Source organism: Streptomyces sp. NPDC014864 (genome assembly GCF_043081525.1).
In the GTDB taxonomy this organism is placed as follows: domain Bacteria; phylum Actinomycetota; class Actinomycetes; order Streptomycetales; family Streptomycetaceae; genus Streptomyces.
In genome coordinates this window covers 115344-170138 of the sequence record NZ_JBIBWT010000010.1, presented here as the reverse complement: position 1 = coordinate 170138, position 54795 = coordinate 115344, and the positions used below count along the sequence as shown (strand labels likewise).

General features: G+C 73.0%; 55 protein-coding genes, 1 pseudogene and 1 riboswitch (2 of these 57 running past the window's edge). Of the genes and pseudogenes, 33 read left to right on the top strand and 23 right to left on the bottom strand.

The window, feature by feature from the left end; all coding sequences use genetic code 11:
* From ACF1A5_RS20055 to ACF1A5_RS20025, 7 genes are all read left to right on the top strand, one after another.
* A protein-coding gene (locus ACF1A5_RS20055; protein ID WP_392194199.1) for a SchA/CurD-like domain-containing protein crosses the window boundary here: on the top strand, nt 1-189 show its final stretch. Its footprint begins 933 nt before the window's first position; the window shows 189 of its 1122 coding nt (coding positions 934-1122); its start codon lies off the left edge, out of view; its stop codon occupies nt 187-189.
* Nucleotides 190-238: 49 nt separating this feature from the next.
* On the top strand, nt 239-685 hold the full coding sequence (locus tag ACF1A5_RS20050) for a cupin domain-containing protein (protein ID WP_392194198.1): 447 nt from the start codon (nt 239-241) through the stop codon (nt 683-685).
* Nucleotides 682-1935 carry a beta-ketoacyl-[acyl-carrier-protein] synthase family protein gene (locus ACF1A5_RS20045; RefSeq protein WP_392194197.1) on the top strand — a complete coding sequence of 418 codons (1254 nt, stop codon included), beginning with the start codon at nt 682-684 and terminating at the stop codon, nt 1933-1935. The genes ACF1A5_RS20050 and ACF1A5_RS20045 overlap by 4 nt, the downstream gene beginning before the upstream one ends.
* Nucleotides 1936-1947: 12 nt before the next feature.
* Nucleotides 1948-3189, top strand: a complete 1242-nt coding sequence (locus ACF1A5_RS20040; RefSeq protein ID WP_392194196.1) for a beta-ketoacyl synthase N-terminal-like domain-containing protein — start codon at nt 1948-1950, stop codon at nt 3187-3189.
* Nucleotides 3190-3280: 91 nt separating this feature from the next.
* The gene (locus tag ACF1A5_RS20035) at nt 3281-3538 is read left to right on the top strand and encodes an acyl carrier protein (RefSeq protein WP_392194195.1); all 258 of its coding nucleotides are present in this window, start codon (nt 3281-3283) and stop codon (nt 3536-3538) included.
* A gap of 1 nt (nt 3539) precedes the next feature.
* Nucleotides 3540-4022, top strand: coding sequence for an SRPBCC family protein (locus ACF1A5_RS20030; protein WP_392194194.1), 483 nt, complete (start codon nt 3540-3542; stop codon nt 4020-4022).
* A gap of 20 nt (nt 4023-4042) precedes the next feature.
* On the top strand, nt 4043-4366 hold the full coding sequence (locus ACF1A5_RS20025; protein WP_356186285.1) for a TcmI family type II polyketide cyclase: 324 nt from the start codon (nt 4043-4045) through the stop codon (nt 4364-4366).
* A gap of 102 nt (nt 4367-4468) precedes the next feature.
* Here the strand turns inward: ACF1A5_RS20025 and ACF1A5_RS20020 are convergent, their stop codons facing one another.
* The gene (locus tag ACF1A5_RS20020; RefSeq protein ID WP_392194193.1) at nt 4469-5497 is read right to left on the bottom strand and encodes a methyltransferase; all 1029 of its coding nucleotides are present in this window, start codon (nt 5495-5497) and stop codon (nt 4469-4471) included.
* 55 nt (nt 5498-5552) lie between these two features.
* Nucleotides 5553-6656 (bottom strand): nitrous oxide reductase family maturation protein NosD, encoded by a 1104-nt coding sequence (locus ACF1A5_RS20015; protein WP_392194192.1) that lies wholly within the window; start codon nt 6654-6656, stop codon nt 5553-5555.
* Between the two features lie 158 nt (nt 6657-6814).
* Here ACF1A5_RS20015 and ACF1A5_RS20010 point away from each other — a divergent pair, with 158 nt between their 5' ends.
* The 4 genes from ACF1A5_RS20010 to ACF1A5_RS19995 all read left to right on the top strand — a co-directional run bounded on the left by ACF1A5_RS20010 (nt 6815) and on the right by ACF1A5_RS19995 (nt 12627).
* The gene (locus tag ACF1A5_RS20010) at nt 6815-7480 is read left to right on the top strand and encodes a rhomboid-like protein (protein WP_392194191.1); all 666 of its coding nucleotides are present in this window, start codon (nt 6815-6817) and stop codon (nt 7478-7480) included.
* A gap of 9 nt (nt 7481-7489) precedes the next feature.
* The gene (locus ACF1A5_RS20005; RefSeq protein ID WP_392194190.1) at nt 7490-8896 is read left to right on the top strand and encodes an NAD(P)/FAD-dependent oxidoreductase; all 1407 of its coding nucleotides are present in this window, start codon (nt 7490-7492) and stop codon (nt 8894-8896) included.
* Between the two features lie 130 nt (nt 8897-9026).
* Nucleotides 9027-11660 (top strand): glycosyl hydrolase, encoded by a 2634-nt coding sequence (locus tag ACF1A5_RS20000; protein WP_392194189.1) that lies wholly within the window; start codon nt 9027-9029, stop codon nt 11658-11660.
* A gap of 241 nt (nt 11661-11901) precedes the next feature.
* Complete coding sequence (locus tag ACF1A5_RS19995; RefSeq protein ID WP_392194188.1) at nt 11902-12627, top strand: pentapeptide repeat-containing protein; 726 nt, start codon at nt 11902-11904, stop codon at nt 12625-12627.
* Nucleotides 12628-12651: 24 nt separating this feature from the next.
* On the opposite strand, the gene ACF1A5_RS19990 is transcribed toward ACF1A5_RS19995, so the two are convergent.
* Both ACF1A5_RS19990 and ACF1A5_RS19985 read right to left on the bottom strand, forming a co-directional pair.
* Nucleotides 12652-13107 carry a hypothetical protein gene (locus tag ACF1A5_RS19990; protein ID WP_392194187.1) on the bottom strand — a complete coding sequence of 152 codons (456 nt, stop codon included), beginning with the start codon at nt 13105-13107 and terminating at the stop codon, nt 12652-12654.
* Between the two features lie 70 nt (nt 13108-13177).
* On the bottom strand, nt 13178-13678 hold the full coding sequence (locus tag ACF1A5_RS19985) for a hypothetical protein (RefSeq protein WP_392194186.1): 501 nt from the start codon (nt 13676-13678) through the stop codon (nt 13178-13180).
* Nucleotides 13679-13717: 39 nt separating this feature from the next.
* Here ACF1A5_RS19985 and ACF1A5_RS19980 point away from each other — a divergent pair, with 39 nt between their 5' ends.
* A complete protein-coding gene (locus ACF1A5_RS19980; protein WP_392194185.1) occupies nt 13718-15136 on the top strand; it encodes a M1 family metallopeptidase in 1419 nt (472 codons plus the stop codon).
* An 81-nt stretch (nt 15137-15217) separates the two neighbouring features.
* Here ACF1A5_RS19980 and ACF1A5_RS19975 read toward each other — a convergent pair whose 3' ends face one another.
* Complete coding sequence (locus ACF1A5_RS19975) at nt 15218-15733, bottom strand: GNAT family N-acetyltransferase (RefSeq protein ID WP_392194184.1); 516 nt, start codon at nt 15731-15733, stop codon at nt 15218-15220.
* Between the two features lie 111 nt (nt 15734-15844).
* Nucleotides 15845-16420 carry a TerD family protein gene (locus ACF1A5_RS19970; RefSeq protein WP_190017470.1) on the bottom strand — a complete coding sequence of 192 codons (576 nt, stop codon included), beginning with the start codon at nt 16418-16420 and terminating at the stop codon, nt 15845-15847.
* Nucleotides 16421-16584: 164 nt separating this feature from the next.
* Here ACF1A5_RS19970 and arfB point away from each other — a divergent pair, with 164 nt between their 5' ends.
* Nucleotides 16585-17022, top strand: coding sequence for an alternative ribosome rescue aminoacyl-tRNA hydrolase ArfB (arfB, locus tag ACF1A5_RS19965; RefSeq protein WP_392194183.1), 438 nt, complete (start codon nt 16585-16587; stop codon nt 17020-17022).
* Nucleotides 17023-17056: 34 nt separating this feature from the next.
* Here the strand turns inward: arfB and ACF1A5_RS19960 are convergent, their stop codons facing one another.
* Nucleotides 17057-17548, bottom strand: a complete 492-nt coding sequence (locus tag ACF1A5_RS19960; protein WP_392194304.1) for a flavin reductase family protein — start codon at nt 17546-17548, stop codon at nt 17057-17059.
* Between the two features lie 471 nt (nt 17549-18019).
* Between ACF1A5_RS19960 and cdgB the strand changes: the two genes are divergently transcribed.
* Together cdgB and ACF1A5_RS19950 are read left to right on the top strand one after the other, a co-directional pair.
* Nucleotides 18020-19675, top strand: coding sequence for a diguanylate cyclase CdgB (cdgB, locus tag ACF1A5_RS19955; RefSeq protein ID WP_392194182.1), 1656 nt, complete (start codon nt 18020-18022; stop codon nt 19673-19675).
* Nucleotides 19676-19793: 118 nt separating this feature from the next.
* Nucleotides 19794-20723 (top strand): carbohydrate-binding protein, encoded by a 930-nt coding sequence (locus ACF1A5_RS19950; RefSeq protein ID WP_392194181.1) that lies wholly within the window; start codon nt 19794-19796, stop codon nt 20721-20723.
* A gap of 3 nt (nt 20724-20726) precedes the next feature.
* Here the strand turns inward: ACF1A5_RS19950 and ACF1A5_RS19945 are convergent, their stop codons facing one another.
* The 3 genes from ACF1A5_RS19945 to ACF1A5_RS19935 all read right to left on the bottom strand — a co-directional run bounded on the left by ACF1A5_RS19945 (nt 20727) and on the right by ACF1A5_RS19935 (nt 23870).
* Entirely contained in the window at nt 20727-21656 is a 930-nt protein-coding gene (locus ACF1A5_RS19945; RefSeq protein ID WP_392194180.1) for a 1-phosphofructokinase family hexose kinase, read from the bottom strand.
* A 121-nt stretch (nt 21657-21777) separates the two neighbouring features.
* Complete coding sequence (gene nagA, locus ACF1A5_RS19940; protein ID WP_392194179.1) at nt 21778-22923, bottom strand: N-acetylglucosamine-6-phosphate deacetylase; 1146 nt, start codon at nt 22921-22923, stop codon at nt 21778-21780.
* Nucleotides 22923-23870, bottom strand: a complete 948-nt coding sequence (locus ACF1A5_RS19935) for an ROK family protein (protein WP_392194178.1) — start codon at nt 23868-23870, stop codon at nt 22923-22925. Before ACF1A5_RS19935 ends, nagA begins: the two co-directional genes overlap by 1 nt.
* A 180-nt stretch (nt 23871-24050) precedes the next feature.
* On the opposite strand from ACF1A5_RS19935, the gene ACF1A5_RS19930 reads away from it, so the two are divergent.
* The 3 genes from ACF1A5_RS19930 to otsB all read left to right on the top strand — a co-directional run bounded on the left by ACF1A5_RS19930 (nt 24051) and on the right by otsB (nt 26728).
* Nucleotides 24051-25298 (top strand): extracellular solute-binding protein, encoded by a 1248-nt coding sequence (locus ACF1A5_RS19930; protein WP_392194177.1) that lies wholly within the window; start codon nt 24051-24053, stop codon nt 25296-25298.
* Between the two features lie 237 nt (nt 25299-25535).
* Nucleotides 25536-25775 (top strand): DUF3263 domain-containing protein, encoded by a 240-nt coding sequence (locus ACF1A5_RS19925; protein ID WP_392194176.1) that lies wholly within the window; start codon nt 25536-25538, stop codon nt 25773-25775.
* A gap of 71 nt (nt 25776-25846) precedes the next feature.
* On the top strand, nt 25847-26728 hold the full coding sequence (gene otsB, locus ACF1A5_RS19920) for a trehalose-phosphatase (protein ID WP_392194175.1): 882 nt from the start codon (nt 25847-25849) through the stop codon (nt 26726-26728).
* 284 nt (nt 26729-27012) lie between these two features.
* Here the strand turns inward: otsB and ACF1A5_RS19915 are convergent, their stop codons facing one another.
* Both ACF1A5_RS19915 and ACF1A5_RS19910 read right to left on the bottom strand, forming a co-directional pair.
* On the bottom strand, nt 27013-28452 hold the full coding sequence (locus ACF1A5_RS19915) for a trehalose-6-phosphate synthase (protein WP_392194174.1): 1440 nt from the start codon (nt 28450-28452) through the stop codon (nt 27013-27015).
* 82 nt (nt 28453-28534) lie between these two features.
* Nucleotides 28535-29500 (bottom strand): glucosyl-3-phosphoglycerate synthase, encoded by a 966-nt coding sequence (locus ACF1A5_RS19910; RefSeq protein WP_392194303.1) that lies wholly within the window; start codon nt 29498-29500, stop codon nt 28535-28537.
* Between the two features lie 168 nt (nt 29501-29668).
* A riboswitch (SAM riboswitch) is annotated at nt 29669-29838 on the top strand.
* Between the two features lie 17 nt (nt 29839-29855).
* Between ACF1A5_RS19910 and thrC the strand changes: the two genes are divergently transcribed.
* The 5 genes from thrC (at nt 29856) to ACF1A5_RS19885 (ending at nt 35357) form a co-directional block, all read left to right on the top strand.
* Nucleotides 29856-31139 carry a threonine synthase gene (gene thrC, locus ACF1A5_RS19905; RefSeq protein ID WP_392194173.1) on the top strand — a complete coding sequence of 428 codons (1284 nt, stop codon included), beginning with the start codon at nt 29856-29858 and terminating at the stop codon, nt 31137-31139.
* Nucleotides 31136-31411, top strand: a complete 276-nt coding sequence (locus tag ACF1A5_RS19900; protein WP_392194172.1) for a MoaD/ThiS family protein — start codon at nt 31136-31138, stop codon at nt 31409-31411. Before thrC ends, ACF1A5_RS19900 begins: the two co-directional genes overlap by 4 nt.
* A 430-nt stretch (nt 31412-31841) precedes the next feature.
* The gene (locus tag ACF1A5_RS19895) at nt 31842-32045 is read left to right on the top strand and encodes a cold-shock protein (protein WP_004986573.1); all 204 of its coding nucleotides are present in this window, start codon (nt 31842-31844) and stop codon (nt 32043-32045) included.
* Nucleotides 32046-32399: 354 nt separating this feature from the next.
* Nucleotides 32400-34022 (top strand): chaperonin GroEL, encoded by a 1623-nt coding sequence (gene groL / locus ACF1A5_RS19890; protein WP_356186216.1) that lies wholly within the window; start codon nt 32400-32402, stop codon nt 34020-34022.
* Nucleotides 34023-34229: 207 nt separating this feature from the next.
* The gene (locus ACF1A5_RS19885; protein ID WP_392194171.1) at nt 34230-35357 is read left to right on the top strand and encodes an NADH:flavin oxidoreductase; all 1128 of its coding nucleotides are present in this window, start codon (nt 34230-34232) and stop codon (nt 35355-35357) included.
* Nucleotides 35358-35377: 20 nt separating this feature from the next.
* Here ACF1A5_RS19885 and ACF1A5_RS19880 read toward each other — a convergent pair whose 3' ends face one another.
* Entirely contained in the window at nt 35378-35962 is a 585-nt protein-coding gene (locus ACF1A5_RS19880) for a hypothetical protein (RefSeq protein ID WP_392194170.1), read from the bottom strand.
* 81 nt (nt 35963-36043) lie between these two features.
* On the opposite strand from ACF1A5_RS19880, the pseudogene ACF1A5_RS19875 reads away from it, so the two are divergent.
* Nucleotides 36044-36178 (top strand): annotated as a pseudogene (locus ACF1A5_RS19875) (VapC toxin family PIN domain ribonuclease); the annotation flags it as partial.
* Nucleotides 36179-36229: 51 nt separating this feature from the next.
* Here the strand turns inward: ACF1A5_RS19875 and murQ are convergent.
* Nucleotides 36230-37165, bottom strand: coding sequence for an N-acetylmuramic acid 6-phosphate etherase (murQ, locus tag ACF1A5_RS19870; RefSeq protein WP_392194169.1), 936 nt, complete (start codon nt 37163-37165; stop codon nt 36230-36232).
* A 160-nt stretch (nt 37166-37325) separates the two neighbouring features.
* Nucleotides 37326-38267, bottom strand: a complete 942-nt coding sequence (locus tag ACF1A5_RS19865) for a MurR/RpiR family transcriptional regulator (RefSeq protein ID WP_392194168.1) — start codon at nt 38265-38267, stop codon at nt 37326-37328.
* A gap of 56 nt (nt 38268-38323) precedes the next feature.
* Between ACF1A5_RS19865 and ACF1A5_RS19860 the strand changes: the two genes are divergently transcribed.
* Nucleotides 38324-38707, top strand: a complete 384-nt coding sequence (locus tag ACF1A5_RS19860) for a hypothetical protein (protein WP_392194167.1) — start codon at nt 38324-38326, stop codon at nt 38705-38707.
* A 58-nt stretch (nt 38708-38765) separates the two neighbouring features.
* Nucleotides 38766-39044 carry a DUF4031 domain-containing protein gene (locus tag ACF1A5_RS19855; RefSeq protein ID WP_392194166.1) on the top strand — a complete coding sequence of 93 codons (279 nt, stop codon included), beginning with the start codon at nt 38766-38768 and terminating at the stop codon, nt 39042-39044.
* Here the strand turns inward: ACF1A5_RS19855 and ACF1A5_RS19850 are convergent.
* Complete coding sequence (locus tag ACF1A5_RS19850; RefSeq protein ID WP_392194165.1) at nt 39026-40093, bottom strand: GNAT family N-acetyltransferase; 1068 nt, start codon at nt 40091-40093, stop codon at nt 39026-39028. The two genes, ACF1A5_RS19855 and ACF1A5_RS19850, sit on opposite strands and share 19 nt — an antisense overlap.
* A gap of 10 nt (nt 40094-40103) precedes the next feature.
* Nucleotides 40104-40784 (bottom strand): hypothetical protein, encoded by a 681-nt coding sequence (locus tag ACF1A5_RS19845; protein WP_392194164.1) that lies wholly within the window; start codon nt 40782-40784, stop codon nt 40104-40106.
* Between the two features lie 127 nt (nt 40785-40911).
* Between ACF1A5_RS19845 and ACF1A5_RS19840 the strand changes: the two genes are divergently transcribed.
* Entirely contained in the window at nt 40912-41592 is a 681-nt protein-coding gene (locus tag ACF1A5_RS19840) for a maleylpyruvate isomerase family mycothiol-dependent enzyme (protein WP_392194163.1), read from the top strand.
* A gap of 86 nt (nt 41593-41678) precedes the next feature.
* Nucleotides 41679-42371 (top strand): copper homeostasis protein CutC, encoded by a 693-nt coding sequence (locus ACF1A5_RS19835; protein WP_392194162.1) that lies wholly within the window; start codon nt 41679-41681, stop codon nt 42369-42371.
* 40 nt (nt 42372-42411) lie between these two features.
* Here the strand turns inward: ACF1A5_RS19835 and ACF1A5_RS19830 are convergent, their stop codons facing one another.
* The gene (locus ACF1A5_RS19830) at nt 42412-44409 is read right to left on the bottom strand and encodes a HelD family protein (protein ID WP_392194302.1); all 1998 of its coding nucleotides are present in this window, start codon (nt 44407-44409) and stop codon (nt 42412-42414) included.
* Nucleotides 44410-44839: 430 nt separating this feature from the next.
* Here ACF1A5_RS19830 and ACF1A5_RS19825 point away from each other — a divergent pair, with 430 nt between their 5' ends.
* A complete protein-coding gene (locus ACF1A5_RS19825) occupies nt 44840-45022 on the top strand; it encodes a hypothetical protein (protein WP_392194161.1) in 183 nt (60 codons plus the stop codon).
* Between the two features lie 60 nt (nt 45023-45082).
* Nucleotides 45083-46237 (top strand): glycosyltransferase 87 family protein, encoded by a 1155-nt coding sequence (locus ACF1A5_RS19820; RefSeq protein ID WP_392194160.1) that lies wholly within the window; start codon nt 45083-45085, stop codon nt 46235-46237.
* Here the strand turns inward: ACF1A5_RS19820 and ACF1A5_RS19815 are convergent.
* Nucleotides 46195-47838: a DNA repair helicase XPB gene (locus ACF1A5_RS19815; RefSeq protein ID WP_392194159.1), complete on the bottom strand. Its 1644-nt coding sequence runs from the start codon at nt 47836-47838 to the stop codon at nt 46195-46197. The two genes, ACF1A5_RS19820 and ACF1A5_RS19815, sit on opposite strands and share 43 nt — an antisense overlap.
* A gap of 67 nt (nt 47839-47905) precedes the next feature.
* Nucleotides 47906-50479: a helicase-associated domain-containing protein gene (locus ACF1A5_RS19810; protein WP_392194158.1), complete on the bottom strand. Its 2574-nt coding sequence runs from the start codon at nt 50477-50479 to the stop codon at nt 47906-47908.
* A gap of 339 nt (nt 50480-50818) precedes the next feature.
* On the opposite strand from ACF1A5_RS19810, the gene ACF1A5_RS19805 reads away from it, so the two are divergent.
* Both ACF1A5_RS19805 and ACF1A5_RS19800 read left to right on the top strand, forming a co-directional pair.
* Nucleotides 50819-51832, top strand: a complete 1014-nt coding sequence (locus ACF1A5_RS19805) for a hypothetical protein (protein WP_392194157.1) — start codon at nt 50819-50821, stop codon at nt 51830-51832.
* Between the two features lie 106 nt (nt 51833-51938).
* On the top strand, nt 51939-52559 hold the full coding sequence (locus ACF1A5_RS19800) for an HAD family hydrolase (protein WP_392194156.1): 621 nt from the start codon (nt 51939-51941) through the stop codon (nt 52557-52559).
* 24 nt (nt 52560-52583) lie between these two features.
* Here the strand turns inward: ACF1A5_RS19800 and ACF1A5_RS19795 are convergent, their stop codons facing one another.
* A complete protein-coding gene (locus tag ACF1A5_RS19795; RefSeq protein WP_392194155.1) occupies nt 52584-52835 on the bottom strand; it encodes a hypothetical protein in 252 nt (83 codons plus the stop codon).
* Between the two features lie 166 nt (nt 52836-53001).
* On the opposite strand from ACF1A5_RS19795, the gene ACF1A5_RS19790 reads away from it, so the two are divergent.
* Nucleotides 53002-53385: a cold-shock protein gene (locus tag ACF1A5_RS19790; protein WP_356186166.1), complete on the top strand. Its 384-nt coding sequence runs from the start codon at nt 53002-53004 to the stop codon at nt 53383-53385.
* Between the two features lie 35 nt (nt 53386-53420).
* Here ACF1A5_RS19790 and ACF1A5_RS19785 read toward each other — a convergent pair whose 3' ends face one another.
* Both ACF1A5_RS19785 and ACF1A5_RS19780 read right to left on the bottom strand, forming a co-directional pair.
* Complete coding sequence (locus tag ACF1A5_RS19785) at nt 53421-54299, bottom strand: 1,4-dihydroxy-6-naphthoate synthase (protein WP_392194154.1); 879 nt, start codon at nt 54297-54299, stop codon at nt 53421-53423.
* Nucleotides 54289-54795, bottom strand: the 3' portion of a protein-coding gene (locus ACF1A5_RS19780; RefSeq protein ID WP_392194153.1) for a futalosine hydrolase. The gene runs 240 nt beyond the window's last position; only the last 507 of its 747 coding nucleotides appear in the window; its start codon lies off the right edge, out of view — the gene reads right to left on this strand; the stop codon is at nt 54289-54291. The genes ACF1A5_RS19785 and ACF1A5_RS19780 overlap by 11 nt, the downstream gene beginning before the upstream one ends.

Here is a 54795-nt window from a genome sequence, read left to right as displayed (position 1 = left end):
GTGCGTCTGGTCGACGTGCGGGAGGGCTTCGACGCCGACCCCGCCGCCGCCCTGGGTCTGGACCCCGCGCAGGTGGCCGAGCTGACGACCCTTGCCGACGGCGCTGCACGGGGCGACGACGTCGCGCACCTGCTCACCCTCGCCCGGATGGACCTCATCACCGACCGCCGGTCCGCGCCGGAGTCCTGACGGGCGGCCCCCGAGGCTGTCGACCGCACCACACCATCGGAGGAACGACGTGATCAAACCCCGGCCCAGGATCGTGAACCTCGACGAAGCCGAGCCCAACACCAAGCGCGGAGGCGATCTGCGCGCCATGCTCACTCCGGCGACGGTCGGCTCCACCAGCGGCTTCATGGGTGTGGCCATCGTGCAGCCCGGCGACCGCATCGGCGAGCACTACCACCCGTACTCCGAGGAGTTCGTGTACGTCGTCTGCGGCGACCTGGAGGTCGACCTGGACGGCGATCCGCACCCGCTCAAGCCGGAGCAGGGGCTGATGATCCCCGCCTACATGCGGCACCGCTTCCGCAACGTCGGCGACGTGGAGGCCCGTATCGTCTTCCACCTCGGGCCGCTGGCCCCGCGTCCGCAGCTCGGTCACGTCGACACGGAGGGCACCGAGACCGTTCCGGCCGCGGCCGCCGTCGAGGGGGAGGCCGGCGCGGCAGAGGTCCGGTCATGACCAGGCGTGTCGCGGTCACCGGGATAGGTGTGGTGGCACCGGGCGGCATCGGTGCCCCGGCTTTCTGGGGACTGCTGTCGGACGGGCGGACCGCGACGCGGGGCATCACCTTCTTCGACCCGGCGGGCCTGCGTTCCCGGATCGCCGCGGAGTGCGACTTCGACCCGGTGGCCTGCGGACTGGACGAGGAGCAGGTCGCGCGCTGCGACCGCTACATCCAGTTCGCGCTGGCCGCCGGGGCGGAGGCGGTACGGGACTCCGGGCTCGACCTCGCCGCGGAGAACCCCTGGCGGGTCGGGGTGTCCCTGGGCACGGCGGTCGGCGGCACCACCCGCCTGGAGAACGACTACGTCCTGGTCAGCCAGGGCGGTGAGAACTGGGACGTGGACCACCGCCGCGCGCGGCCGTACCTGCACCGCGCGTTCTCGCCCAGCACCCTCGCCTCGACGGTGGCGGAGCGGTTCGGGGCGCGCGGTCCGGTGCAGACCGTCTCGACGGGCTGCACCTCCGGGCTCGACGCGGTCGGCTACGCCCTGCACACCGTGGAGGAGGGCCGGGCGGACATCTGCGTGGCGGGTGCCTCGGACTCGCCCATCTCCCCGATCACCATGGCCTGCTTCGACGCGATCAAGGCCACCTCCCCCAACAACGACGATCCCGCCCACGCCTCCCGTCCCTTCGACAACGAGCGTGACGGGTTCGTCATGGGCGAGGGCGGCGCGGTGCTCGTCCTCGAGGAGCTGGAGCACGCCCGGGCCCGCGGTGCGCACGTGTACTGCGAGCTCAGCGGCTACGCCACCTTCGGCAACGCCTACCACATGACCGGCCTGACCAGTGAGGGCCTGGAGATGGCGCGGGCCATCGAGACCGCGCTCGACCACGCCCGGCTGGACGGCTCCGCCATCGACTACGTCAACGCGCACGGCTCCGGCACCCGGCAGAACGACCGTCATGAGACCGCCGCGGTCAAGCGGGCGCTGGGCCATCACGCCTACGACACCCCCATGAGCTCCATCAAGTCGATGGTGGGGCACTCCCTCGGGGCGATCGGGGCGATCGAGGTGGTGGCCTGCGTGCTGGCCCTGGCCCACCAGGTGGTCCCGCCGACCGCGAACTACCAGACCCCCGACCCCGAGTGCGACCTGGACTACGTCCCGCGGGTGGCCCGTGAACGGAAGCTGTCCAGCGTGCTCTCCGTGGGCAGCGGCTTCGGCGGCTTCCAGTCCGCGGTGATCCTGACCCGGCCGTAGGGAGAGGACACGATGAGTGCACCGCATGAGCGGCGCGCGGCCGTCACCGGAATCGGTGTCGTCGCGCCCAACGGAACGAGCACCGAGACCTTCTGGAAGTCCACCCAGGAGGGCCTGAACGTCCTCGACCGCGTCACCCGGGAGGGCTGCGAGCACCTTCCGCTGAAGGTGGCCGGCGAGGTCCGCGCCTTCGAGCCGGCCGGGGCCGTCGAGGAGCGCTACCTCGTCCAGACCGACCGCTTCACGCACTTCGCGATGGCCGCGGCCGACCTGGCCCTGGAGGACGCCCGGCTCAGCCGGGCCGAGACCGGGGAGTCCCCGTTCTCCGCGGGCGTGGTCACCGCGGCCGGGTCCGGCGGCGGCGAGTTCGGCCAGCGGGAACTGCAGAAACTGTGGGGCCGGGGCAGCCGCTTCGTCGGGCCGTGGCAGTCCATCGCCTGGTTCTACGCGGCCAGCACCGGTCAGATCTCCATCCGGCGCGGGTTCAAGGGCCCTTGCTCGGTGGTCGCCGCCGACGAGGCCGGCGGGCTGGACGCCCTCGCCCACGCGGCGCGGGCCGTGCGGCGGGGCACCGACGTGATCGTGGCGGGTTCCACCGAGGCGCCGCTCGCGCCGTACTCGATGGTCTGCCAGCTCGGTTACCCGGAGCTGAGCCGGGTGGAGGACCCGGCGCGCGCCTACCGGCCGTTCACCGACGCGGCCTCGGGGTTCGTGCCCGCCGAGGGCGGCGCGATGCTCGTCGTGGAGGAGGCGGCCGTGGCCCGGGAGCGGGGCGTGCCCGTACGCGCCTTCGTCGCCGGTCATGCGGCGACCTTCACGGGCGCCTCCCGCTGGGACCTGTCCCGGCAGGGGCTCGCCGAGGCCGTCCGGGGTGCGCTGGCCGAGGCCGGCTGCGCTCCGGAGGAGGTGGACGTCGTCTTCGCGGACGCCCTCGGGGTCCCGGAGGCGGACCGGGCCGAGGCGCTCGCGATCGCCGACGCTCTCGGTGCCCGCGGCCGGCGCGTGCCGGTGACGGCACCGAAGACCGGCACCGGCCGGGGCTACTGCGCCGCGCCCGTGCTGGACGCGGCGGCGGCCGTGCTGGCGATGGAGCACGGACTGATCCCGCCCACCCCCAATGTCTTCGACGTCTGCCACGACCTCGACCTGGTGACCGTCCGGGCCCGCCCCGCCGAGTTGCGCACCGCGCTGGTCCTCAGCCGGGGCCTCATGGGGTCGAACTCGGCGCTGGTGCTGCGGCACGGCGCCGGCTGAGCCGAGGGGCCGTGCCGCCCGGCAGGCGAACGAGTCCGAGAAACCGGCGCCTCCCCGCGAGGCCACCGGGACCGACAAGGAGAGGATCCGCATGAGTGACCGCATCACCGTGGAAGAACTGTCCGAGCTCATGAAGACGGCCGCCGGAATCACCGTCGGCCCGCAGGAACTCCGGGACCGTACCGACACCGCCTTCGAGGAGTTCGGCATCGACTCCCTGGGCCTGCTCGGCATCGTCGGCGAGCTGGAGAACCGGCACGGCACGCCGATGCCTCCCGACGCGGAGCGCTGCAGGACCGCGCGGGAGTTCCTCGCCCTCGTCAACAGCGCCTTCCTGGCAGGAGCCTGACATGGCCGGACACACGCAGAACGAGATCACCATCGCCGCGCCGGTGGACCTGGTCTGGGACATGACCAACGACGTGGAGAGGTGGCCGCAGCTGTTCAGCGAGTACGCCTCCGCCGAGATCCTGTCCCGGGAGGGGAACAAGTGCACCTTCCGGCTGACCATGCACCCCGACGAGAACGGCACCGTCTGGAGCTGGGTCTCCGAGCGCGAGCCCGACCGTGACACGCTCACCGTCCGCGCCCGCCGCGTCGAGACCGGCCCCTTCGACCACATGGACATCCACTGGCGGTACGAGGAGGTCCCGGCCGGCACCCGGATGGTGTGGACGCAGGACTTCGCGATGAAGCCGGACGCCCCGGTCGACGACGAGTGGATGACCGACAACATCAACCGGAACTCCAAGATCCAGATGGCCCTGATCCGCGACAGGATCGAGAAGGCCGCCGCGGGCCACCGTGGCGAGCCGGCCCTGAGCACCGACTGAGCCGGACGGAGGACAGGCCCATGCACCAAGGACTGATCGTCGCCCGGATGGCCCCGGGATCGGCCCCGGACATCGCCAGGATCTTCGAGGAGTCCGACCGGGGGGAGCTGCCGCACCTCGTCGGCGTCACCCGGCGCAGCCTCTTCCAGTTCGGCGATGTGTACATGCATCTCGTCGAGGCCGACCGGGATCCCGCTCCCGCGATCGCCAAGGTCGCCGGGCACCCCGAGTTCCGGGGCATCAGCGAGCGGCTGTCGGCGTACGTCAGCGCCTACGACCCGGAGACGTGGCGGTCGCCGAAGGACGCCATGGCGCGCCGCTTCTACGTCTGGGAGCGCGACTGAGCCGTCCGCCCCGACCGTCTGCCGGACAGACGGGCACACACCGGTCGCCGGGCCCGCAGCGTCGCGGGCCCGGCGACCGGTGTGCGTGCTCCGTGCCGCCGGTCACCCGGGCACGGTGCAGTCGAACGCGTGCAGGTAGGGGTTGACCGGGCTGATGTCGTCGATGACCAGGCCCGCGGCCTCGAGCCGGCCGACCATGCTCTCGGTCGTGTGCTTGGCCCCGCCGACGTTCATCAGCAGCAGCAGGTCCATGGCGGTGCTGAACCGCATGGAGGGGGTGTCGTCGACGAGGTTCTCGATGACCACGACACGTGCCTTGGGGCCGCCCGCCTCGATGACGTTGCGCAGGCACCGGGCGGTGCTGTCGTCGTCCCACTCCAGGATGTTCTTGATGATGTAGACGTCGGCCGTGACCGGGATGGCCTCGCGGCAGTCGCCGGGCACGATGCGCACCCGGCCGGCGAGGGAGCCGCCCGGGCGCAGCCGGGGGTCGGCGTTCTCCACCACGCGCGGCAGGTCGAGCAGGGTGCCGTGCATGGCCGGGTACTTCTCCAGCAGGCTCGCCACCACGTGCCCCTGGCCGCCGCCGATGTCGGCCACCGAGGAGGCCCCGGACAGGTCCAGCAGGTCGGCGACGTCCTGCGCGGACTGCCTGCTGGAGGTCGTCATGGCCCGGTTGAAGACGTCGGCCGACTCGGGGGCGTCCTCGTTGAGGTAGACGAAGAACTCCTTGCCGTAGAGGTCCTCCACGACGTTGCGGCCGGTGCGCACCGCCTCGTCCAGCCTGGGCCAGGCGTCCCAGGTCCACGCCTCGGTGCACCAGAGCGTGATGTAGCGCAGGCTGTGCGGGTCGTCCTCGCGCAGCAGCCGGGACATGTCGGTGTGCTCGAAGGTGCCGTCCTGCCGCTCGGCGAAGACGCCGTAGCAGGCCAGGGCGCGCAACAGCCGCCGCAGCGGCTTGGGCTCGGTCTTCACCGCGGCCGCGAGGTCCGTCACGGCCATGGGGCGGTCGCCGAGTGCGTCGGCGACCCCGAGCCGGGCCGCCGCGCGGAGGGCGGCGGCACACGCCGCCCCGAACGCGAGCTCCCTGAGCCGCATGGACGGCGGAGGGGCCTGGGGTGTGGTCGTCATGTGCCGCCTTCCTTCCTTCTGAACGCTGATGCCGGGAACGGGTGGGGAGGGTCCGTCAGCACAGCCCCGCGGGCCTGGAGGTCCGGCAGAGGTTGTCCTGGAAGGTGTTGCGGCTGCGGGCGACCTCCTGGTTGACGAGGTCCGCCGGGGCGTTTCCGGCCAGCAGGTTCTCGCTGATCCGGTTCCGCTCGTTGGAGGCTCCCACGAAGCTCTTGAAGAGCACCACGCCACCCGACAGCGGGGACCTGCCCGTGTTGCCGGCGACCAGGTTGCGCGCCACCGTGACGTGCTCGGTGCCGGTCAGGACGATGCCCGAACCCTGCAGGAAGGCCAGCCGGGTGGTCTTGGGGCAGTACTTGTTGTTCTGGACCACGCGGTTGCCGGACACGTTCAGCAGGCCGGCCTTCGGCTTGTTCTCGTCGCCGACGAGGAACAGCCCGGCGCAGTTGCCGGAGACGCGGTTGCCCGTGACGGCGACGTTGCGCAGGCGCCGGACGGTGACGCCGATCCGGTTGCCGGTCAGCAGGTTGTGGTCGACCACCGTGCCCCGCGCGTCCTTGGCGCCCTGCTCGGCGGTGATCGTGTTGGCGAGGAACAGTCCCGCGTCGCCGTTGTTGCGGGCTGTGTTCTGCCAGTACAGGCTGCGGGTGGCGCGCTCCTCGGCGATGCCCCACTGCCCGTTCTTCTCGGCGGTCACCTTCCGCACGGTCAGCCGGTCGGTGCCCACGGCCATCACGCCGGTCCGGGCGAAGCCCCGCACGGTCAGGGAGGTGATGGTGACGTTCTTGAGGGGGTGGCCCTTCGCCCCGACCACGCAGATGCCGTTGCCCAGCTCGGCGCAGCTCTTGGCCGCCGCCCGCGTGCCCTTGACACCCTTGCGGCCGCTCGGCACGGCCTTCTTGGCGACCGGCTCGATGACGGTGAGCCGGCCCATGCCGCGCAGGGTCAGGCCCCGCGTGGTCACCTTGACGCTCTCGTGGTAGGTGCCGGGGTACACCAGCACGGTGTCGCCCGGTTGCGCGGCGTTCACCGCTTTCTGGATCGACTGCCCCGGGTGCACCACGTGGACCCGGGGGACGCTGATCGGCGGGGCGGCCCCGACTCCGGCCCCGAGCAGCGCCGCGACGCTGGCGAGGTAAGCAATATGGCGTTTCGTCATATTCTGTACGCTATGACCCTACGACCCGATGCATCCCGAGATGGGCCGTACGGCGGCGTGTCATGCCCGCGGGGCCCGGTGCGCCCGCCGTCCCCCGGCCGCCGTGGCCCCTCAGGGCGCCGCGACCACGGCCGGCCGGGCCCGGCGACACTCGCACCATGAACGGGTTCGTCCGGATACGGCGTGGGGCCGGGGCCGTGGCGCGGTACGTCCGCAGCGCCCCGGGGACGTACGTGTGGCTGCTGATCCTGTTCGTCACCACCGTCGCGCTGCACCACATGCCGCCCGAGTTCGAGGACCAGTTCCTGCGGCAGCGCTCGACCAACATCCGCGAGCTGTCGAACAATCCGGTGCGGGTGCTGGTCGCCAGTGCCATGTGGATCGACAGCGGCCACTGGCTGCCGTACGCGGCGCTCTACACGGTCTTCCACGCGCAGGCCGAGCGCTGGCTGGGCACCCTGCGCTGGCTGCTGGTGTGCGTGGCGGCGCACGCCCTGGCCACGCTGATCAGCGAGGGCGCGCTGCTGTGGGCGGTCCGCGGCGGCGTGGCGCCGGTGGGCGCCGTGAACACCCTGGACGTGGGCGTGAGTTACGCCCTGGCGGGGGTGATGGGCGTGCTGACGTACCGGATCACCACGCCCTGGCGGTACCTGTACGCGGCCGTGGTGCTGGCCGGCTACGGGGTGCCGCTGCTGATCGGGCGCACCTTCACCGATCTGGGGCACGTCACCGCCGTGCTGATCGGGCTGGGCTGCCATCCGCTGGTCAAGGGCGGCGGAAGAGCATGGAATCCGAAGGAGACACTGGCCGTCCTCAGGCGTTAACGTCCGGCCATGAGCAGCGCGGCACACGGCCCCGTCAACGGCGGCATCTCCTTCTGGTTCGCGGACGACGGCCTCCCGGCGGTGCGGGAGCCGCTCACCGGTGACGCGAGCGCCGACGTGGTGATCGTCGGCGGCGGGTACACGGGACTGTGGACCGCGTACTACCTCAAGAAGGCGGCGCCCTTCCTGCGGATCACCGTCCTGGAGCAGCGGTTCTGCGGCTACGGCGCCTCCGGCCGCAACGGCGGCTGGCTCTACAACGGCGTCGCGGGGCGCGACCGGTACGCGAGGCTGCACGGCCACGAGGCCGCCGTACGGCTCCAGCGGGCGATGAACGACACCGTGGACGAGGTGATCCGCGCCGCCGCCGAGGAGGGCGTCGACGCCGGCGTGCACCGCGGCGGCGTCCTGGAAGTGGCGCGGACACCGGCCCAGTTGGCCCGTCTGAAGGCCTTCCACGAGCACGAGCTGTCGTACGGCGAGAAGGACCGCGAGCTGTACGGAGCCCGCGAGACCGCCGAGCGCGTCCGCGTCGCCGGTGCCGTCGGCGCCACCTGGACCCCGCACGGGGCCCGCCTGCATCCGGGGAAGCTGGTCAAGGGCCTCGCCGCGGCGGCGGAGGCGCTCGGCGTCACCCTGCACGAGTCGACGCCGGTGACGGAGATCCGCCCGAAGCACGCGGTCACCCCCTACGGCACCGTCCGCGCGCCCTACGTTCTGCGCTGCACCGAGGGCTTCACCGCCTCGCTCAAGGGGCAGAGGCGCACCTGGCTGCCCATGAACTCCTCGATGATCGCGACGGAGCCGCTCACGGACGAGCAGTGGGCGGCGGTGGGCTGGGCGGGCCGCGAGACCCTCGGCGACATGGCGCACGCCTACATGTACGCCCAGCGCACCGCCGACGGCCGCATCGCGCTCGGCGGGCGCGGGGTGCCGTACCGCTTCGGTTCGCGCACCGACCACGACGGCCGCACCCAGGAGGCGACGGTCGAGGCGCTCCGGGAGATCCTGGTCGGCTTCTTCCCCGCGCTGGCCGGGGTGCGGATCGAGCACGCGTGGTCGGGGGTCCTCGGCGTGCCGCGCGACTGGTGCGCGACCGTCACCCTGGACCGCGCGACCGGCCTGGGCTGGGCGGGCGGCTACGTCGGCTCCGGCGTCGCCACCGCCAACCTCGCCGCCCGCACCCTGCGGGACCTGGTCCAGCTGGACTCCGGGCAGTCGGGCCCCACCGAGCTGACCGGCCTGCCCTGGGTCGGCCACAAGGTCCGCAAGTGGGAGCCGGAGCCGCTGCGCTGGCTCGGTGTGCAGGGCATGTACGCCACCTACCGCACCGCCGACCGGCGTGAACTGCTCACCCCCAGCGCGCGGTCGTCGAGGCTCGCCCGGCTGGCCGACCGGGTGGCCGGGCGTCACTGACGGCCCTTCATGCCACGGCCGAAACTTTACGCTCTGATTGCCCGCACGGACGTCTCCCGTCACGCCCATTCCCTCGAAGCTGTCTGCCGACTGTGTCATGTACGCCACGGCTCCCAGGGGAGGGCACTTCATGGCGGCCACAAGCCGGCGAAGCAGAAAACGAACCGCGGCGGTTCTCGTCACCACCGCCGCACTGGGTCTGACCATCACCCAGGCCCAGGCGGCGGGACGCGGGGTCGATCCCTTCGGCGTCCGCGCGCAGCACCACCAGGCCTGGCTGAACGAGCAGCAGCCGGGCCGGGTCTCCCTCGCCACGGAGGGCGACGACGAGGGGGGCAACGAGGGCGAGGAGATCGCCGAACAGGCCGACCAGTACGCCGAGGCCCGCACCTCGCCCGGCATCGTCGCGCCCGGCGCCTACGGTGCGGCCTACGCGGCGCTGAAGAACCTGCCGCACACGGACGGCAGATGGCGGGACGTCACCCGGCTGCCCTACGACAGCGACGACCCCCGCTATCGCGACATCAACTCCAACTCCAGCGGCGGCGCGGGCCGGGTGTCCGGCCGGGTCACCGGACTGGCGGCCGACAACCGGGGCTATGTGTACGCCGGTTCGGCCAACGGCGGTGTCTTCCGGTCGCGGACCGGCGGCGGCCACTGGAGCGCGATCTCCGACCGGCTGCCCGCGCTGTCCACGGGCGACCTGCAACTCGACGGCCGCGGACGCCTCTGGTACGCGACGGGTGAGGCCAACACCAGCGCCACCTCCTTCCTCGGCACCGGCGTCTACGTCCTCGCCGACCCCCGGCACGGGGAGTTCGGCCGACGCGACCGGGTCGGCGGCGACGAGCTGGAGTCGACCTCGATCCACGCGCTGCGCTTCGGCGGCGACAAGGTGTGGGCGGCCACCACGAGCGGGGTGTGGAGCCACTCCACCAGGACGCTGAAGGGCCCCTGGAAGCAGGAGTTCGCGCCCAACCCGGATTATCTGCCGGGCGGTTCGAAGGCCTCCGACCCGAACGCGCCGTACAAGAACATCGCCAACGACATCGCGATCGACCCGAAGGACCCCTCGAAGGTCGTCCTCGCGGTCGGCTGGCGCAGCGGTGACACCTACAACGGCTTCTACACCAAGGGAAGTCACGGCTGGGAGCGGGTGACCGGGCTCGGTGATCTGCCGAGCGACAGCGACAACGTCGGCAACGTCACCTTCGCCCGCAGCGCGGACGGCTCCCGGTACTACGCCATCGATCAGTCGCCCGAGCAGATGAACACCAACCCCGACAGCGGCCTGGAGGGCATCTTCGTCTCCAAGTCCGGCTCACCGACCGGCCCGTGGACGAAGATCGCGGGCTACGAGCAGCTGCGGGACTCCGGCTCGGCGCTCACCTACGACGGCTACCAGCCCGGCGTCCAGGCCTGGTACAACCAGTTCCTCACCGTCGACCCGAAGAACCCCGACCACGTGTACGCGGGTCTGGAGGAGGTCTTCGAGACCAAGGACGGCGGCAGGTCCTGGACGGTGCCCGGACCGTACTGGAACTTCGGCTTCAAGTGCTGGTCCATCGACCCGGCCAAGCAGTCCGGCGACTGTCCGTCCACCGTGCACGCTGACCAGCACGCGGTGACGACCGGCAGCTTCCACGGCAAGCCGTACGTGATCGTCGGTGACGACGGCGGCGCCTTCCGCCGCCCGCTGAACGGCAGCGCGAACGCCGAGGGCCACGCCACCGACTGGACCTCGCTGAACGACGGCACCATGGACGTCCTGCAGTACTACTCGGTCGGCGTCGGCACCGACGGCCGCGGCGTCGCCGTCACCGGCGGGCTGCAGGACAACGGCCAGTCGGTCCTGCGCCCGGGCGACCGTGTGATGGGCTCGAACTTCGGCGGCGACGGCGGCGACACGATCACCGACCCGCGCAACGGCTGCAACATCGCCGAGGAGTACGTCTACCTGGCGGTGTCGGTGACGCAGAACTGCGCGGTCAACGACGGGAGCTGGGTCACCGACCCGGCCAAGGCGACCTCTTACTCCGTCGCGCCGCCCGACAGCGCCACCGGCGAGGCCCGCTTCATCGCGCCGCTGAACGCCGACATCAAGGACAGCGACACCTGGGTCGCCGGCGGCCGGCACGTGTGGATCAACACCAAGGGCTGGGCGATCCGCAGCGGCAGTGAGTGGACCGGCGCCTTCGACCTCGGCGCGGGCCACACGGCCACGGCGGTCGCCTCCTCCGGCGGCCGGGTGTACGCGGCCTGGTGCGGCCCCTGCAACAACCAGGGCTTCACCCGGGGCATCGCGGTCGGCAACGCCGACGGCACCGGCTGGCACCAGCTGACCCTGCCGGCCGACGGCACGGTGCCCAACCGCTATCTGTCCGGGCTGGCGATCGACCCGGCGGACGCCGACCACGTCCTGCTCGCGGTCAACGGCTTCTCCCGCAAGTGGACGGAGGGCCCGGGCGCGGGCTACGGCCACCTGTTCGAGACCCGGGACGGCGGCGTGACCTGGAAGGACGTCTCCGGCAACCTGCCCGACGTGCCGGCGAACGCGGCGGCGCTGCTGAAGGACGGGACGGTCGTCCTCGGCACCGACCTCGGCGTGCTGGTGCGCACCCCGGGGTCGGCCGGCTGGAAGGTGGCGGGCGAGAACCTGCCGACCACCGCGGTGCTGCAGCTGCGGACCGGTCCCGACGGCCTGCTGTACGCGGCCACGCACGGGCGCGGCATCTGGGCCGTCGACCCGCGGCGCCTGCGCTGATCCCCACGGGGAGGGGCCCCGGCCGGGACCCCTCCCCACCCTCGCGGGCTTCCCCCCCGGCCTCAGGCCACGGACTCCGGCGGCACCGCCTCGGCCGCCTGCCCTTGGTGCACGGAATCGGACTCACCTGTTCGGGTGAGGGTCATCTGGTCAGAAGACCATGAATCGGGATGTAGCGCATCTCTGTGCGTCGTCCGCGCAGGTCGGCGGGACTGTCAGTGGCCGGGTGCAGGATGGGCGCATGGTGAGGCGAGTGACGGGCAGGGCCGGTGGCGCGGGTGCGAACGGGACCGGTGCGGGCGGCGGCCGCGGGGCCGCGGTGAAGGCGGCGCGGCGGCCGGAGGTGCGGCTGCCTCCGTTGGCGGCGTACGACGGCGGCGCGCTGGCCCCGGACGGGGACTACGACGGACTGGACTTCCGGGACGCCGATCTCGGCGGCCAGGACGGCGCGGGCGCCCGCTTCCTGGACTGCGCGCTGACCGGCTGCGCCCTGGACGAGACGTCGCTGCGCCACGCTCGCTTCCTCGACTCGGTCCTCACCGGCGTCCGGGGCGTCGGCACCGACCTCGCGGAGTCGACCCTGCGCGATGTGGAGCTGGTCGACGCCCGCCTCGGCGGGGTGCGGCTGCACGGGGCGGTCCTGGAACGGGTGTGGATCCGGGGCGGCAAGATCGACTGTCTGAACCTGCGCGACGCGCGGCTCAGGGACGTCGTCTTCGAGGGGTGCGTCCTCGTCGAGCCGGACTTCGGTGGAGCCCGGCTGGAGCGGGTCGAGTTCGTGGACTGCGCGCTCAGGGGCGCGGACCTCACCGCGGCGGTCCTCAGGGACGTGGACCTGCGGGACGCCGCGCCGCTGGACATCACGCGCGGGTTGGACCGGCTGGCCGGAGCGGTGATCAGCCCGGCCCAGCTCCTGGACCTGGCACCGCTGCTGGCGGCGGAGCTGGGGATCGCCGTGGAGGGCTGAGCGGAGCGCCCTCCCGGAGCCTTCTCAGCCGATCTCCGACCGGAACCGCTCGATCGTCCGGCGGCGCATGGTGAGCAGGGCGAGCCAGGAGCCGTCGGCGAAGTGCAGCCGGAAGCGGGCCATCAGCTGCAGCCGGGGGCGGCGCTCGACCCGGGCCGCCCAGGCGCGGGGCACCTCCCACACGGGGGTGCCGTCCAGCGGGTGCACCAGTCCGACGCGCTGGTCGGTGACGCGCAGGAGCAGGGCGCCGGAGGTGGCGGGCACTCCGGCCGCGACGCTTCCGTGCCCGCCGGACTGTGCACCGACGTTCTGCATCAGGTAGTCCCCGAGCTCCCCGCCGAGCCGCCCGAACCCGTGGACGCGCATCTTCATGCCCTTGGCGCTCTTCGCGGGGATGACGACGGCGTAGGTGCGGAGCTGCTCACCGGGGCTCAAGTGGCCCTGGGCGGAACGCTGATGGCGGGAGATGGTCTCAGGCACGAGGGTTGATCGTACCGGGGTGCGCCCGGGGCGGGGCGGCCGGTTCGGGCAGCGTGGGGAACCGCAGGTTTCAGGGCAGGCGGGGGAAGCGGGCCTGGAGGGCCCAGACGGCCGGGTTCTCCGCCAGGTCCTCGTGCATGTCGCACAGGTCGGCGATCAGATCGTGCAGGAAGTCCCGGGCCTCCCGGCGCAGTTCGGCGTGGGAGAAGGTCAGCGGGGGCTCCTCGGCCGGCATCCAGTCGGCCTCGATGTCCACCCAGCCGAAGCGGCGCTCGAACAGCATCCGGTCGGTCGACTCCGTGAAGTCCAGTTCCGCCCGCTGCGGCCGCGACGCCCGGGACCCGGCCGGGTCCCGGTCCAGCAGCTCCACGATGTCGCACAGTGCCCACGCGAAGTCCAGCACCGGCACCCATCCCCACGCCGTGGCCAGCTCCCGGTCCGCCTTGGTGTCGGCGAGGTACACGTCCCCGCTGAACAGGTCGTGGCGCAGCGCGTGGACGTCCGCGCGCCGGTAGTCCGTCTGCGGCGGGTCGGGAAAGCGGGGGGAGAGGGCGTAGCCGATGTCGAGCACACAGGCGATGGTGTCACGCCCCCGCATAGGATCACGCACGTGTCCCGATCCGCACCCGTTGTCCGCACGGCCGCCGCCGGCGCCTCCGTCGTGCTCGCCCTCGCGCTGACCGCGTGCGGTGGCGGTGTGCACGGCACCCCCGGCGGCGCGGGCGTGCGCGACCCGTACTTCCCGAAGGCGGGCAACGGCGGATACGACGTCACGCACTACGGCCTGACCCTCGCCTACGACCCGAAGGGCCACCGCCTCTCCGGCACCGCGGTGATCACCGCCCGCGCGACCAAGGACCTGTCCGCCTTCGACCTCGATCTGGCGGGTACGGAGGTCGGCTCGGTCACCGTCGAGGGCCGGACCGCCCTGTTCAGCCGTGCCGGCCAGGAGCTCACCGTCCGCCCGCACGACGGGCTGGACCGGGGCGAGACGTTCACCGCCACGGTCCGCTACGCGGGCACCCCGCGCACCCTCACCGACCCCGACGGCTCCAAGGAGGGCTGGCTGCGCACCGCCGACGGCGCGCTCGCGCTCGGCGAGCCCACGGGGTCGATGGCGTGGTTCCCCGGCAACGACCATCCGTCCGACAAGGCGGCCTACGACATCACCGTCACCGTGCCCAAGGGCCTGGGGGCCGTCTCCGACGGGGAGCTGAAGAGCGAGACGACCAGTGGCGGCCGGACCACCTTCCACTGGCACACCGCCGAGCCGATGGCGACCTACCTCGCCACCGTCGCGATCGGCCGCTGGACCGTGACCCGCTCGACTCTGGAGAACGGCCTGCCGGTGTACGTGGCCGTGGACCCCACCCAGGTGAAGGCGAGCCGCGCGGTGCTCGCGAAGATCCCCGAGATCATGGACTGGGCGGAGACCAACTTCGGCCCGTACCCCTTCTCCTCCACCGGCGCGATCGTCGACCGCCCCCGTGACGCCGGATACGCCCTGGAGACCCAGAACCGCCCCGTCTTCGCCGGCGCCCCCGACACGACCACGCTCGTCCACGAGCTCGTCCACCAGTGGTACGGCGACTCCGTCACCCCGAGGACGTGGCAGGACATGTGGCTCAACGAGGGTTTCGCCACCTACGCGGAGTGGCTGTACGCGGAGGACCACGGCGGCGACAGCGCCCAGCGGACCTTCGACTCCGTCTACCGCGGCGACCACTACGACGACGAGGCCGACACCAAGGCGGTCTGGGCGTTCCCGCCCGCGAAGCCGAGCGACGCCGCGCACATCTCCGACAGCCCCGTCTACATCCGCGGCGCGATGGTGCTGCAGAAGATCCGGCAGAAGGTCGGCGACGAGACCTTCTACGACATCGTCCAGGGCTGGGCCGCCGCCCACCGCCACGGCACCGCGGACACCGCGCAGTTCACCGCGTACGTGGAGAAGAAGGCACCGGACGACGACTTCAGCGGCATCTGGAAGAACTGGCTGTACGGCGAGGGAAAGCCGGCGCACCCCTGACACGGGCCGCCCGGAGCCCCGCCGCCCCGGGCCGCGCGCCCCTGAGCCGCGCCGTTCCGGACCGCGCCCCACGCTCCCGCCTCACCGCAGTTCCTTGCGCAGCACCGCGCACGGGCGGTTGAGGCGGCGGTCCCGACGGTGGTCGACGACCGTGTAGCCGAGGGCGGTCCAGAAGGCCAGGGCCCCGGGGTTGTTCTCGAGGACGGCCAGGCGTACGGCGGTGCGGCCCGCGGCGCGCAGGCGCTCCTCGACCAGGCCGGCCAGCCGGCGCCCGTGGCCCTGCCGCTGCGCGGACGCGTCCACCATGAGCAGGCCGATCCACGGGTCCGGGTCGGCCGGGTCGGGGTGACGGGCGAGCGTGATGGCGACGCCGACCAGCCGGCCCTCGCTGCGGGCGAGCAGCACCTCCACGTCCGGGTTGGCCAACTCGTCGGCCAGCTCGGTCGCCACCTGCTCCGGGCGGATGTGGTCCGGGTCGGGGAAGTCCCCGCTGAGGGCGTGGAAGGCGCGGTTGGACGCGTAGAGCGCGGTGAGTTCGGTCAGCAGCTCGCCCGGCAGGTCTCGGTCGGGGGCGACGCGAAGGGGCTCGAGGATCACCTGGGCAAGGTATCGCGGACCGGCATCGGCGCCGGGGATAGAGGGCGCACGGGACATGCGCGGACCCCGGCCGCGCGAGGCAGCCGGGGTCCGGGCGCGGTGCGGTGTCCGTCAGACGTTGACGCCGAAGTCCTGGGCGATGCCGACCAGGCCCGAGGCGTAACCCTGGCCGACCGCGCGGAACTTCCACTCCGCGCCGTTGCGGTAGAGCTCGCCGAAGATCATGGCGGTCTCGGTCGCCGCGTCCTCCGACAGGTCGTAGCGCGCGATCTCGGCGCCGCCTGCCTGGTTCACGATGCGGATGTAGGCGTTGCGGACCTGGCCGAAGTTCTGGCCGCGGTTCTCGGCGTCGTAGATGGAGACCGGGAAGACGACCTTCTCGATGTCGGCCGGGAGCGCGGCGAGGTTGACGTTGATCGCCTCGTCGTCGCCGGCGCCCTCGCCGGTGCGGTTGTCGCCGGTGTGGACGATGGAGTTGTCCGGGGTCTGCTTGTTGTTGAAGAAGACGAAGTGACCGTCCGAGTACACCTTGCCCTGCGGGTTCACGGCGATCGCGGAGGCGTCGAGGTCGAAGTCCGTGCCGGTGGTGGTGCGGACGTCCCAGCCGAGGCCCACGGTGACGGCGGTCAGGCCCGGAGCTTCCTTGGTGAGCGAGACATTGCCGCCCTTGGACAGGCTTACAGCCATTGTTGGGAGTCCCTTCCCTCGTTACGTGTGCGGACGAAGCTACCGCCACCCTTAGGAACGCCGAGCGGGGTCCCCGGGGTTCCGGATCTCTTTACCTTTTTTACGCATCTCGGCGGACGCGCCCCGCGAAATCCGGATGACGTGGACCGGACGGACCCGGGAACATGGAGGACATGTCCGGTCCCTATGTCGTCCGCGGCTCCGTCTCGCTTCCCGAGGCCGAGCTGATGTGGCGTTTCTCGCGCTCGTCGGGTCCCGGCGGACAGCATGTGAACACCAGCGACTCCCAGGTGGAACTGCGCTTCGACCTGGCGCGGACCGAGGCCCTTCCCGACGTGTGGAAGGAGCGGGCGCTGGAGCGCCTGGCCGGACGGCTCGTCGACGGCGTGGTCAGCGTCCGCGCCTCCGAGCACCGCTCCCAGTGGCGCAACCGCGAGGCCGCCGCCGTACGGCTGGCGGCGCTCCTCGCCGAGGCGACCGCGCCCCCGCCCAGGCCGCGCCGGCCGACCCGGATCCCGCGCGGGATCAACGAGCGCCGGCTGCGGGAGAAGAAGCAGCGCTCGGAGAGGAAGCAGGGCCGCTCCGGCCGCAACTGGACGTAGGACAGCTCCTGGCCGGCGGCGGGCGCCGCCCGGATCAGCCCAGGTGCCGGTAGCGGCCCCGGAAGTACAGCAGCGGGCCGCCGTCCGCGCTCGGGACCCGGGCGGTCAGGACGCGGCCTATCACCAGGGTGTGGTCCCCGGCCGTCACCCGCTGCTCGGTGCGCAGTTCCAGGGTGGCCAGGGCGCCGCCCACCAGCGGGGCGCCGGACACCTCGCCGCGGACGTAGGGGATGTCCTCGAAGAGCAGGCGGTCGCTGATGCGTCCCCTCATGGCGAAGCGGCCGGCGATGTGACGCTGGCTCTCCGCCAGCACGGACACCGCCCACAGCGGCTGCTCGGCGAGCAGGTCGTCCATGCGGGAACCCGCGCGCAGGCTGACCATGGCCAGCGGCGGGTCCAGGGACACCGACAGGAACGCCGTCGCCGTCATGCCCACGTCCTCGCCGGCGGGCGCCCCCGGGTCGTCCGCGTCGAGCGGCGGCTCCTGCGCGGTCACCAGGACCACGCCCGCGGCCAGCCGGGACATCGCGGCGCGGAACTCGTCGTTGGTCACCCCCTCAGGATGCCCGCCGGCGGCCGGGACGGCGGGGGCCGGGACGGCGGGGGAGAGCCGGACGGGGGAGGCGGGCGGGGAAGAAGAGTTCAGCACACACGAAACGCTAACCACCGGCCCGCACGGGCCGCATCGGGCCTCCGCCCGAGCCCGGTCCTAGGACCAGCGGCGGACCGCTCTCCCCCCGTTCCGGGCGTGTCACGAGTCCTTCTCGTGCATCATGTCCACACATCCACACCATTTGCGATCGGTAAATGCGCGGGGAAAGCGCGGAATCTCCACTCAATTGTTCAAGTTTGTCTGTGACTTGAGTCACAAGGGCCGTGAATTGTTGACCCTGTGTACCGAGTGGGCTTCACGCTGTGATTCAGTGGCGGGGACGCTGCACAGACGACGCCGATGAGAACCCTGGATTCGCTGCGAGGTCTCGGGGGGAGGGCGAGCATGGAGACCGAGTCGGAGCCGTACGTCCGCCTTGCGACCCTGCGACAACTGCATCAGGTCATGGCGGACATGAACACCGCGCGCAGCCTGGCGGACACGCTGCAGACCGTCGCCGACGGCGTGGTGAACGGCCTCGGCTACGAGCTGGCGTGCGTGAACCTCGTACGCCCCGACGGCGATCTCGTCGTCGCCGCCTTCGCCGGGAACTCCGCCGCCGAGGCGCTCATCACCGGCCGTGTCGGCTCCCGCGACTCCTGGGAGCGCCGGCTGGGCATGGGCGAGCACTGGGACGACCTCGTCTTCATCCCGCACACCGAGGGCTGGGTCCTCGACGACGACGACGTCCCGCAGTGGTACACCGACGGGCCCGCCCCCCGCTTCGAGGACGAGTGGCACCCCTCCGACCGGCTCTTCGCGCCCATGTGGACCCCCGGCGCGCCGGACGGTCGGCGCGGCGAGCTGCTCGGCGTGCTCTCGGTGGACCGGCCGCGCAACGGCCGGCGGCCCGGCGCCTGGGGGCGCGAGGCGCTCCAGATGTACGCCTTCCAGGCCGCCATCGCGATCAGCAATGCCCGGCTGCGCGCCAACATGCAGCGCGCCCTGGTCCGCCTGGAGCGCGAGCAGCAGGCCCTGCGCGCCAGCGAGGAGAGCTTCCGCCAGGCCTTCGAGTACGCCCCCTCCGGCATGGCCATCGCCGAGATGGGCGGCGAGCAGCACGGCCGCATCCTGCGCACCAACGACGCCCTGTGCCGCCTGCTGGGCCGCCCGGCCTCCGCCATGCGCCGCTACTCCTTCTCCGACCTCGTCCACCCCGAGGACATAGGCACCCTGCTGCGCACCTCCGCCGAGGGCGGCCGCGCCGAGCTGCGCCTGGGCCGCCGCGACGGCACCTACGTCTGGGTGTCCCTGCGCAACTCCGTGGTGGCCGACGCCGCCGACGGCCCGCGCTTCCTGCTCACCCACGTCGAGGACATCGAGGACCGCAAGCGCCGCGAGCTCCACCTCGCCCACCGCGCCTCCCACGACTCCCTCACCGGCCTGCCGAACTCCGCGGAGCTGCGCGCCCGCCTCTCCGCCCGGCTGTGCCGGCGCCCCCAGTCGGCGCACGCGGAGCTCGACTCACTGGACGCGGCCTACGGGCACCCGGCGTACGACGTCGGCGGCCACGGCTTCGACTTCCAGCCGGACGTATCCCCGTACGACACCTACGACCACCATGTGCACACCATCGCCCCCGAGGACGACCGGGACGACGGCGCCAAGGGGCTCGCGGTCCTCTTCTGCGACCTCGACGGCTTCAAGTCGATCAACGACCGGTTCGGGCACAACGCGGGCGACGCCGTCCTCATCGAGGTGGCCCGGCGGCTCAGCAACGGTGTGCGCGACGGCGACACGGTGGCCCGGCTCGGCGGGGACGAGTTCGTCATCCTCGCCAACGGCCTCGGCCGCGCCGACGCCCAGGACCTCGCCGTACGGCTGCGCAACGAGATCATCCAGCCGATCCGGGCCGAGGGACGCGCGGTGCGGGTAGGGGCCAGTTTCGGCATCGGATGGGCACACTGTGGAATGACGGCGGACGAAGTGTTGAAATCCGCTGACGAACGGATGTACGTCGAGAAACGATCTCGTCCCAAACAACATCGTCGGGCCGGATGATCGCAGGTCAGCTTGCTGATGCGGTGGGAGTCACCCGTTTGGTGCCCGTGGAACGGGTAGGCTCGCCACTCTCACCACGTCCCGCATCCGACCCGCACCTGTTGAGGAGTACCAAGGGATGACGCCCGGCAACAACGGCGCGAGCACGCCCGAGGACAACGACGACCCGTTCGGCTACCTGTACGCCGATGGCCAGGCCAACGGGGCCCAGCCGCCGTCCGGCGGCTACGGCTACCCGAACTCGGTCAGCCGGGTCCGCGCGGTCGGCCAGCGGCAGTACGGCCAGCAGGCCCCCACGACGTCCTACGGCCAGGTGCCGCAGCAGGGCACCCACACCCAGCCGAACGCCCACTACGCGGCGCCGGAGACCCTTCCGGGCGGCGCCCCCACGACCGGCCGGCAGGGCCAGGGCGGCGGCCGCGGCCGGGGCCCGAACACCAAGGGGCTGCTGATCGGCGCCGTCGCGGTGGTCGCCGCGGTGGTGATCGGCATCAGCATCGCGATGCTCGGCGACTCCTCGGACGACAAGAAGGACGACGCCGGGGCGAGCACCGCCCCCACGGCCTCCCAGCACCCGACCACGGCACCCTCGGCCACCAGCAGCGTGGCCGAGGACGGCGAACTCCCCAAGATCGACGCCAAGGCGCTGCTGCTGGGCGGTGGCGCCACCACCGCGTCGGACGTCAAGGGCGCCAAGGCGGACGGCGGGGTCTACGTGGGCGGCTTCAACCAGGTCGGCGCCTCGGTCACCTGGACCGTCAACGGCATCCCCGCCGACGGCAAGTACACCCTCTTCGTCGGCTACGGCGTCCCCGGCACGGACGGCACCGCCACCCTCACCCTCAACGGCACCCCGTCGAGCACGCCCGTGAAGCTCAAGAACTGGGCGGGCGCCCCGGCGGGCGACTACGAGAAGGGGTGGACCAAGACGTTCAACTGGGTCCAGCTCAACAAGGGCACCAACACGATCAAGGTCTCGTGCGAGCAGGGCAATCAGTGCGACGCCAACCTGGACCAGTTCTGGCTGGTCAAGGGCTGGGTCAAGTGACCCTCACGCCGCGCTGACCCCGCCCGTCACCGACACCCGGTCCACGAGCTCCTCGTACGTCGCGCGGTCGAACTCGCCCGCCGCCGGGGCGAGGACCGTGGCCGTGGCCAGGGCGGCGGCGCGGGCCAGGCGGCTCGGCCAGGGGAGGCGCTCGGCCAGGCCGGACAGCAGCCCCGCGACCGCCGAGTCGCCGGCGCCCGTGGGGTTGCCCCGGACGCGGGCCGGGGGAGTGGCCCGCCAGTGGCCCTCGGGCGTGTGGGCGAGGAGGCCGTCGGCGCCCAGGGAGGCCACGACCGCGCGGGCACCGCGCCGGCGGGCGTCCTGGGCGGCGCGCAACGGCTCGTGCGCACCCGTGAGTTCGGCCAGCTCGTCCGCGTTCGGCTTGATGATGTCGGGGCGCGCGGCCACCGCCCGGCGCAGCGGCTCCCCGCTGGTGTCCAGCAGCACGGGCACGCCCGCGGCGCGCGCGGTGCGCACCAGTCCGGCGTACGCGCCCACCGGCACCCCCGGCGGCAGGCTGCCGCACAGCGCCACCGCCGCGACCGAGCCGAGCAGCTCCTCGTACACGTTCTCGAAGGCGGCCCACTCGGCGGGCGCGACGAGCGGCCCGGGTTCGTTGAGCTGGGTGGTGTCGCCGGTCCGCTGGTCCACGACCGCCACGGTCCGCCGGGTCGCCCCGGCCACCGGGACCAGCGCGTCCGCCACGCCCGGCACCCCGGCGAGCCGGTCACGCACGACACGCCCGGTGGCGCCGCCCGCGAAGCCGGTGACCGTCACCTCGTGGCCGAGGGCGGCCAGCACCCGGGCCACGTTCAGTCCCTTGCCGCCGGGCCGCTCCACCACCTCGGACACCCGGTGCGCGGTGTGCGGCCGCAACGACGGCACCCGATAGGTGATGTCGAGAGCGGTGTTCAGCGTGACCGTGAGGATCACGTGGCCGTACCTCCCCCGAGTGCAGGCGCCTGGTGCGACGTTCCGGAGGTTCGATCATGCCAAACGGACGGCGGCGGGCCCAGCCCCCCGACCGGCCACCGCCGCCGTACGGCCGGACGCATCAACCCAGTTGGGGATCGACCACCCATTCGCCGCGCCGCATGACCCCCTTGAGGTCGAACTCCGCGTCCAGCAGCACCAGGTCCGCGTCCTTGCCGGGCTCCAGCGAGCCCACCCGGTCGGCCAGGCCGAGCAGCCGGGCCGGGTTGGCCGACAGCGCGGCCACCACGTCCGGCACCGGCAGCCGGTCGACCGTCACCGCCCGCTTGAAGGCCCGGTCCAGAGTCAGCGTCGAACCCGCGATCGAGCCCCCCTCCACCAGCCGTGCCACCCCGTCGGCGACCTCGACCTCCAGCGGGCCGAGCAGATAGCGGCCGTCGCCGAAGCCGGCCGCGTCCATCGCGTCGGTGATGAACGCGACCCGCCGGGCGCCCGCGTGATGGAACGCCAGTTCAAGAGCGGCCGGGTGCAGATGCGTGCCGTCGTTGATCAGCTCGACGGTGACCCGCTCGTCCTCCAGCAGGGCGGCGATCGGTCCGGGGGAGCGGTGGCCCAGGGCGGGCATGGCGTTGAACAGGTGGGTGGCCACGGTCGCCCCCGCGTCGATCGCCCGCACCGTCTGCTCGTAGGTCGCGTCGGTGTGCCCGATCGCCGCGATCACCCCGTGCTCGGCGAGCAGCCGTACCGAGTCGAGGCCACCGGGCAGCTCGGCGGCCAGGGTCATCATCCGGGCCTGGCCGCGTCCGGCGTCGACCAGCTTGCGCACCTCCGCCGGGTCCGGGTCGCGCAGCAGCTCCTCGGAGTGCGCGCCCTTGCGGCACGGCGAGATGAACGGCCCCTCGAAGTGGATCCCGGCGAGGTCGCCCTGCTCGGCCAGCTCGGACAGCAGCCCGGCCCGCTGGACGAGGAGGTCCATCTCGCCGGTGACGGTGGAGGCGACCAGCGTGGTCGTGCCGTGCCGGCGGTGGGTGCGGATGCCGTGGAGGACCTCGTCGACGGTCCCGGAGGTGAAGGACGCGCCGCCGCCCCCGTGGTTGTGCAGGTCGACGAAGCCGGGGACCAGCCAGTGGCCCCGCAGGTCGAGGACCGGCGCGCCCGTGGGCGCGGCCTCGGCGATCCGGGTGCCCTCGACGACCAGGCGGCCGTCGTCCACGACTCCGCCGGGCAGGACCACCCGGGCACCGGCGAGAACCTTGCTAGGGGCCATCAGGCGGTTACCTCCGCAGAAGTCGTGGGGGTGTTCAGGAGATCCCAGGCGAGGAGGCCCGCGCCCAGGCAGCCGGCGGTGTCCCCGAGGGCCGCGGGAACGACGGCGGGCAGCTTCTGGAAGGTGACGCGCCGCCGGACGGCCTCCCGGAGGGGCGCGAACAGGGTCTCCCCCGCCTCGGCGAGCCCGCCACCGATGATCAGCGTGCGCGGGTCCAGTAGGGTGAGCGCGGTGACCAGCCCGTCGGCCAGCGCGTCCACGGCCTCCTGCCAGACCGCCCGCGCCCGCGGGTCCCCGGACTCGACGGCCTTCGCGCAGTCCGCCGCGTCCGCGCCCGGGTCCCCGCAGGCCGCGGCCCACGCCTGGCCGACCGCGGCCGCGGAGGCGAACCGCTCCAGACAGCCGCGCTGTCCGCACGGACAGAGGGTGCCCCCGGGCCGTACGACGATGTGCCCGATCTCGCCCGCGAAGCCGTGGGCGCCCGCCTCCACCCGGCCCTCGATGCCGATGGCCCCGGCGATCCCGGTGCCCAGCGGGACGAAGAGGAACCGGTCGGTGCCCCGGCCCGCGCCGATCCGGCCCTCGGCGAGCCCGCCGGTGCGCACGTCGTGGCCGAGGGCGACGGGGACGCCCGCCAGCCGCTCGCCGAGCAGCGCGCGCAGCGGGACGTCGCGCCAGCCCAGGTTGGCCGCGTAGACGGCGATGCCGTGCTCCGGGTCGACGATGCCGGGCACGGCGACGCCGGCGGCGCGGGCGGGCTCGCCGAAGCGCTCCGCGCCCAGGGCGCGCAGCTCGGCGGCGAAGCCCAGAATCTCCTCGACCACCGCGTCGGGCCCGTGCTCCCGGCCGGTCGCCCGGCGCGCCTGGTGCAACAGGCCGCCGTCGGCCGCCACCAGGGCGGCCTTCATGCCGGTGCCGCCCACATCGAGGGCGATGACGTGTCTCACGGGGGACAGTGTGACCCTTTTACCCGGAAGAGGTCTAGTCCACTCGCGTGGTGTAGACCTTATGGCTGACGATTCGAAAGGTTTCGCCTTGCGAGCACACGAGTTCGGTTTATGTGCGTTCGCGTTCGGCGGGCGACAGTGGTTGGGGCGGAACAGGCAGTGCAGCGGCGTAGGACAGGAATGATCGCGGTGGTGTCCGCGCTGGGCATGACGGCGGTCCCCGGCGGTTGCGGGAGCACCGGCTCCTCCGACGTCACCCTCAGACTCGTCGCCGCCGACTACGGCGACTCGGCGGCCAACGGCTCGCAGAAGTACTGGGACCGGCTGGTCAAGGACTACGAGGCGCGGCACCCGGACGTGAAGGTCGAGGTCAGCGTCTACTCCTGGAACGACGTCGACCGCAAGGTCAAGGAGATGGTCGCCGCGGGCCACGCCCCCGACCTGGCACAGATCGGCGCGTACGCCGACTACGCGGCCGACAACCTGCTCTACAAGGCCGACGACGTGCTCTCCATCCCCGTCCAGGCCGACCTCATCGGCCAGCTCTCCGACGCCGGGGAACTGCGGCACGTGCAGTACGGCATCCCGTTCGCGGCCTCCACCCGCGTCCTCTTCTACAACAAGACCCTCTTCGCCAAGGCCGGGCTCACCCCGCCGCGGACGTGGGACGAGCTCGCGGCCGACGCCCGGGCGCTGAAGGCCGAGGGCGTGAAGTACCCGTACGCGCTGCCGCTCGGCCCGGAGGAGGCACAGGCCGAGACCATGCAGTGGATGCTCAGCGGCGGCAGCACCGGCTACACCGACGACATCGGCACCTACACCATCGACTCGGCGCAGAACGTCCAGACCTTCGACTGGCTCAAGGACGAACTCGTCGGCAAGGACCTGACCGGACCGGTCGCCCCGGGCAGGCTCAACCGCGCGGACGCGTTCGCCGCCTTCGCCGACGGCCAGGTCGGGATGCTCGACGGCCACCCCACGCTGATGCAGCAGGCGGCGAGGAAGGGTGTGAAGTTCGGCATGGTGCCGATGCCGGGGCGCGAAGGCGCGGCCAAGGCCACCATGGGCGTCGCCGACTGGATGATGGCCTTCAAGAAGAACGGCCACCGCGACGAGATCGGCGACTTCCTCGACTTCGTCTACAGCCGCGGGAACGTCCTCGACTTCTCCCGCCGCTACGGCCTGCTGCCGGTGACCACCTCCGCCTCGGAGGCGATGGCCGCGTCCGAGGCGGACGCCAAGCTCCGGCCCTTCCTGGAGGAGCTCCCGCTCGCTCAGCTCTACCCGGTCGGGAACACCTCCTGGGCCCAGGTCAGCGCGGACGTCAAGCGGCGCATCGGCGAGGCGGTCACCCCGGGTGGGAGCCCCGCCGGGGTGCTCGGCGGGCTGCAGGCGCGGGCGTCCTCGGCGGAGAGTGCGGAGCGGTAGCCCCCGGCCGGGGGCGGGTGGTGGGACGCCGGGTGCCCGGAGCCGGACGCCTGGTGCCTGGTGCGGTTGGGCGGGCGTCGCTCCGGGGGCTGCGCCCCCGGGCCCCCTGTCGGCCTGAACGGCCTCGTCCTCGAAAGCCGGACGGGCTGAGTGGGGCAGCTTGCCCGCGTTCCCGAGGCCGCGGGGCGAGCGGGCGGGGGGAGCCTCGTTGTCGGTGGCGGCGGTTACCGTGCCGGTATGGACGACGACCAGGACGCGCTCGGCCGGCGGGAGCGGGACATCCTCGCCCTGGAGCGGCGCGGGTTCCCCGGACCCGGCGCCAAGGAGCGGGCCATCCGCGAGGAGCTGGGCCTGTCCCCCGTCCGCTACTACCAGCTCCTCAACGCCCTCCTCGACGACACCCGCGCCCTGGCCCACGACCCGGTCACGGTGAATCGCCTGCGCCGGGTGCGGCAGGCCCGCCGCGGCGAGCGCTGAGAGCGGGGCGGGACCGGCCGGGACCGGGGCGGCGAGGAGTGCGTCCGGCCCCACGTGGATAGGTTCGCCGTATGGGCAGCCAGGACAGTCACGCAGCAGACTCGACCACCCCCGACCCCACCCCCTCCCTGCCGACGCCCGCCACGCAGGCCGGACGGGACGGGCTCGCCGCGATCCTCGCGCGGCCCCGGAGCGCGGTGATCGCACTCGACTTCGACGGCACGCTCGCGCCGATCGTGCCGGACCCGGACCAGGCCCGGGCGCACCCGGAGGCGGTGCCCGCCATCGCCGCGCTCGCCCCGAAGGTGGCCGCCGTGGCGGTGGTCACCGGCCGTCCGGCCGACGTCGCCGTGCGGCACGGCGGCTTCGCGGGCGTACCCGGCCTGGAGCACCTCGTCGTCCTCGGCCACTACGGCGCCGAGCGCTGGGAGGCGGCCACCGGCACCGTCACCGCCCCGCCCCCGCACCCCGGCGTCGCCGCCGTCCGCGCCGAACTGCCGGGGCTCCTCGACCGCGTCGGCGCCGGGCACGGCACCCGGGTGGAGGAGAAGGGGCGGTCCGTCGCCGTGCACACCCGCCGAGCCGAGGACCCGCAGGCAGCCTTGGAACTGCTCCGCGAACCGCTCACCGACCTCGCCGCCCGGCACGGCCTGATCGTGGAGCCCGGCCGCATGGTCCTGGAGCTGCGCCCGCCGGGCATGGACAAGGGCGTAGCCCTCCTAGACTACGTCCGTGACGTCGCCGCCACCTCGGTCCTCTACGCCGGTGACGACCTGGGCGACCTGCCGGCCTTCGCCACGGTCGACAAGCTCCGCTCCGACGGCGTGCCGGGCCTGCTGGTGTGCAGCGGCAGCAGCGAGGTGACGGAACTGGCGGAGCGGGCCGACCTGGTGGTGGACGGCCCGGCCGGGGTGGTGGCCCTGCTGCGGGAGCTGGCGGAGAAGCTGGACTGAGTCTCCGGCACCGGTCCGGCTCTCGGCGCGGTCGGCCCGGTCCTCCGGTCGGCCCGGCGGTCGTCCCCAGCCCCTGCCGGCCGTTCAGCCCGGTGGCTGTTCGGCTGCCGGCGGGCGTTCGGCCCGGTGGGGCCTTCAGGCCTGGCTGCCGGCCTCGGCGGCCGTCCGGCCTGGGTCGGCCGCCCAGCCTGGGTCGGCCGTCCAGTCCCGGTGGTTGTTCGGCCCAAGAACGGGCGTGCAGCGCGGGCGGCCGTTCAGCCCGGGCGGCCGCCCGCCGCCCCGGTTCAGTCCGGTCGGCCGTTCAGCTCGGTCAGCTGGTCCAGGAACCACTGGGCGGGTGGCAGCGCGGTGGCCGCCGCCGCCAGCCGCTTGGAGCGCTCCGCCCGCTCGTGCGCCGGCATGGTCAGGGCCTCGTGCAGGGCCCGGGCCGTGCCGGTCACGTCGTAGGGGTTGACGACGACCGCGTCCTCGCCGAGCTCCGCGTACGCCCCCGCCTCCCGGGAGAGCACCAGCGCGCACCCGGCGTCGGAGACGACGGGCACCTCCTTGGCGACCAGGTTCATGCCGTCCCGGATGGGGTTCACCAGGGCCACGTCGGCGAGCCGGTACGCGGCGAGCGAGCGCGCGAAGTCGTCCCGGACGTGCAGCACGACCGGGGTCCACCCGGGCGTGCCGAACCGGTCGTTGATCTCCTGGGCCACCCGCTGGACCTCGGCGGTGTAGTCCCGGTAGACGGCGAGGTCCTGCCGCGAGGGGTAGGCGAAGGCGAGGTGCGTCACCCGCTCCTGCCACTCGGGGCGGTCCTCGAGCAGCTGTTCGTAGGCCAGCAGCCCCCGCACGATGTTCTTCGACAGCTCGGTGCGGTCCACGCGCACGACGGTGCGCCGCGGGGCCCCGTCGGGAGCCGTGCCGATCTCCTCGCGCAGTGCCGCCATCCGCTCGTCGACATCGGCGCGGTGCGCCCGCTCCCGCAGGAACTCGGCGTCCGCGCCGAGACCGTGCACCCCGACCCGGGTGCCGCCGAGCCCGTCGACGAGCGCCTCGCAGCAGCCGGTGAACGCGTCCGCCCACCGCCGGGTGAGGAAGCCGAGGCGGTCCGCGCCGAGCATTCCGCGCAGCACCTGCTCGGCGACGTCGTCGGGCAGCATCCGGAAGTAGTCCACCGGCGCCCACGGCGTGTGCGAGAAATGGCCGATCCGCACGTCCGGCCGGAAGTCACGCAGCATCCCCGGGACCAGCGTCAGGTGGTAGTCCTGCACCACCACGGCCGCCCCCTCGGCGGCCTCCTCCGCCAGCGCCTCGGCGAAGGCCAGGTTGTACGCCTCGTAGGACGCCCACTGCCGGCGGAACTCCGCGTCGAAGACCGGCTCCAGCGGCGTCTGGTAGAGCATGTGGTGGACGAACCACAGCACCGAGTTCGCGATGCCGTTGTAGGCGTCCGCGAAGACCGCCGCGTCGATGTCGAGCATCCGGACCTGCTGCCCGCCGGTCGCGTCGGACGGCAGCCTGCGGCCTCCCTCGAAGCGGCGGGCCGCCTCCCGGTCGGCGTCGCCGAGCGCGGCGCACACCCACACCGCGCCCGCCTCCGGCCCGATAGCCGACAACCCGGACACCAGCCCTCCGCCTCCGCGTCGGGCCTGCAGCGAACCGTCCTCGCGCAGCTCGTACGAAACCGGGCCGCGATTGGACGCGACCAGCACCTCGGCACCGTGCGTAGAAGCCATACGCCTCAACCTAGCCCGGCCCCCAAACGCTCAAACGTACGGTTCCGCTCGGTGGGTGGCCGTATACGGCCGGGCCGATGTTTCACGCCACCTTCCGGGCGGCGTACTCCGCGATCTCGACCATCGGCGGCCGTTCCTCGGTGTCCACCGAGTACGTCCGCGGCTCGAAGCCCTCCTCGCCCCGCTCGAACTGGGTGAGGGCGGGCCGGACCAGGTGGCCGCGGGCCAGCCGGAGCTGGGCGGTGCGGTAGATCGCGGCGGCCATCCGGCCGAGTGCCTGCCCGTCCTGGTGCCGGTGCCTGCGCACGCCGACGTCCACCTGGGCGAGCGCGTCCAGGCCGACCAGGTGCAGCGCGTCGACCAGCATCCCCAGCTCGACCCCGTACCCGACCGGAAAGGGCAGCTGTTCGAGCAGCGAGCGGCGGGCCGCGTACTCGCCGCCGAGCGGCTGCACGAAGCCGGCCAGCTGCGGCCAGTGCATGTTGAGCAGCGGGCGCGCCATCAGCTCGGTGACCCGGCCGCCCTGCCCGGCGGTCCTGCCGGGCCCGGTCGACCCGGTGCCCAGCGGACGGTCGTACATCGCCTTCACCAGGTCGATGTCCGGGTCGGTGAGCAGCGGGCCGACGATCCCGGTGACGAAGTCGGAGGAGAACTCCTTCAGGTCGGCGTCGACGAAGCAGACGATGTCCCCGTCGGTGGCGAGCAGCGAGCGCCACAGCACCTCGCCCTTGCCCGGGACGGCCGGGATGCGCGGCAGGATGTCGTCCCGGTGGACGACCCGGGCGCCCGCGGCGGCGGCCACCTCGGAGGTGCGGTCGGTGGAGCCCGAGTCGACGACGACGATCTCGTCGACGAGCGGGGCCTGCCGCATCAGGTCGTGACGGATCACGGCGACGATCTCGCCGACCGTCTCCTCCTCGTTCAGCGCGGGCAGCACGACGCTGACCGACGAGCCGCTCGCGCGCTTGGCGGCCAGGATCCGGTGCAGCGGGCGATCGGTCACGGACCAGGAGCGTGTCCTCAGCCAGCGCTCGACTTCTTCCAGCACGGTCGGCGGCTCCTCACTGATTCGGATCACGGAACGGATCACACGGGTCCTGTGCTCCGTCTCGCGGTTCGGACGACTATCTCAACTGTCCTGGCCTTCGGTTACAGTCTTGAACAACGCGGATGACCATCGCATGTCGGGGGTCGCCGCCGCTCAACAACCGCATACCGCTCATCCAGAGGGGCAGAGGGACACGGCCCGATGAAGCCCCGGCAACCCTCCAGCCGGTTCTCGTATCCGTCGCTGTGCGCGCACAGTCGATCGTCACGGCGAGGCTCCCGGCTAGGGAAGGTGCCAAATCCGTCTCACGGCGAGATGCGTCGTGAGGAAGATGAGGAGAAAGGGCCTCGCCTCCATGGCTGTGCAGACTGTTGCAAGCAGCACCGACTCCACCGTCGACCTCGGTCCCGCCGCGGCCTTGAGCTGCCGTGAGTGCGGCCACCGGGTGCCGCTCGGCCCGGTCTTCGCCTGCGAGGAGTGTTTCGGCCCGCTGGAGATCGCCTACGACTTCTCGGCGTACGACACCGAGGAGCTGCGCAAGAGGATCGAGGCGGGCCCCGCGAACATCTGGCGCTACGCGCCGCTGCTGCCCGTCCCCGCCGACGTGGCGACCAAGCCGAACCTGAACCCGGGCTGGACCAAGCTGGTGCAGGCCGACAACCTGGCCCGCGAGCTCGGCGTGACCGGCGGCCTGTACGTGAAGGACGACTCCGGCAACCCGACGCACTCCTTCAAGGACCGGGTCGTCGCCCAGGCCCTGGAGGCCGCCCGCGCCTTCGGCTTCACCACCCTGTCCTGCTCCTCCACCGGCAACCTGGCCGGCGCCGTCGGCGCCGCGGCCGCCCGGGCCGGCTTCCGCTCCTGCGTGTTCATCCCGCACGACCTGGAGCAGGGCAAGATCGTCATGGCCGCGGTCTACGGCGGCGAGCTCGTCGGCATCGAGGGCAACTACGACGACGTGAACCGTTTCTGCTCCGAGTTGATCGGCGACCCGGCCGGCGAGGGCTGGGGCTTCGTCAACGTCAACCTGCGGCCGTACTACGCCGAGGGCTCCAAGACGCTGGCGTACGAGATCTGCGAGCAGCTCGGCTGGCGGCTGCCCGACCAGATCGTGGTCCCGATCGCCTCCGGCTCGCAGCTCACGAAGATCGACAAGGGCCTTCAGGAGCTGATCAAGCTCGGTCTGGTCGAGGACCGGCCGTACAAGATCTTCGGCGCCCAGGCCCAGGGCTGCTCCCCGGTGTCCACCGCCTACAAGGCGGGCCACGACGTGGTCCGCCCGCAGAAGCCGGACACCATCGCCAAGTCCCTCGCCATCGGCAACCCGGCCGACGGCCCGTACGTCCTGGACATCGCGCGCCGCACCGGCGGTGCCGTGGAGGACGTGACGGACGAGCAGGTGGTCGACGCCATCAAGCTGCTCGCCCGGACCGAGGGCATCTTCGCGGAGACGGCGGGCGGCGTGACGGTGGGCGTCACGCGCAAGCTGATCGAGAACGGTGTGCTGGACCCGGCGAAGACCACCGTCGTCCTGAACACCGGTGACGGCCTGAAGACCCTGGACGCGGTGGCGGGCACCGGCCTCACCGCGACCATCCGCCCGAACCTGGACTCCTTCCGAGAGGCTGGCCTCGCATGAGCGTGACCGTTCGCATCCCCACCATCCTGCGCACCTACACCGGCGGCCGGGCCGAGGTGAGCGCCGACGGCGCGACGCTCGGCGAGGTCATCGCCGACCTGGAGAAGAACCACACCGGCATCGCCGCGCGCGTCCTGGACGACCAGGGCAGGCTGCGCCGCTTCGTCAACGTCTACGTCAACGACGACGACGTCCGGTTCGAGCAGGGCCTGGAGACGGCCACCCCGGAGGGCGCGGGCGTGTCCATCATTCCGGCGGTCGCCGGCGGCTGATCCTTACCTTCGGTAACTGTCGTCACCGAGAGTTCATCGAATTGCCCCCTCCGTAAGAGAAGCGGAGGGGGCAATTCAGCGTGATTGAGCGCGGTACAGTTGGGGAACGCGTCGCTGATCCGAAGATCGGTGGCCCTGGGAACCTTCCGCACGGGCGACAAGAAATAGCCAAACTGTGCGGGTCTTTTGCGTCATACGCTCCCTTTGCCCGGCCCGACTTGACCTGAATTCAGGCGAATTCTCGGGAGATTCCGGATCGGTCGTGCCCAGATTTCTCGTCCGACTGACCTGTTGCAGACGGCAGTTGGACAGATACATTCAGCCGCGGTCGACGCGTTCCGGCGCACGCCCCCAATCCATGGGGGCGGAGGTCTGACCCGGATCCGCGAAGTGTGGATCTGTGCAAGGGCCAGTAATAGGGGAGTTAGGCATGGCTCAGGGCACCGTCAAGTGGTTCAACGCGGAGAAGGGGTACGGCTTCATCGCGGTCGACGGTGGTGCGGACGTCTTCGTCCACTACAGCGCGATCCAGATGGACGGCTACCGCACGCTGGAAGAGGGCCAGCGGGTCGAGTTCGAGATCTCGCAGGGCCAGAAGGGTCCGCAGGCCGACATGGTCCGCGTCACGGCCTGAATCGCGCGACCACCGCAAGCGACGTTCTTCTGATCGAAGGGCCCGCGCCCCGAGGTGCACACCTCGTGGGGTGCGGGCCCTTCGACGTGCCCGCCCTCCGTCTCGGGGCGGGCGGCGCGCCCGCGTTCGCGCGCGGCTGAGTCGCCCCCGCACCCCCCTGGTCGCTTGCACTCTCAGGTGCCGAGTGCTAATCATTGGCGTTAGCACTCTGAAGGTGAGAGTGACAGCGAAGGACCGGGTCGGTGAGGCCCGCAGGCCGGGTGGGGCAAGGAACCACAAGGCCGGCGAGCCGTCCGTCGCGGGCGCGGGCGCGGTCCGAAGGAATCACCCCCAGTCCTGGAGGGACCACTTCACATGGCCAAGATCATCGCGTTCGACGAGGAGGCGCGGCGAGGCCTCGAGCGCGGCATGAACCAGCTCGCGGACGCCGTCAAGGTGACCCTCGGCCCCAAGGGCCGCAACGTCGTCCTCGAGAAGAAGTGGGGTGCCCCCACGATCACCAACGACGGTGTCTCCATCGCCAAGGAGATCGAGCTCGAGGACCCGTACGAGAAGATCGGCGCCGAGCTGGTCAAGGAAGTCGCCAAGAAGACGGACGACGTCGCCGGTGACGGTACGACCACCGCGACCGTTCTCGCCCAGGCCCTGGTCAAGGAAGGCCTGCGCAACGTCGCCGCCGGCGCCAACCCGATGGCGCTGAAGCGCGGTATCGAGAAGGCCGTCGAGGCCGTCTCCGCCGCCCTGCTCGACCAGGCCAAGGAGGTCGAGACCAAGGAGCAGATCGCCTCCACCGCCTCCATCTCCGCCGCCGACACGCAGATCGGCGAGCTCATCGCCGAGGCCATGGACAAGGTCGGCAAGGAAGGCGTCATCACCGTCGAGGAGTCGCAGACCTTCGGTCTGGAGCTCGAGCTCACCGAGGGCATGCGCTTCGACAAGGGCTACATCTCCGCCTACTTCGCCACTGACATGGAGCGTATGGAGGCGGCGCTCGAGGACCCCTACATCCTCATCGCCAACTCCAAGATCTCCTCGGTCAAGGACCTGCTTCCGCTCCTCGAGAAGGTCATGCAGTCGGGCAAGCCGCTGCTGATCATCGCCGAGGACGTCGAGGGCGAGGCCCTGTCGACCCTGGTCGTCAACAAGATCCGCGGCACCTTCAAGTCCGTCGCCGTCAAGGCCCCGGGCTTCGGCGACCGCCGCAAGGCCATGCTCGGCGACATCGCCATCCTCACGGGCGGCGAGGTCATCTCCGAGGAGGTCGGCCTCAAGCTGGAGAACGCGTCCCTGGACCTCCTGGGCCGCGCCCGCAAGGTCGTCATCACCAAGGACGAGACCACCATCGTCGACGGCGCCGGCTCCCCGGAGCAGGTGCAGGGCCGCGTGAACCAGATCCGCGCCGAGATCGAGAACAGCGACTCCGACTACGACCGCGAGAAGCTGCAGGAGCGCCTGGCGAAGCTGGCCGGCGGCGTCGCGGTCATCAAGGCCGGTGCCGCCACCGAGGTCGAGCTCAAGGAGCGCAAGCACCGCATCGAGGACGCCGTCCGCAACGCGAAGGCGGCCGTCGAGGAGGGCATCGTCGCCGGTGGTGGCGTGGCCCTGCTGCAGGCCTCCCAGGTCTTCGAGAAGCTGGAGCTCCAGGGCGACGAGGCGACCGGCGCCAACGCCGTGAAGCTCGCGCTGGAGGCCCCGCTGAAGCAGATCGCCGTCAACGGTGGTCTCGAGGGCGGCGTCGTCGTGGAGAAGGTCCGCAACCTGACCGTCGGCCACGGCCTGAACGCCGCGACCGGCGAGTACGTCGACATGATCGCCGAGGGCATCATCGACCCGGCGAAGGTGACCCGTTCCGCGCTGCAGAACGCCGCCTCCATCGCCGCGCTGTTCCTCACCACCGAGGCCGTCATCGCCGACAAGCCGGAGAAGGCCGCCGCGCCGGCCGGCGGCGGCATGCCGGGCGGTGACATGGACTTCTGATCCTTCCGAGGATCGGTACCGTCCTTCACGTACCGAGGGCGGCGTCCCCTGTTCCGACAGGGGGCGCCGCCCTCGGGCGTGTTCCGGGTCACAGGTGTGCCGGGCCGGAATGCCGCGCCGGGGCGCGGGGTTGACGTCGGTGCGTGCAGTTCATGCGCGTGCACATACCGTCCGGTACCCGACTGCTCCGCAAGAGGAGACCCCCGCATGACCGTCACCGCCTCCGAGTCCGCCTCCCGCGCGGCCAGGATCCTCTCCCGCCCCGTCACGCTGAACGGCCTGACCGTCCCCAACCGGATCGTCATGGCGCCGATGACCCGGATGTTCTCGCCCGGCGGCGTCCCCGGCGAGGACGTGCTGTCGTACTACGCCCGCCGCGCCGCCGCGGGTGTCGGCCTGATCGTCACCGAGGGCACGTACGTGGGGCACGAGTCGGCCGGCGGCAGCAGCCGCGTGCCCCGGTTCCACGGCGAGGAGCAGCTGGCCGGCTGGGCGAAGGTCGCCGAGGCGGTGCACCAGGCGGGCGGCACCATCGTGCCGCAGCTGTGGCACATCGGCACGGTCCGCAAGCAGGGCCAGAACCCCCACCCGGATGCCCCCTCCCACGGCCCCTCCGGGCTGCGCGTGGACGGCACCGAGGACGCCACGCCCATGACCCCGGCCGACATCGACGCCGTCATCGGCGCCTTCGCCCAGGCCGCGGCCGACGCCGAGCGCATCGGCTTCGACGGCGTGGAGCTGCACGGCGCCCACGGCTATCTGCTCGACCAGTTCCTGTGGGCGGGCACCAACCGCCGCACCGACGCCTACGGCGGTGACCCCGTGGCCCGTACGCAGTTCGCCGCGGAGATCGTCGCGGCGGTGCGCGAGCGCGTGTCGCCCGAGTTCCCCGTCCTCTTCCGCTACTCGCAGTGGAAGCAGGAGGCGTACGACGCGCGCCTGGCCGAAACCCCGGAGGAGCTGGAGGCGATCCTCACCCCGCTCGCCGCGGCCGGCGTGGACGTCTTCCACGCCTCCACCCGCCGCTACTGGCTCCCGGAGTTCGAGGGCTCGGACCTCAACCTGGCGGGCTGGACGAAGAAGCTGACGGGCAAGCAGGTCGTCTCCGTCGGCTCGGTCGGCCTCGACGGTGACTTCATCAAGGCCTTCCAGGGCGAGGGCGCGGCCGTGGGCAGCCTGGACAACCTGCTGGACCGTATGGAGAACGACGAGTTCGACCTGGTGGCCGTGGGCCGCGCGCTGCTCCAGGACCCCGAGTGGGCGGCGAAGGTCCTCGCCGGCCGCCTCGACGAGCTGAAGCCGTACGACGCCGCGGCGCTGAAGACGCTGAGCTGACGCGCGACGCCGGACAGGTCCTACGCGTTCCCCATCGGCTCGATGTCCACCCGTACCGGGGTGCCCCACATCCGCACCACCTCGTAGTCGGTGAACTCGTGCACGAGCCGGTAGGCCATGGCGGCGCGCGGGGCGCGGCGCTGGGCGTTGACGAACGCCTCGGCCTCCCGCCGGTCCCGGCGCGGCGTCCCGCACAACTGCCACTCCCGCCCGTTCCACAGCTCCGGCAGCCACCGCTGCTGGGGCTGCGGACGGTCGCCGCGGACGCCGTATCGGGAGGGGGTGCGCTCCACGGGCTCGGCGGCGGGACGCTCGTACGCCGGATAGGCCCCGTCCACCTGCGACCGGCGGGCGGCCCGCCGCCGGGTCTCGCAGAGCAGGCAGAGGTCGGGTGCGCTCTTGTCGACGGGCCCGTTCGGATGCTCGGGGCACCGGGTCGCGGGGGCGGCGCCGCTGACGCTCTCCTCCAGCAGTTCGAGCGCGCGCCGGAGATCCGCCTTGACCTCGTGGAGCTGGGCGTCGGGAGTGTCGCCGGTGAGGGCCTCGCCGTGCTCGCCGAGGAGGCGGAGGGCGCGGCCCAGGGCGGTGAGCTGAGCGTGGTTCATGGTCGTCGCGTCATTGTCGTCAGTCCCTTGCCATCAGTCCAGTCATGCACGGATCGGCCTCAATGATGCACATTCCAGTGGGACCTTCTCATCGCCGCCACCGCGGAGCGCCACCAGGTCACGGCGCTCCACTACGACGCCGGCTTCGACACCATCGCCGCCGTGACCGGACAGCCGACCCGGTGGGTCGTCCCGCAGGGCGAGGCCGAACGCTGACGACGAGGGCGTATGTCGCGAGGGCGTATGTCGCCCCGCCCGCGTGGCTCGTCAGCCCCGTGCCGCCTCCAGGGCCGCGCGCAGGTGGCCGTCGGAGTCGCGCAGGAGGCGGGCGGCCGTGGGGGCGTCGACTCCGGTCAGGAGGGTCAGGATCGCGCTCTTCACCTCGCCGTCGGTGGCGGCCAGGACGAGTTCGATCTCGTCGTCCGGCGCGCCCGTGGCGAGGGCGACGATGCGGCGGGAGCGGGCCCGCAGCTTCTCGTTGGAGGCCCGTACGTCGACCATCAGGTTTCCGTAGGTCTTGCCCAGGCGGATCATCGTGATCGTCGAGATCATGTTCAGGACGAGTTTCTGGGCGGTGCCCGCCTTCAGCCGGGTGGAGCCGGTGAGCAGTTCCGGGCCGACGACGATCTCGATGCCGTGCTCGGCGGCCGCCGCCAGCGCGCTGTCCGCGTTGCAGGCCAGGCCGATCGTCAGCGCGCCCCGCGCCCGGGCGTGCTCGACCGCCCCGATGGCGTACGGGGTGCGGCCGGAGGCCGAGATGCCGACCACCGTGTCGTCGGGGGTGAGGCCGAGCGCGTCGAGGGACTCGACCGCCAGGTCCCGGGAGTCCTCGGCGCCCTCGACCGAGGTCACCATGGCCTCGGGGCCGCCCGCGATCAGGCCGGTGACCCGCGCGGGGTCCGTGTTGAAGGTGGGCGGGCACTCGGAGGCGTCCAGCACGCCGAGGCGGCCCGCGGTGCCGGCGCCGGCGTAGATCAGCCGGCCGCCCCGCGCCATTCGCTCGGCCACCGCGTCGATGGCGGCGGCGATCTGCGGCAGCCGCTCGGCCACGGCCGCGGGCACGGTCGCGTCCTCGGCGTTCATCAGCCGGGCGATCTCCTGCGTGGGCAGCCGGTCGATCTCGGACAGCTCGGGACGGAACGCCTCGGTCGTCAGCGCCTCCAACTCGGCGCGCAGCTCACGGTAGTGGGGCGTGGAGGTCATGGGAGCGGCTCTCTCCAGTGCTTTCCGGTGCGGGTGGTGCGATGCCGTCGGGGCGGCAGGAAGGCAGGGCGGCACGTCGCCGGCGGTCTCCCGGAGGGCGGACGCGGACGGCCCCGGGGCGGTCGCCCCCTCGGCCCCACGGCGGACGGTCCCGGCAGGTCTACCGCGACGAGCTGCGGTGCCGGTGGGCCAGTGCCTCGTAGGAAGCGGCGAGCGCCGGCGCGGCCGTCTCGTACGTCCGCTGCGCCACGCCCACGAACAGGCAGTCCACGACGAGCAGTTGGCTGGTCCGGGACGACATCGCCGCCGGGCGCAGCTCGCTCTCGCGGGCCGTCGAGGTGGTCAGGACGTGGTCGGCGTACTGGGTGACGGGCGCGTCGGGCCGGCCGGTGACGGCGATGGTGGTGGCGCCGTGCTCGAAGGCGACGCGCAGCGGTTCGATGACGTCGCCGGTCGAGCCCGAGTGGGTGATCGCGATCGCCACGTCCCCCGCGCGCAGTTGCACGGCGTTGGTGACGGCGAGGTGCGGGTCGCTGTGCGCGTGGGCTATCAGCCCTATGCGCAGCAGTTTCTGGGTGAGGTCCTGGGCGACCAGGGCGGAGGCGCCGATGCCGTACACATCGGTGCGGCGGGCGGCGGCCAGCGCGGTGACGGCCGCGCCTAGCTGCACGGTGTCGAGCCCGGCGGCGGTGTCGGCGAGGGTCTGCTGCTCGTCGTAGGCGAGCTTGGCGACGACGTCGGCGATCGGGTCGTCCACCGCGATGTCCGTGGTGATCGCGGGCGCGCGGCCGGACTGCTGCTGGGCGGCGAGCCCGGCGAGGGCCAGGCGCAGGTCGCGGTAGCCGGGGTAGCCGAGCAGGCGGGCGGTGCGCACGACGGTGGCCTCGCTGGTGCCGGTGAGCTCGGCGAGGCCGGTGACCGTGAGGGCCGCGCAGCCGGCCGGGTCGCTCGCCACGGCCTCGGCGACGCGCTGCATGGAACGGGTCATCGAGGGCGCGAGGGTGCGGACCTTGGCCGCGAGCGCGGCGGGCGCGGGGGGCGCGGGGAGGGCGCCGCCCGGGGCGCTCCCGCGTGCGAAAATTTCCTTCACGTCCTGGGTCACATGGTGAAAGATATTTTCGTTTCAGGGGTGTGGTCAAGAGTGCGCACAATGGAGGCATGGACCCCATCAGCCCCATGGAGCAGGCCCTGCACGCCGCCCGCGCCCTCGTCCTCGCCGATCTGGTCGCGGGGGAGGTGGCCGAGGCGGACGTGGTCTCGCTGGTGGAGGAGTCCGTGGTGCAGCGCCGCTGGTGGGTGGAGCAGTGGCCGGACGGCGCGGCGTACGTGGCCGGGCTGGTCGCGCAGGACGTGCAGGACGCGCTGCTGGAGCGGTACGGCCGCTGGCCGCTGTGCCCCGTGTGCGGCTCCGGCGACCCGCACGCGCTGGACGTCGAACCGGAGCTGGGTCCCGACCCGCACTGGGTGTGCTCCCAGGCGGGCGTGAAGGTCGCGCCGGTCGGGGCCCTCGGGCGGGCGATCGGCGGGGGGCCGTCGTCGTGAGGGCGGCCGGCCCGGCGGTGGTGTCGCGGGGAGCGCCCGGGCGCCCGGCGGTGACCCGGTGACCGTCTACATCGATCCGCCCACCTGGCCCGGCCACGGCCGGATGTGGTCCCACCTCGTCAGCGACCTCTCCTACGACGAACTCCACCGCTTCGCCGAGCGCCTGGGCGTCCCGCGCCGCGCCTTCGAACGCGACCACTACGACCTCTCGTCCCACCGCTACGCGGACGCGGTCGCGGCCGGAGCGGTCGAGGTCAGCAGCCGCGAAGTGGTGCGGCTGCTGCACGCGTCCGGGCTCCGCCGCCCCAAGGGCCGTGCTCAGTGGCGCAGTTCGTAAACGAGCAGTTCCCCGTCCCTGCCCACCTGGGTGAACCCGGCGCGTCCGAGGACCCGTTGCGAGGGGAGGTTGTCCGGCTCGACGGTGGCGAACAGCACCCGGACCTCGTCCCGGGCCCGCGCCCACGCCGTCAGGGCCCGCAGCGCCTCGGTGGCGTGGCCGTTGCCGCGGGCGGTCACGGCGAGGTCGTAGCCGATCTCGGCCCGTCCCTCCTCGTCGGGAGGTCCGTGGAAGCCCATCCCGCCGACCGCCCGGCCGTCCTCTCGCCGCACCAGGACGAACATCCCCCACTCGGGCCGGTGCAACCCCGCCTCGTACGCCTTCGCCACCATCCCGGCGGCCTCCCGGGTGCCCTGGTACGGGCCGCCCTCCACCCACGGGAAACCGCCGTCCCCGCCGGCGCTCAGATCGCGCGCGGCGGCCGGGGTGACGCCCTCCAGGGTGAGCCGCCCGGCCGGGATCGCGAGCGGGTTGCTCCACTTCCATCCGGTGACCGGGGCACGGCCGGGCAGTTCGCCGCGGCCGGTGGCCCACAGCAGGGTCGGCCAGGGGGCGGCGCCCGGCCGGACGTGCGGGAAGAGACGGGTGAGCAGGTCCTCGCACAGCTCGGCGGGCGGCTCGTAGGGCAGGCGCAGTCCCTGGGCGATGTCGTGCGTGTGCAGCAGCACCTCGGCCACGCCCATCGCGGCGAAGCCCTCGCGGTTGGCGCTGCGGAAGGGGTACGGGTGGAAGGCCCGCACCTGACGCGGGGTGGTGCGGACGGCGGCGGCGAGCAGGGTGCCGGTGGCCTCGATCACGTCCAGGACGCCCGCGTTGCCGGTGCCCTCGTCGAGGGTGATGTCGAAGGGGACGTACGCGGACTGCGCACGCCCGGCCAACTGCCCGGCGTAGGCGATCAGATCGCTCGCGATGTGCGCGGCGGTCCGTCGGCAGCTCCACTCAAGCCGCCCGGCCGGTACGCCGTCCCAGTCCCGGTCCGTCGCCGTCCGCAGCAGCGCCACGGCGCCCGCGACGGCCGCCTCCACCTGTTCCCCGCCCCATGCACGCATGGGGCGCAGCCTAGGCATACGGGCGGTCCGGGAGCGAGAGCATTTCCAGCTCGCCGCGCAGGTTGTACCGGGCCGTCCGCTCCCACGCCAGCCGCCCGTGCGGGGTCCTGAACAGGCTGGGCAGGGCGAGGAGTTCGCGCAGGATCGCGGAGCGGCCGGCGCGGAAGGCGTCGCCGGGCACGAAGTGGTACTCCTCGCGCACGGCGGCGGTGTAGGCGGCGTACGCGGACGGCGGCGCGGCGAGGATCGCCAGGTCGGCGTCACACAGGACCTGGCCGTTTTGGTCGTCGTCGGCCGGGTCGTGGGTGACGGTCAGCCGGACCAGCCGGGCGGCCTCGGCGGTCTTCTCCGCGGGGACGCCGGCCTCGGCCAGCGCGCGTTCGGCGAGGCGGGCCGAGCGCTCCTCGTTCTCGGACCGGTCCGGGAGGTACACCGCGTCGTGGAACCACGCCGCGAGCCGGACCACGTCCGGATCGTCGGCGTGCGCCTCCAGTACGTCGATGTGGTCGAGGACCGCGGTGAGGTGCGTGAGCGTGTGGTAGTGCCGCTGCGGCTCCCGCCAGCGGGCGAGCAGGTTGTCGGCGTACGGCACCGGGTCGGGTCCGCCGCCGGGGCCGCGGGCGTTCTCCAGGGCGCGGGCGAATCGGCCGCGCAGGGCGTCGAGGTCGGCGTGATCGGCCATGCGTCCCATTCTCCCGTGCGGTCCTCTCCCGCGCGGCTCTCCCTCGAGTGGTTCTCTCCCGTGCGGCCCATCTCCGTGCGGTCCTCTCCCGCGGCCTTCTCCCGTGGGTTTGACGACAGGACCTAGCGTGGACGGTATGACTTCTGTCGACGCGGATGACGTACGGGACCCCGAGCTGCCCGGGCGGCTGCTCACGACCGAGCGGGACGTGCTGATCCCGCTGCTGCGGGCCAGGCCGGAGGCGGACTTCGCACTGCCGACCGCGGCCTGTCCGGACTGGACGGTGCGGGACGTGCTCGCGCACTGCTCCGCCGCGCTGCTCAGGGCGGTGGAGGGGCGGCTGGGCCCGGGCGTGTTCTCGCCCGAGAGCAACGACCGGGACATCGCCGAGCGGGCCGACTGGACCAATGCGATGGTCGTGGACGAGCTGGAGCGCGGGATGACCGAGGCCGGGCCGGTGATCGCCGCGGCCGGCGGCGCGCTGGACACGCTGGCGCTGGGTGAGTGGGTGCACTCGGGTGACGTGCGCGAGACGCTCGGCGAGCCGGGGGCGTACGCCGGTCCCGGACAGCCGCACGCGCTCGTGCTCCTGGCCCGCACCACCCGCGAGAGGGGCCATCTGCCGCTGCATGCCGACCTCGACGACCGGGACGAGCCGCTGCGCTTCGGCGACCTGAGCGGGGAGCGGCCCCCGGCGCGCTACATCGGCGACTCCGCCACGCTGGTACGGCTCTACGCGGGCCGCCCGGTGCCGGACGGCGGCGCGGGATACGAACTCGCCGGCGCGGAGAAGGGGGAACTGAACATCTTCGGGTGACCGGTCCTCGGCTCCGGGGCCCCGCGGGCGTACCCTGAGATTGGACTAGACCTGTCCGCTCCAGGGAAGCCGAGGAAAGGGGTCCTATGAGCACGCGTGCAGTCCTGGAGGTGATCGCCCTCGACGCCGAGGACGCGGTCGCCGCCCAGGCCGGGGGCGCGGACCGCCTCGAACTGGTCACCGACATGGCGGCCGACGGGCTCACCCCGTCGGCCGCGACGTTCGCCGGGATCCGTGCCGCCGTCGACATCCCGCTGCGGGTGATGCTGCGCCTCGCGGACGGGTTCGCCGCGGACGACGTGGAGCGCCTGGCGGGGACCGCCGGGGAGCTGCGGGCCGCGGGCGCCGAGGAGTTCGTGCTCGGGTTCCTCGACGCGGACGGCGGGGTGGACCTGGCGGCCGTGGAGCGGCTGGTCGCCGTACTGGAGGGATGCCGGTGGACCTTTCACCGGGCCATCGACCGGGCCGCCGACCGTGAGGCGCTGCGCAAGCGGCTGGAGGGACAGCCCGGCCTGGACACCTATCTGACCGCCGGCGCGCCGGGCGGGGTGGACGACGGGCTCCCGGTCCTGGTCGCGGAGGCGGCCCGGAGCGGGCAGCCCGGGTACGAGCAGCGGATCATGGTCGGCGGCGGACTGCGCCTCGACCACGTCCCGCCGCTGCGGGACGCCGGCATCGACGCCTTCCACATCGGCGGCGCGGCCCGCCCCGAGGGCTGGACCGGCCCGGTCGGCGCCGACGCGGTGGCACGGTGGCGCGCGGTCCTCGACGCGGGATGAGCCACGGGCGCGGGACGAGTGCCGGGTGCGGGCCGGGATCTCACACCGTCGCCGGGAGGACCGCACCGCCGGCCTCGGCCAGCTGCTCGGGCAGCGGGGCCGCGTGGGCCACGATCAGGCCCGAGACCGCTCGGGTCAGGGAGACGTAGAGGCGGCGCAGGCCGGTGCGTTCGTCGGGTTCGCCGTCGACCACGGCACCCGGTTCGTCCAGCACCACGTAGTCGTACTCCAGGCCCTTGGCCAGGGAGGCCGGGACCAGGGTCAGCCGGGTCCGCCGGGTCGTCTCCTCGCCGGGGGAGAGGTGGGTCAGGCCCGCCGCGGTGAGCGCCTCGGCCAGGGCGGGGACGCGGGCATCGGCGGCGATCAGACCCGTCGAGCCCTCGTTGCGCAGCAACTCCTCGCAGGCGGCGACCACTTCGGCGTCCGCGGTGACCGGGCGGACCTCGAAGAAGCCCGGGTTCTCCCGCACCGAGGCGACCGGCGTCAGGCCCGGGGCGATGTGCGGGAGCAGCCGGGAGGCGTACGTGATGACGTCCGTCGGCACGCGGAACCCCGCCGTCAGCTCCTCGATCAGGCCGTCGGGCTTGCCGAGGTGGGCCAGGGCCTCCTCCCAGGTCCGGGTCGCCCACGGCGTGGTGCCCTGCGCCAGGTCGCCGAGGACGGTCGCGGAACCGGTCGTGCAGCGCCGCCCGACCGCCCGGTACTGCATGGGCGAGAGGTCCTGCGCCTCGTCCAGCACCACGTGCCCCAGCGAGTGCGTGCGCTCCACCAGGTCGGCCGCCTCGTCGACCAGCACCGCGTCCGCGGCCGACCACCGGGCGGACTTCACCGACCGCACGGGCTTCGCCCACAGGATCGTCCTGCGCTCCTCCTCGGTGAGGATCCCCGCCGCGTGCTCGGCGAGGAAGTCCGCGTCCGTGAGCAGCCGCAGGACGAGCCGGGCCGGATCGACGGGCGGCCAGATCGCCTTCACGGCGGCCTTCACCGCCGCGTTGCGGGCCACGGCGTCCTGCACCCGGTCGTCGGGGGCCTCGCCCGCACGCTCCATCTGCACCAGCACGGCGTGCGCGATGCGCTGCGGCAGGGCCTCGCGGGCCGCGCCGTAGCGCATCCCGCGCTCCAGCAACTCGCGCACGATCTCCTGCAGTTCGTACGCCGGGACACGCCAGCGGCGTGAGCCGCGCACCACCACGACCGGCTCGTCCGGCAAGGCCACCTGCGCGTACACCGCCCGCCGCAGCACCTCGGCCATCCGGGCGTCGCCCTTGACGAGCGCCGCCGCCGCCTCGTCCGCGCCGCGCACCTCCACATGGGCCACCAGGTCGTCCACCGTGGCCTGCCGCACGGTCAACTCGCCCAGCGCGGGCAGCACTTGCTCGATGTAGTGCAGGAAGGACCGGTTCGGCCCGATGACCAGGGTGCCGGTGCGGGCGAGCCGCTCCCGGTGGGCGTACAGGAGGTAGGCGACCCGGTGCAGGCCGACCGCGGTCTTCCCGGTGCCGGGGCCGCCCTGCACGCAGACGGTGCCGGACAGGCCGCCGCGCACGATCTCGTCCTGCTCGGGCTGGATGGTGGCGACGATGTCGCGCATCGGGCCCACGCGGGGGCGCTCGATCTCCTGCTGGAGCAGCTTGCTGGTGCCGGCCGCCTCCGCCGGGTCGGAAAGGTGCTCGTCCTCGTACGCCGTGAGGTCGCCGCCCGTGTAGCCGAAACGGCGGCGCAGCCCGACGTCCATCGGGTCCTTCCTGGACGCCCGGTAGAACGGCTGCGAGACCGGCGCGCGCCAGTCGATCACCATCGGGTCGCCGTCCGCGTCGTGCACGTGCCGGCGCCCGATGTAGAACCGCTCTCCCTCCGCCCCCTCGGCCCGGTCCGCGCCCGGCGGGTGCAGGTAGTCGAGGCGGCCGAAGAACAGCGGGGTGTCGCTGAGGTCGGCCAGCGCCTTGATGCGGTCGTCGATCTGCCGGGCGAGGACGGCGGCGTTGACCCAGTTCGCGGTGACGTTGCGGATGTCGAGCGCCTCGACGTCCTCGCGCATCGCCCGCAACGCGCCGCGGGACGCGGTCAGATGGGACCTTTCGCGGGCCAGCGGGTCGTCGGCGGAGCCGGGTGGGACATGGGGGCCGGCGGACGGGGGCGAGGGCGACAAGGGGGTGCCTCCGGTGGACCTGCGGGACGGGCGGCTGCGGTGAGGGCCGGCCGGTTTCCGTCCGGACGGCGGCGCTCCGTGAGGGGAGGCGGGCAAGAGCGGAGATTCTAGGACGCCCTGGGTGGCGGAGGCCAATGAATTGTGCGGCCGTCCACCCGGCGGGGGAAGCCGGCCGTGGTGCGGCGCCCCCTACGGGAGCCGCCCGGGGGCGTCCGCCCTCCGGAGGGGTGCGGATCCGTCCGGAGGGGTACACAACGGGCGAAGGGGCCGGCACCGCGGACCGATGCCGGCCCAGTGCCTCGAGTCCCACCATTGAGCCATGAGCACAGCGACCCTTCACCCCGCTTCCTCCGGGCGCCCCGCCGGTGCCACCGCCGTCCGGGGCGACCACCACCACCGTCTGGGCGACGCCCTGCGGGCCGTCAAGGTCTTCGCGGGCGCCGTGTTCGACGTGGTGGTCCTGGGCGAATACGGCGAGGAGGCGGGCGTCCGCCGCAAGTGACCAATTAGGGTCGGGTCCGTGGAAGAACGGACGACGGTGGCCCTGCGGTCACGTGCGGGAATGTCCCTTGTCCTCCTCGCCGTCTCCCTCGTCGCGCTGGCAGTGCTGTTCGCCGTACTGCGCGTGCCGATGCCCGACGCGGTGGTCTACCGGGCCGAGGGCCGTGCCGTCGTCCACGGCGGCGATCTGTACGGACTGAGAGTCACCGAAGGGCAACTGTCGGCCACCTACCCGCCGTTCGCCGCGGTGCTGTTCGTGCCGCTCGCCTGGCTGCCGGTGCCGGTCCTGAAGGCCGCGTTCCTGGTGGGCAACACGTTCCTGCTCGTCTGGCTGGTGCACCTCTCCGCCCGGCTGGCGGGCCGCCCCGCCGGCCTGCCCCTGCTGTGCACCGCCACCGCCCTCGCCCTCTGGCTCGAACCGGTCTTCCAGACCTTCATCTACGGCCAGGTCAACCTGGCCGTCGCCTGCCTGGTCCTGTGGGACCTCACCCGGCCGCCCGGCGCCCGCGCCCGGGGCGTCGCGCTCGGCATCGCCGCCGGGATCAAACTCACCCCGGGTATCTTCCTGGTGTACCTGCTCCTGCGGGGGCGCGGACGGGAGGCGGCCAGGGGGGCGGCCGCGTTCGCCGCGACCGTCGCCGTGGGCGGCCTCCTCGTGCCCACCGCCACCTGGGACTTCTTCACCCGCCACCTGTACGAGACCGGCCGCGTGGGCAAGCCGTGGATCATCGCCAACCAGTCCCTCCAGGGCCTGGTCGCCCGCGCGCTGCGGGAGCAGGCGCCCGGCCTGGCCTGGGTGCTGCCCTCGCTCGCGGTGGCCGCGGCCGGTCTGTGGCTGGCGCGCCGGGCGCCGGACGAGCGGTGGGGCGTCCTGCTGACGGCGTTCACCGCGCTGCTGGTCTCACCGATCAGCTGGTCCCACCACTGGGTGTGGTGTGTCCCGCTGATCGCCGTCCTGCTGGCGGAGGGCCGGCACGGCTGGGCGGCGCTCACCACGGTCCTCTTCACGGCCCGCACGATGTGGCTGATCCCCCGCGAGGGCGACCTGGACCTGCGCATCCCGTGGTGGCAGGAGCCGTTCGCCTCGCCGTACGCGCTGCTCGGGCTGGCCCTGCTCGCAGCGGCGGCGCTCCGCCTGCCCCCGTTCCGGCCGGGCGGAACGGGGGGCGGCGATCAGCCCTCGGACAGGATCTCGTCCGCGTCGACGATCCGGTAGGCGTAGCCCTGCTCGGCCAGGAACCGCTGCCGGTGGGCGGCGAAGTCCTGGTCGATCGTGTCGCGGGCCACCACCGAGTAGAAGTGCGCCTGGTGGCCGTCCGCCTTGGGGCGCAGGACCCGGCCGAGGCGCTGGGCCTCCTCCTGGCGCGAGCCGAACGTGCCCGACACCTGGACGGCGACCGTCGCCTCCGGCAGGTCGATCGAGAAGTTCGCGACCTTGGAGACGACCAGCACGCTGATCTCGCCCTCCCGGAAGGCGTCGAAGAGCTTCTCGCGCTGCGCGTTGGACGTCTCGCCCTTGATCACGGGCGCGTTCAAGTGCTCGCCCAGCTCGTCGAGTTGGTCGATGTACTGCCCGATGACCAGAATCTGCTGCCCGGCGAAGCGGCGCACGATCGCCTCCGTGACCCGCCGCTTGGTGGCCGTCGTCGCGCAGAAGCGGTACTTCTCCTCGGTCTCGGCGGTGGCGTACGCCAGCCGCTCGGAGTCCGTCAGGTTCACCCGGACCTCGACGCAGTCGGCGGGCGCGATGTAGCCCTGCGCCTCGATCTCCTTCCACGGCGCGTCGAACCGCTTCGGCCCGATCAGCGAGAACACGTCCGACTCGCGGCCGTCCTCCCGCACCAGCGTCGCGGTCAGGCCCAGCCGCCGCCGCGCCTGCAGATCGGCGGTGAACTTGAAGACCGGCGCGGGCAGCAGGTGCACCTCGTCGTAGACGATCAGGCCCCAGTCGCGGGAGTCGAACAGCTCCAGGTGCGGGTAGACGCCCTTCCGCCGGGTCGTCAGCACCTGGTAGGTGGCGATGGTGACCGGGCGGATCTCCTTCCTCGCGCCGCTGTACTCGCCGATCTCGTCCTCGGTCAGCGACGTCCGTCGCACCAGCTCGTGCTTCCACTGCCGGGCGGAGACGGTGTTCGTGACGAGGATCAGGGTGGTCGACTTCGCCTGCGCCATCGAGCCCGCGCCGACCAGCGTCTTGCCCGCGCCGCAGGGCAGCACGACCACGCCGGTGCCGCCGTGCCAGAAGTTCTCCACCGCCTGCTTCTGGTACGGCCTGAGCGCCCAGCCGTCCTCGCTCAGCTCGATCGGGTGCGCCTCGCCGTCCACGTACCCGGCGAGGTCCTCGGCGGGCCAGCCCAGCTTCAGCAGCGTCTGCTTGATCTGCCCGCGCTCGGAGGGGTGCACGGCCACGGTGTCGGGGTCGATGCGGGCGCCGACCAGCGGAGCGATCCGCTTGGACTTCAGCACCTCCTCCAGCACCGGCCGGTCGGTGGTGGTCAGCACCAGGCCGTGCGCCGGGTGCTTGCTGAGCGTCAGCCGCCCGTAGCGGTCCATCGTCTCGGCGATGTCGACGAGCAGCGCGTGCGGCACCGGGTAGCGGCTGTACTCCACGAGCGCGTCCACGACCTGCTCGGCGTCGTGCCCGGCCGCGCGGGCGTTCCACAGGCCGAGCGGGGTCACCCGGTAGGTGTGGATGTGCTCGGGCGCACGCTCCAGCTCGGCGAACGGGGCGATGGCCCGGCGGCAGTCGTCGGCCCGCTCGTGGTCGACTTCCAGGAGCAGGGTCTTGTCGGACTGGACGATCAGCGGACCATTCACGCGCGGCACCTTTCGCTACGGCCTTCATGGTGCGGCCAAACGTCCAGTGTGCCCTACCGGCGGGCGATCACGGCTGGTCGTCCGCCAGCTCGGCCACACCCGTGACCCGGTGCAGCGGATAGGTGCGGACCTCGTCGGCGGTGTGGTCGTACGCCGTCACGAAGCCGCCCTCGACCCGGATCGGCGCGATGACCCGCTGGCTGGCGGCGCCCTCCGCGTTGACGTACCCGATCCACAGGGCCTCCCCGGTGAGCACGGCGGCCTGCATGGTGGCGAGGGTCTCCGCGGAGCTGGTGCGCGGCAGCTCGCCGTCGGCCGGTGCCGACGCGGACGTGGACGGCTTGCGGGGGGCGGTGGAGGCCAGGTCGCCCGCCCGGATCGCGCGGATCGCGGCGGACAGCAGGGTCGCGTCCGGGGCCGGCGGCCCCTCCGGGACCGGCTCGGGCGCCGCGCGCGGCCCGGTGCGGTGCGCGTCGGCGCGGGTGATCAGGACGTCGCCCTCCGCGGACTCGGCGGCCGGGGCGTAGCCCATCGCCCGCAGGCCCTCCAGCAGCGTCGACGGGTCGGCCTGCGCCGCCAGCACGGTCGGTGCGAGACGGCGCAGGCCCAGACCGGCGGAGCGCCGGTCGGCGAGGATCTCGTTCAGCAGCGCGTCGTCGTCGCAGCGGACGTACGCCGAGGCCGCGCCGACCCGCAGATGGCCGTGGCGGCGGGCCACGTCGTCGATCAGGTACGCCAGTGGCTGCGGGACCGGCGTACGGGAGTGCTCGGCCAGGAAGGCGTGCAGGTCGGCCGCCGTCCGGCCGGCGTCCAGGGCCCGCCGTACCGAGGCCGGGGTGAACCGGTACACGGTCGCCCCGCCCTTCGACTCCACGTCCGCGAGCACGCCGAGCAGCGCGGCCAGCGGCCGCCGGAGCGGTCCGGGAGCCACCGCGGTGAGGTCCGCCTGGAGCAGTACGTGGTCCAGCGGCTCGGGCAGCAGCGGGGCGAGCACCCGGGCGGCCGTCGCGGCCGCCGCGGCCCGCTCGGCGGGGGAGAGGGGTTCCGGTGCGGCCGGTACGGCCGTCTCGGGGCCGCCGGCCGGCCGGTGGTGCCGGTGGACGGGGAGCTTGTCGCCCGGGCCCACCGGCTCGGGCTCCTCGGCCGGCGCCGGCGCGGGCGGCAGCCCCAGCAGCGCCCGCCCGTGCGCGGACAGCGCGCCCCGCCCGGTGACCCCGAGCAGCTCCGCCTCCGCCAGCGTCCACCCCGCCAGGCGGCCGCGCAGGTCGTCCTCCCGCTGGGGCCCGCGCAGCGGCCGCTCCCAGCGCATCCGGGCCCGCAGGGACTCGGCGGACGGTGCCGCGCCCTGCGGCAGCCCCGCCAGCAGGGTCAGCACCCGGTGCCGCACCTCCGGTGCCGCCGACCGGTCCAGCCCCGGGCCCAGCGCCGACAGCGCGCGTTCCTTGGCGTCCCGGCCGCCGACCAGCCCCGGCGTCCGAGTCGCCGCCAGCCACGCCTGCGCGAGCTGCGCCCAGCGGTCGGCGGCGGGCCGCTCCAGCCAGTCGTCGTACTCCGGGGTCGCCGCGTACCGCTCGTCCGCGTCCCCGTCGGAGGCCAGCAGACCGGCCGCGTAGGCGAGTTCCACCCAGAAGGCGGCGACCGGTTCGCTCACGTCGAGGGCGACGGCGGTGCGCTTGAGGTCGCGCACGCTCAGGCCGCCCGCGCGCAGCACGTTCGGCCCGCCCTCGTCCCAGTCCTTGAGCAGCTCCTCCACGGTCGCCAGGGCGGTGTACGCCTGCCCCGCCGCCGTGCTGTCCACCATCTGTGGACGGTGCGCCGCGGCCGCCTCGACCGGCGGCGGCACCGGCTCGGGCGAGCGGTGGGCGCGGCCCGCGCGCAGGTGCAGGGCCGCCTCGCGGGGCAGCACGACCGTGCCGGGCGCCGTCGGCAGCAGCAGCCCGCGGTCCAGCAGCCAGCGCAGCCTGGCTGCCGGGTCGGCGGTGACCTGCCCGTACGGCGGTCCCCACACCAGGCGGTCCAGTACGTCGAGGGAGTCGGCCGGCGCCTCGTCCAGCAGCGCGGCCATCCGCTTCCGGTCCGTGAACAGGGCGGTGAGCGCGGCCACGGCGGAGACGGAGTCGTGGGTGGAGGGGAGCCCGGCCGTGGTCACGATCTCCTGGATCCGGCCCGGGGACATGCCCGCCGTCGCCTCCCGCACCGTCGGGCCGAGCCCGGTCGGGGACGGGTGCTGCGCCGACGGGGCGAGCAGTTCCCGGGCCGTGCGCACCAGCCGCAGCCGGTCGTCGTCGCCCCAGACGAGGGCCTGCTCGCGCAGGGTGCCGAGGGCGTGCGGCAGCGCCGCCGCTACGGCCGGGTCACCGGCGTCCCCGGCCAGCAGACCGAGCAGTTCGTCGTACGTCGCCGGGTCGCCGGCCACCGCCAGGGCCTCCGCCGTCTGGAGGGCGAAGCGGTTCAGCCGCTCCAGGGCGCGGACCACCGAGGCGCGGGTCCCCGCGCGGGTGGCCAGCTGCGTGAGGTCCGTCGGGACGGGGGTGATGAGGTCGGGCCGGCTGCGCAGGAGGACGGCCAGGGAGGCGTCGTCGCGCGCGCGGAGCGCCTCGGCGAGCGAGCGCGGGGCCGGCGGTTTCTCATCGCTGCTCATCCGGTCCACGTTAGCGGGTCGTGCCTCCTGCGGCCGGGGTGAAGGGGGTGCGATTTCCTGGCCGGGTGCGGGTGGGTGGGGGCGCGGCTCCGGGGCTGTGCCCCGGACCCCCCTTCGGCCGACGGCCTCGTCCTCAATCGCCGGACGGGCTGGTGGGGGTCGGGCGGGATCTTCTGGTGCCGGAGAGCTTTCGTCCCTGGGGTGTGCCCCAGGCCCCCTGCCAGCCTCGTCCGCAATCGCCGGGCGGGCTGTTTCCGCGGGCCGGAGAGCTATTGGGTGGGGGGCCTTGCGCTACCTTCGTGCCCACGGGGTTCATCGCCGTCGCCCCGGAGGGGTTCCGTGGGGATCGAGAGCGACCAGGTCGTCTACGAGTACTTGAGCCGCGTCGGGGACGTGGCCCACCAGCGGCAGTTGTCGTCCGCCACGCGGATGCGCCTGGTCTCGGAGCTGCGCAACGAGATCGACCGGCGCCGGTCCAGGGCCGCCGTCGACAGCCCCGCCGCCGTCCGCCGCATCCTCGACCGCCTCGGCAGCCCCGACGAGGTCGTGGCCGCGGCCGGCGGCCGGAGCGCGGACGCCCGGACGAGCCCGTACGAGCAGCCGGCCTCCGCCGTCCCCGTCCAGCGCGACGGGGACGACGGGGACGAGGAGGATCCGGAGCGGCCCAAGGGGCTGCGCCGGATGGTGCCCCGGCCGCGTCCCGCCCGGCCGCGGGAGGTCCCCGCGCCCTTCGACGGCCCGGCCCCGCCGCACCTGGCGACCGCCGCGGAACTCGGGGGCGCCACCGCACGGCCCGACTGGTGGCGGACGGACGCCGGCCCCTTCGGGATCGGCGACGACGTGCCGGGCTTCGTCGGCGGAGTGGAGATCCCGGAACTGCTCAAGGCCCCGCCGGCCAGGGGGCCGGAGAAACAGGCGCGGACCGGGGACGTCCCGGCCGTGGAACCGGCCGAGGACGCCACGGCCGTACCGGACGCCCCCGCCCCGCGCCGCCGCCTCGCGACCCTGCGCACGGGCCGGTGGAGCAACCCCCTGCTGCTGCTCGCCGCCGGGCTGCTCGTGGCCGGCGCGTTCCTCGGCAACTGGTTCGCCCTGCTGCTGGGCTGGGTCATCGCGTACGCCTCCCGCCGTCTGACGGCCCTGGAGTCGAAGTGGGCGGTCATGGGGATGCCGGGCCTGGCGGTCGTGGCGGGCGCGGTCTGGCTGTGGGGCCGCGGCGACGGCCGCTGGGGCACGCCCGTCGCCCAGGGCCACATGAACGCGGCGATCGGCGAGACCTGGCCGTGGGTGGTCCGGGGCGCGGCCGTCCTGTCGGCGCTCTTCCTGGTGTGGCGCTCGCAGCGGCAGAGGTAGGGCCGTAGGCGGCCGCGGGAGTCGGAGCCGGTCGCGCGGTGCGGAAAGGTGTAGGTCGCACGGGCCGGTGGTCCCCCCGTTCCCGGCCCTGGGCACAATGGCCCATATGACCTCGCGCCCGCTGACCGTCGGCTTCGACCTCGACATGACCCTGATCGACTCCCGGCCCGGCATCCGCGCCTGCTACCTGGCGCTGTCCGAGCGGACGGGGACGTACATCGACGCCGACCTCGCCGTCACGCGGCTCGGGCCGCCGCTCGCGCAGGAGCTGGTCAACTGGTTCCCCGCCGACCGGGTCGAGCCCATGGGCGACCTGTATCGCGAGATGTACCCGGAGATCGCGGTGACCGCGACGCCCGCGCTGACCGGCGCCCGTGAGGCGCTCACGGCGGTGCGGGAGTCCGGCGGCCGGGCGATCGTGGTCACCGCCAAGTACGAGCCGAACGCCAAGCTGCACCTGGAGCACCTGGGCATCGAGGCCGACGCGGTGATCGGCGACCTGTGGGCCGAGCAGAAGGCGCAGGCGCTGCGCGAGCACGGCGCCCGGGTGTACGTGGGCGACCACGTCGGGGACGTGCGCGGCGCCCGGACGGCCGGCGCCCTGTCGGTGGCCGTGGCCACCGGGCCGTGCGCCGCGGGAGAGCTGCGCGCGGCGGGCGCGGACGTCGTACTCGCCGATCTGAACGAGTTTCCGAATTGGTTTTCGGCCTTCCGCGCGGCCTTTTAGGACGAACGTGCGCGAGGGCGTCGCCTACCGGGTGCCCTCGCGGGCCTGCCGACGGCCGGCCGCGATCGACCGCAGGACACCCGCCCCCGCGATCAGGAAGCCGACGCCCATGAGCATGCTCAGGCCGAACATGTAGGTCGGAAAAGGCTTCGCGCCGAGGAACAGCGGGGCCACCGTGACCAGAGTGGCCAGCGCGCCGACGAAGAACACGACGGCACCGGCACGGATCAGCCGGTCACCGGCCGCGGCGGAATTCGCTTGGGTTTTGTCACGCACCGGACCAGGGTAGTTCCTGGCGCGAAGGAACAAGCGGGGGACGTCTTGTCACCCGCCCCAAGACCATTAGCCTGGGTACCGGCGGGTCCTGACGCGGCCCGCCCCAGTGCTATCAAGAGCCCGTTGCAGAAGCAGTTTTCCGACGAGTACGAGGACGAGGACGGAAGTGCCCACCGGCAAGGTCAAGTGGTTCAACAGTGAGAAGGGCTTCGGCTTCCTCTCCCGCGACGACGGCGGTGACGTCTTCGTCCATTCCTCCGTCCTTCCCGCCGGAGTCGACTCCCTCAAGCCGGGACAGCGCGTCGAGTTCGGCGTCGTCGCCGGTCAGCGGGGCGACCAGGCGCTGTCGGTGACGCTCCTGGACCCGACCCCCTCGGTCGCGGCCGCGCAGCGCAAGAAGCCGGACGAGCTGGCCTCCATCGTGCAGGACCTGACGACCCTCCTCGAGAACATCACCCCGATGCTCGAGAAGGGCCGCTATCCGGAGAAGACCTCCGGCAAGAAGATCGCGGGCCTGCTGCGCGCGGTCGCCGACCAGCTGGACGTCTAGTCGGCGCGGAAGGACCACAGGAACACGGGCACCGGCTACGGGAAGTCCAGCGCGTCCGGGCCGAGGGGCGGCACGAGTCCCTCGGCCGCCGCACGGGTGAGCAGCCCGCGGACCGCCGCGTAGCCGTCCTCGCCGAGCCCGGCGGTGAACTCGTTGACGTACAGGCCGATGTGCTGGTCGGCGACGGCCGGGTCCATCTCCTGGGCGTGCTCCATGACGTAGGGCCGGGACGCCTCCGGGTCGTCCCAGGCCATGCGCACAGACGTGCGAATGGACTCGGCGAGCCGGTTCAGGCGCTCGGCGCCCAGCGACCGCTTGGCGACGATCGCGCCGAGCGGGATCGGCAGGCCGGTGGTGCTCTCCCAGTGCTCGCCCATGTCGGCGAGCTTGTGCAGGCCGTAGTTCTGGTAGGTGAAGCGGGCCTCGTGGATCACGAGTCCCGCGTCCACCTTGCCGTCCCGTACGGCGGGCATGATCTCGTGGAACGGCATCACCACGATCTCCCCGACCCCTCCGGGGACGGTGTCCGCGGCCCACAGGCGGAAGAGCAGGTACGCCGTCGACCTCTCGCTCGGCACCGCGACCGTGCGGCCCGCCAGTCCCGCACCGCCGCCGGGGACGCCTCCGGCCCCCGGCTCCCGGGTGAGCACCAGCGGCCCGCAGCCCCGGCCCAGCGCGCCGCCGCACGGGAGCAGCGCGTACTCCCGCAGGACGTACGGCAGCACCGCGTACGACACCTTCAGCACGTCGAACTCGCCGCGCTCGGCCATGCCGTTGGTGATGTCGATGTCCGCGAAGGTGACGTCGAGCGCGGGCGCGTCCGGGACGCGGCCGTGGGCGAGGGCGTCGAAGACGAAGGTGTCGTTGGGGCAGGGGGAGTAGGCGATCTGCAGAGGTCGGCTCTCAGGGCTCATGTGGGTTCCAACTCGTGAGGACGGGCGCGAGCTTCCCGAAACCCTCGGTCAGGGCCGCGAGGGCGTCGCCGACGCGCCAGGCGGCGCGGTCCCGGGGGCCCACGGGGTTGGAGACGGCGCGGATCTCCAGCACCGGCACGTGGTGCGCGGCGGCCGCCTCGGCGACCCCGAACCCCTCCATGCCCTCGGCGAGGACGCGGGGGTGCCGGGCGCGCAGCGCGTCGGCCCGGGCGGCGGTCCCGGTGACGGTGGAGACGGTGAGCACCGTGCCTGTACGGGCTCCGGTGGCGGCCACGACGCTCCGTACGAGTGTTTCGGGCGGACGGTGGGTGACGGTGCCGAAGCCCAGCTCGGTCACCGGCAGGAACCCGTCGGCGGTCTCGGCGCCCAGGTCGGCGGCGGTGATCTCGTCGGCGACGACGAGCGAGGCGACGGGCGCGCCGGGCGGGAAGCCCCCGCCGATGCCGGCGCAGACGACGAGGTCGTAGGGGGTGCC

Bases quoted from the DNA above. Each gene is read 5' to 3' on its own strand.
- nagA (WP_392194179.1), bottom strand. From the start codon at position 22,923: ATGGCCCCTAGCAAGGTTCTCGCCGGTGCCCGGGTGGTCCTGCCCGGC.
- ACF1A5_RS20030 (WP_392194194.1), top strand. From the start codon at position 3,540: ATGGCCGGACACACGCAGAACGAGATCACCATCGCCGCGCCGGTGGAC.
- ACF1A5_RS19930 (WP_392194177.1), top strand. From the start codon at position 24,051: ATGATCGCGGTGGTGTCCGCGCTGGGCATGACGGCGGTCCCCGGCGGT.
- ACF1A5_RS19845 (WP_392194164.1), bottom strand. From the start codon at position 40,784: ATGGGACGCATGGCCGATCACGCCGACCTCGACGCCCTGCGCGGCCGA.
- ACF1A5_RS19860 (WP_392194167.1), top strand. From the start codon at position 38,324: ATGGACCCCATCAGCCCCATGGAGCAGGCCCTGCACGCCGCCCGCGCC.
- ACF1A5_RS19885 (WP_392194171.1), top strand. From the start codon at position 34,230: ATGACCGTCACCGCCTCCGAGTCCGCCTCCCGCGCGGCCAGGATCCTC.
- ACF1A5_RS20045 (WP_392194197.1), top strand. From the start codon at position 682: ATGACCAGGCGTGTCGCGGTCACCGGGATAGGTGTGGTGGCACCGGGC.
- ACF1A5_RS20040 (WP_392194196.1), top strand. From the start codon at position 1,948: ATGAGTGCACCGCATGAGCGGCGCGCGGCCGTCACCGGAATCGGTGTC.
- ACF1A5_RS19840 (WP_392194163.1), top strand. From the start codon at position 40,912: ATGACTTCTGTCGACGCGGATGACGTACGGGACCCCGAGCTGCCCGGG.
- ACF1A5_RS19900 (WP_392194172.1), top strand. From the start codon at position 31,136: ATGAGCGTGACCGTTCGCATCCCCACCATCCTGCGCACCTACACCGGC.
- ACF1A5_RS20010 (WP_392194191.1), top strand. From the start codon at position 6,815: ATGAACGGGTTCGTCCGGATACGGCGTGGGGCCGGGGCCGTGGCGCGG.
- ACF1A5_RS19895 (WP_004986573.1), top strand. From the start codon at position 31,842: ATGGCTCAGGGCACCGTCAAGTGGTTCAACGCGGAGAAGGGGTACGGC.
- ACF1A5_RS19995 (WP_392194188.1), top strand. From the start codon at position 11,902: ATGGTGAGGCGAGTGACGGGCAGGGCCGGTGGCGCGGGTGCGAACGGG.
- groL (WP_356186216.1), top strand. From the start codon at position 32,400: ATGGCCAAGATCATCGCGTTCGACGAGGAGGCGCGGCGAGGCCTCGAG.
- ACF1A5_RS20000 (WP_392194189.1), top strand. From the start codon at position 9,027: ATGGCGGCCACAAGCCGGCGAAGCAGAAAACGAACCGCGGCGGTTCTC.
- ACF1A5_RS19810 (WP_392194158.1), bottom strand. From the start codon at position 50,479: ATGAGCAGCGATGAGAAACCGCCGGCCCCGCGCTCGCTCGCCGAGGCG.
- ACF1A5_RS20025 (WP_356186285.1), top strand. From the start codon at position 4,043: ATGCACCAAGGACTGATCGTCGCCCGGATGGCCCCGGGATCGGCCCCG.
- ACF1A5_RS19925 (WP_392194176.1), top strand. From the start codon at position 25,536: ATGGACGACGACCAGGACGCGCTCGGCCGGCGGGAGCGGGACATCCTC.
- murQ (WP_392194169.1), bottom strand. From the start codon at position 37,165: ATGACCTCCACGCCCCACTACCGTGAGCTGCGCGCCGAGTTGGAGGCG.
- ACF1A5_RS20005 (WP_392194190.1), top strand. From the start codon at position 7,490: ATGAGCAGCGCGGCACACGGCCCCGTCAACGGCGGCATCTCCTTCTGG.
- ACF1A5_RS19950 (WP_392194181.1), top strand. From the start codon at position 19,794: ATGACGCCCGGCAACAACGGCGCGAGCACGCCCGAGGACAACGACGAC.
- ACF1A5_RS19960 (WP_392194304.1), bottom strand. From the start codon at position 17,548: ATGTCCCGGCTGGCCGCGGGCGTGGTCCTGGTGACCGCGCAGGAGCCG.
- ACF1A5_RS19850 (WP_392194165.1), bottom strand. From the start codon at position 40,093: ATGCGTGCATGGGGCGGGGAACAGGTGGAGGCGGCCGTCGCGGGCGCC.
- ACF1A5_RS19835 (WP_392194162.1), top strand. From the start codon at position 41,679: ATGAGCACGCGTGCAGTCCTGGAGGTGATCGCCCTCGACGCCGAGGAC.
- ACF1A5_RS19970 (WP_190017470.1), bottom strand. From the start codon at position 16,420: ATGGCTGTAAGCCTGTCCAAGGGCGGCAATGTCTCGCTCACCAAGGAA.
- ACF1A5_RS19915 (WP_392194174.1), bottom strand. From the start codon at position 28,452: ATGGCTTCTACGCACGGTGCCGAGGTGCTGGTCGCGTCCAATCGCGGC.
- ACF1A5_RS19800 (WP_392194156.1), top strand. From the start codon at position 51,939: ATGACCTCGCGCCCGCTGACCGTCGGCTTCGACCTCGACATGACCCTG.
- ACF1A5_RS19785 (WP_392194154.1), bottom strand. From the start codon at position 54,299: ATGAGCCCTGAGAGCCGACCTCTGCAGATCGCCTACTCCCCCTGCCCC.
- ACF1A5_RS19880 (WP_392194170.1), bottom strand. From the start codon at position 35,962: ATGAACCACGCTCAGCTCACCGCCCTGGGCCGCGCCCTCCGCCTCCTC.
- ACF1A5_RS20015 (WP_392194192.1), bottom strand. From the start codon at position 6,656: ATGACGAAACGCCATATTGCTTACCTCGCCAGCGTCGCGGCGCTGCTC.
- arfB (WP_392194183.1), top strand. From the start codon at position 16,585: ATGGAGGACATGTCCGGTCCCTATGTCGTCCGCGGCTCCGTCTCGCTT.
- ACF1A5_RS19820 (WP_392194160.1), top strand. From the start codon at position 45,083: ATGTCCCTTGTCCTCCTCGCCGTCTCCCTCGTCGCGCTGGCAGTGCTG.
- ACF1A5_RS19825 (WP_392194161.1), top strand. From the start codon at position 44,840: ATGAGCACAGCGACCCTTCACCCCGCTTCCTCCGGGCGCCCCGCCGGT.
- ACF1A5_RS19830 (WP_392194302.1), bottom strand. From the start codon at position 44,409: ATGCGCGAGGACGTCGAGGCGCTCGACATCCGCAACGTCACCGCGAAC.
- otsB (WP_392194175.1), top strand. From the start codon at position 25,847: ATGGGCAGCCAGGACAGTCACGCAGCAGACTCGACCACCCCCGACCCC.
- thrC (WP_392194173.1), top strand. From the start codon at position 29,856: ATGGCTGTGCAGACTGTTGCAAGCAGCACCGACTCCACCGTCGACCTC.
- cdgB (WP_392194182.1), top strand. From the start codon at position 18,020: ATGGAGACCGAGTCGGAGCCGTACGTCCGCCTTGCGACCCTGCGACAA.
- ACF1A5_RS20035 (WP_392194195.1), top strand. From the start codon at position 3,281: ATGAGTGACCGCATCACCGTGGAAGAACTGTCCGAGCTCATGAAGACG.
- ACF1A5_RS20020 (WP_392194193.1), bottom strand. From the start codon at position 5,497: ATGACGACCACACCCCAGGCCCCTCCGCCGTCCATGCGGCTCAGGGAG.